A 43,847-nucleotide genomic window follows, 5' to 3' on the forward strand; every position below is an offset into this window, starting at 1 on the left:
CAGGCCGGAAAGCCTCTTCTGCAGGTCGAAGCCCGTGACCCCGGACTCGTACACGCACCTGGCCCCGGGGTCCACGGAGCGGACCCACTCCGCGACGGCGCCGGCGTCGTAGCCGAAGGTCGCGGCACGCACCTCCCCGGTCATGACGTCGAGGGAGACGGCCTTTATCGAGCGGGCGTGGACGTCGAGGCCGACGAAGGTGGTAGTATCGAGCATGGGAGCCCCTTCCATGAATGCGGCGTGGCCGCCGCGGCTGAATTAGACACTCACCATTGTCGGCCTAATCCGCGGTCTTTCATGCAGCAGGGGCTCTCAATGTTTTATGTCCTGCTCATATCGTCTGTGCAACAAAAAAAGCCGCTCAACCAGCGGCTTTTCTTATTTTGGCATGAAAAAAGGCGACCGCCCTATGTGGACGGTCGCCTTTGTTAATTGTTGTGCAGCTTGCCTTAGGCGCGAGTCTTGATCTCCTCGAGTACCTTGGCAACAAACTCGTCAACGCTCATCTGAACGGTCTCGTTGGAGCGATCGCGGACGGAGATGTTGCCGGCCTCGACCTCCTTCTCGCCCAGGATAAGCATGTAGGGCACGCGGTCGATGCTGCGGGCCTCGCGGATCTTGTAGCCAATCTTCTCGTCACGGTCGTCGCAGACCACGCGGATGCCGGCCTCCTCCAGCTTGGCGCACACCTCGTGGGCGTAGTCGCGGCTCTTCTCGGAAACCGGAAGCGCCTTGACCTGCACGGGGGCCAGCCAGGTGGGGAACTTGCCAGCAAAGTGCTCAATCAGAATACCGATGAAGCGCTCGATGGAGCCAAAGCATACGCGGTGCAGCATGATGGGGCGCTTCTTGGTGCCGTCGGCGTCCACGTACTCCAGATCAAAGTTGAGCGGCATCTGGAAGTCGAGCTGCACGGTACCGCACTGCCAGGTACGGCCGAGCGAGTCCTCCAGGTGGAAGTCAATCTTGGGGCCGTAGAAGGCGCCGTCGCCCTCGTTGACCTCGTAGTCCATGCCCAGCTTCTCAAGAGCGGTGCGCAGGCCCTCCTCGGCGCGAGCCCAATCCTCGTCCGAACCCATGGAGTCCTCGGGGCGGGTGGAAAGCTCAACGTGGTACTTAAAGCCAAACTTTTGGTACACGGAGTCGATGAGGTTGACCACGCCCACGATCTCGTCGGTCAGCTGGTCGGGACGCACAAACAGGTGGGCGTCGTCCTGGTTAAAGCAGCGCACGCGGAACAGGCCGTGCAGGGCGCCGCGCAGCTCGTGGCGGTGCACCAGGCCAATCTCGCCGGCGCGGATGGGCAGCTCGCGGTAAGAGTGCGGCTTGGAGGCGTACACCAGCACGCCGCCCGGGCAGTTCATGGGCTTAATGCAGTACTCTTCGTCGTCGATAACGGTGGAGTACATGTTGTCCTTGTAGTGGTCCCAGTGGCCCGAGGTCTTCCACAGCTGCTTGTTCATGATGAGCGGCGTGGAGATCTCCACGTAGCCGGCCTTGTGGTGGATCTCGCGCCAGTAGTCCAGCAGCGTATTCTTAAGGATCATGCCGTTGGGCAGGAAGAACGGGAAGCCGGGGGCCTCGTCGCGCATCATAAAGAGGTCCATCTCGCGGCCGATCTTGCGGTGGTCGCGCTTCTTGGCCTCCTCCAGCATGTGCATGTGCTCGTCGAGCTCTTCCTTGGTGGCAAAGGCGACGCCGTTGATGCGGGTGAGCATCTTGTTGTCCTTATCGCCCTTCCAGTAGGCGCCCGAGACGCCGGTGAGCTTAAAGGCCTTAAGGGCCTTGGTGTAGCAGATGTGGGGGCCGACGCACATGTCGATGTAGTCGCCCTGCTGGTAGAAGGTGATACGGGCGTCGTCGTCCAGGTCGCCGATGTGCTCGACCTTGTACTTCTCGCCGCGCTCCTCCATAAGGGCGATGGCCTCGGCGCGGGGCTTCTCGTACACGGAGAACTTGAGGTTCTCCTTGACGATCTTCTTCATCTCGGCCTCGATCGCGGGGAAGTCGTCCTCGCTGATCTTGACGCCCTCGGGCAGGTCGACGTCGTAGTAGAAGCCGTTGTCGGTCGCGGGACCGTAGGCAAAGTCGGCCTGGGGGTACAGGCGCTTGATGGCCTGCGCCATGATGTGCGCGGCGGAGTGGCGGATGACGTGCGTGACCTCGTCCTGCGGGAGCTCGGCCACCGAACCGTCATTGTAGAGTGCCTTCATGGGTATGTTTTCTCCTCTCGGATGCCTGATGCAAGTGCGTGCGATGCGCTCGGCGTTTTAACTTGCATCATTATAGGCAGGTTGCCTTGGTATACAAGCGCCCGCCGCACCTTAATGGCACGGCGGGCGATTTTCTACGCATGCTTCATCGTGTGGGGCGGGGCTGCGGGGCGCGCGGGGCTGCGGGGCGCGCGTGGCTTGCGGCGTGCCCGTGACGCGTGGCGGTTGCGCGGGACGCGCGGTGCCCGTGGCTTGCGGCCGGCCCGGCGATGGATGCGTTACTGGATGCGAGTTCGGCAGTAGGGGCAGACCTTCCAGTGCGCATCGAGCGGGCGATGGCAGCTGGGGCACACGTTGCGAACCTGCGTATCGCACACCGGGCAGACGACGAAATCCTTCTCGATGGGCGCGCCGCACTGCGGGCAGGTGCCGTACTGGGCAAGCTGGCGCTCGCGCAGGGCCATGTCCAGCTCCTGCTCCTCGCGGTCGGACGCATAGGAGTGCGGGCGCAGGACCAGGTAGGCAATGAGGCCTACAAACGGGATGAGGGCGATGATGCCCCATGCCACGTAGGCGCTGGCGCCGCGGCGGCGAGCGTCGATGAACACATAGACGACCGACAGCACATACAGGGCGATGATAAAGCCAACGAAGGCATAGACGACGCCCATAAGCTGCGGCGACATGAGCTCGGAGATGTACTTGGACATTACGGATACCTTTCGGATTATTTACAGTCCGGTCAAGTTTACCACGGGGTTTGTTTATATGGGACCACGGCTAGACGCGGGGCTGGCGCGGACACAAACATCTCAATCTGTAACATCTGGGACCAAAACCTTCCCTTTGTTGTTACAAATCGAGACATTCAAAATCCGCCGGAAGGTTTGTCTTGATCTGTAACATCTGGAACCCAAATCCTCGTCTAACTGTTACAGATCGAGACGAACGTTTGCCGTAGCTGTCGGCAGACGAGGCCAACATCCGTGCCGGGTCTCACCTCGTCTGCCGTTGGCGGGTGTTGCGGGGCTGTTCGCCGCATTGCCGCCGCGCTGGGGGCGTGCAGACCGTAGGATAGTCTTATTGACAGCCTGTCAACTTATCTGGGAGGCACCGTGGCAGAAACGTTTGATATCGCAATTGTGGGCGCGGGCATTACCGGGTGTGCCATCGCGCGGCAGCTCGCGCGATTTGACCTGTCCATTTGCGTGGTCGAGGCGGCCAACGATGTCGCCCTAGGCGCATCGAAGGCCAACGGCGGCCTGGTACACGCCGGCTACGATCCGTCGCCGGGCACCGTAAAGGCGCAGGTCAACGCCCGCGGCTGCGAGCTATATGGCACGTGGGCCCAGGAACTGGGCTTTTTGTTTTGCCGCACCGGATCCATGGTGCTGGGATTTAGCGACGAGGACCGTGCGCAACTGGAGAAGCTGCGCCAGAATGGCATAGCCAACGGCGTTCCCGAGCTGTCGATTATCGGCCCCGAGCGCATCCACGAGCTGGAACCGCGCGCGAGTGCCCTGGCCACGTGCGCGCTATGGTGCCCCTCGACTGGCTTTGTCGATCCCTTTGAGGTCGCCATTGCCGCGCTGGAGAACGCCGTCGCCAACGGCGTGACATTTATGCGGTCTGCGCCGGTGGAAGCGATTGAGGTTGCTGGCGGCGAGGCTACCGACGGGGCTGTGCGCTTTACGCTGGCGACGCCCGCCGGAGAGGTGCGCTGTCGCTACCTGATCAACGCCGCGGGCAACGGCGCCGCGGACATCTCGCATATGGCGGGCGCCGAAGAGTTTCAGATGGTCTGGCGCCAGGGCAACATCGTGGTGCTGGACAAGGAGCCGCGGGCGCTCATGCCGCTCTACCCCGTTCCCACGCCGGTGTCCAAGGGCGTTATCGTCACGGGAACCGTGCACGGCAACACCGTGATTACCGCGACGGCCGCCGTGCGCGAGCCGGGCGACACGCAGACCTATGCGAGCGATGTAAACGCGCTCCTGAACGGCGCGCGCAAGCTGGTGCCCGACCTGGAGACGCACCGCGTGGTGCGTGCGTTTGCCGGCGGGCGTCCGGTCATTCGGGGAACGAACGACTTCTTTATTGGACAGTCGGCCGTGGTGCCGGGGCTCTTCCAAGCGGCGGGCATTCAGTCCCCAGGCGTGGCGAGCGCGCCTGCCATTGCCGAGCGTATAGAACTTGTGATGCGTGAGTCGGGCGTGGAGCTGCGCGAGCGGGCGGACTGGAATCCAATTCGCCGCGAGCCGGACGACTTTGACCGCGCACCGCTGGCGCGCAAGGAGGAGCTGATCGAGTCCGACCCCGCGTGGGGGCAGATCGTCTGCCGCTGCGAGACGGTGCCCGAGGCCGAGATAGTGGCCGCGATCCGACGCCACCCGGGCGCGGTTTCGGTCGAGGGCGTCAAGCGCCGCTGCCGAGCCGGCATGGGTCGGTGCCAAAGCGGCTTTTGCCAGAGCCGCGTGGTGGCGATCCTGGCGCGCGAGCTGGGCTGCGACCCCAGCGAAGTGCTGTTGGAAGATGCCGGATCTTGGTTGGTCGAGGGACCGCTGAAGGGGGTGCGCCAGAATGGCGACGTTTGATATGCGCGACGAACGCGCGGAGGCGAGCGCCGTGGCAACGCAAGTCTTCGACGTGGTCGTTATCGGCGGCGGACCTGCCGGCATGGCGGCCGCGCTGGCCGCTCATAAGGCCGGAGCGCGCGTGGCCATCGTGGAGCGCGAGCAGCATCTGGGCGGCATCCTGCGCCAGTGCATCCACCCCGGCTTTGGCCTGTCGCACTTTAAACAGGAGCTCACCGGTCCCGAGTACGCGCAGCGCTTTATCGACCAGGTGCACGCAACCGACATTGCGCTGTTCCTGAACAGCATGGTGCTTGGGATTGATTCAGGCGAGCCTGCGGAAGACACCGCGGTCCATACCGTCACGCTCATGAGCCGCGCCGGCATGCTGCAGCTCACCGGGCACGCCGTCGTTCTTGCCATGGGATGTCGCGAGCGCACCCGCAGCGAGATCAAGATTCCCGGCAGCCGCCCTGCCGGCGTGTTTACGGCCGGCTTGGCGCAGCGATACATCAATATCGAAAACCTCAAACCCGGCTCGCGCGCCGTCATCTTGGGTTCGGGCGATATCGGACTCATCATGGCACGTCGCTGCACGCTCGAGGGGATTTCGGTCGAGGGCGTGTACGAGCTCATGCCGTACGCCAACGGTCTGCGCCGCAACGTTAAGAACTGTCTGGACGACTTTGGCATTCCGCTGCATCTGTCTACCACGGTCACGCGCGTGATCGGGCACGACCGCGTGGAAGCCGTCGAGGTAAGCCAGGTCGACGAGCGCCTGGCGCCCATTCCGGGGACCGAGCGCGTTGTTCCGTGTGACACACTGCTGCTTTCGGTGGGCTTAATTCCCGAGAACGAGCTTTCGGTTGCTGCAGGCGTGGAGCTTGACCCGCGCACGCGCGGCGCCGTGGTGGACCAGAGCCTGCAGACGGGCGTGCCGGGCATCTTTGCCTGTGGCAACGTTCTGCACGTGCACGACCTGGCCGACAACGTGACGACCGAGTCCGAGCGCGCCGGTGCAGCCGCGGCGGCGTACGCGCTGGGTGGCGGAGCCGAAACGAACGCGGTCGCGGACACGAGCTGCGAGCTCACGGTCTCCCCTGCCGGCATTGCGGGCTACGCGCTGCCGGGACGCATTACGGCCGTGGCGCTCACCAGGCTCAACTTCCGCGTACGCCGGCCGGTCGATACCGCTCGAGTACGCATCTTGGCCAACGGCGAAGAAGTGTTTGCGGGCAAAGTCCGCGCGTTTAAACCGAGCGTCATGGAAAGCTTCCCGCTGCCGGCTAAGGTGATTCAACGCGCACTCGACCTGGGTGCCAGCGAAATCGTCCTGTCCGTCGATCCCGTTGAGGAGGCATAGCTCATGAGTACGAATGTGACCGAGACGCTGCAGTTCAACTGCACCACCTGCCCATCCGAGTGCCTCCTGACCGTAGAGGTGGAGCACGACGCCAATGGCACCGTGGTGGAAGTGCGCTCCGTAACCGGTAACAACTGCCCGCGCGGCGATACGTTCGCACATCAGGAGCTCACCTGCCCCATGCGCGTGCTCACAACGACCGTGGCCGTCTCCGGCGGCGACGAAGCCCTACTCCCCGTCCGCACGGCCGAAGCCATCCCGCTAGAACTCCACGCCCAGGCCATGGACCTCATCCGCGGCGTGGTCGTCGAGGCCCCCATCCGCATGGGCGACATCGTTCTGAAGAACCTCCTCAACACCAACATCGACCTCATCGCCAGCATGGACATCGACCGAGCCTAAGTAGCTCATTTGGGACGGGCTCTTTTAGCTGCTTTTGCAAGGAGTGTCCCCAGGTGCCGGCATAAAAGGAACGTCCCTATGTGCCGGGCTTGGGATACCATGGTGGCACCCTAGCGAAAGGATGTTTCATGGCACATGTCGATGACCAGCGCGTGGCGCGTGTGCTCGATGCGCTCGAGGCTCAGCACCCCGGCGCACAGCTGCTCGTAAACGACCCGTGGTCGATCTATTACCTGACCGGCTTTTATGCCGATATGTTCGAGCGCTTTTGCGGCGTGCTACTCGCGCGCAATGCCGAGCCAGTGATCTTGGTCAACGCGCTGCATCAGCTGCCCGAGTATGACAATGCCCGCGTCGCCTATCACACCGATACCGATATCGTGACCGATGCCATCGCTCGCGAGATCGATCCGACCAAGCCGCTTGGCATCGACACTGTCATGCGTTCTGGCTTCTTAATGCCCCTCATGGAACGCCAGGCCGCAAGCGAGTTTTTCCTGGGTGACTTTGCCGTCACCGCCGCACGCACCTACAAAGACGCTACCGAGCAGGAGCTTATGCGCGCGTCCTCGGCCGCCAACGACGCCGTGATGGCCGACGCCATCAAGCTCGTCCACGAGGGTGTAACGGAGCGCGAGATTGCCGACCAGATGCTCAATCTGTATCGCAAGCACGGCTGCGAGGGCTTTAGCTTTCCGCCCATCGTGAGCTTTGGCGCCAACGCCGGCGACCCGCATCACGAGCCCGACGATACCGAGCTTAAACGCGGCGACGCGGTGCTGTTCGACATTGGCGGACGCCATCGCAACTACTGCTCGGACATGACGCGCACGTTCTTTTGGGGCGAGCCGGACGAGGAGACGGCGCACATCTACGATATCGTGCGCCGCGCCAACGAGGCCGCCGAGGCGCTCATCGCACCGGGCGTGCGCATGTGCGACCTGGACCGTGCCGCGCGCGACGTGATTGAGGACGCGGGCTACGGCGAATACTTTACGCATCGCCTGGGTCACTCGATCGGCCTGCAGGACCACGAGCCGGGCGACGTCTCGCTCGTCAACGAGCAGGTCGTAGAGCCGGGCATGACGTTCTCCATCGAACCGGGCATCTACCTCCCCGACCGCACCGGCGTCCGCATCGAGGACCTGGCCCTGGTGACCGAGAACGGCGTCGAGATTCTCAACGCCCACCCCCACGATCCGGTCCGCCTAGACTAGCCAATGTGCCAAAGGGACAGCCCCGTTGGCACCTTCCGATTAGCTGCGCCACGAAAACGGCCTATCTACTACGTTAAACTCGCATGGGTCGACCATGCGGGTCTTTTTTAAAAAATGGCAAGCCCTTTACCTGCGATTTTGATTTCGCAATTCTCGGTATGGTCGAGGGTTACCGGTCAAACGTAGTAAATAGGCCCATTTCGTGGCAAGCGAGTCAACTCGGGGCACAGGGCAGCCAAAAAGCCCCGTCCCAAATTGACTGCTTTTGAGTTGCGGTGATATACGGACTGTTTGAGGCTCCTGGCTTGTAAAACAGTCCGCATTTCACCGCAACCGCTGAGGGGATGGGTTAGCGCAGCAGGCCGGCTACTTCGCCGGCTAGGGTGATGGTGCCGGCGGCTACGAAGGACTCGCCCGCGGCATCGAAGGCAGCGAGGGCCTCGGGCACGCTCGGATATACGCCCGCGAGCTTGTCGGCGTCCACCAGGGAGACAAGCTCCTGTGCGGGCAAGGCGCGATCGGAATCGGTCTGGGTTACGACCACGCGGGGGAACGCCGGAACCAGAACGTCAACGATACCCGCCACGTCCTTATCGGCCAGCGCGGCACACAGCAGCGTGGGGCGATTCTCCACGCATGGATCGATCTCGTCCAGCGCGCTCACAAAGTTCTCGCAGCTCTGAGGGTTATGGCAGGCGTCGATCAACTTGAGCGGATCAGTTCCCAGTACGTCAAAACGACCCGGCGTGGGGCAGCCCATAAGCGAAGCGTCGAGCGCATCGTGGTCGAGCTCGCGGCCCAGATACCCCTCACACAGCATAATCGCACACGCAGCATTCTGCGGCTGATACGCCGGCTTGACCATACTCGACGTATAGATCGCGCGCGGCGTGGTGCAGCTAAACTCCACCGTATCACCCACGTATTCCGGAAGTTTGGTCGTCGTATGGCTCACCACGAGCGGCACAACGCCACACTCGCGACAACGCGCATCCATCACGCGTTGAACGCTCGCCTCATGCGTACCCTCGCCCAAAACGACCAAACGCCCAGGCTTAATAACCGCAGCCTTCTCCCCCGCAATAGCCTCAAGTGTGTCGCCCAAAATACGAATATGGTCGAGCCCAATGCCCGTAATGGCCACGGCGACGGGATCGGTCGCACTCGTAGCGTCCCAACGACCGCCCATGCCGACCTCGAGCACAGCAACGTCCACCGCAGCCTCGGCAAACACCACCAGTGCGGCAGCCGTCAGAAGGTCAAACGGCGTAATGGCGTACGCGCGTTCCCCCGCCGCTACACGACGAGCATTCACGCGATGTCCCGCCTCAACAGCCGCCGAAACGCCACGGGCAAACGCCTCATCGCTCACAACGCGCCCATCGACCTCCATGCGCTCGGGATAGCGCACAAGCTGCGGCGATGTATACAGCGCGATCTTGAGCCCCTCACCGCGAAGAATGGCAGCCGAAAAACGCGTAGTCGAAGTCTTGCCATTGGTACCGGCAACCTGAATGCAATCGAAATACTCATCCGGACGCCCCAGCTCATCGAGCATATCGACAACCGTCTCAAGCAGAGGCCCAGCATCCCCAGAAATCCGCCCCGTATCAGCAGCAAGCCCCACAGCCTCACCAAACGAAAGCAACTCAAACGAGAACGGCACAGAATACGACCCAGAACGCTTAGCCATAACCCAAGTCTCCAATTACAGAAAAAGAGGCCCACCAAAAAGAATGAGCCCCTCGCGTTGACAATATCAGCCTTTATCCGCTTGCAGCAAAATCAAGGGCACAACCCAGTGGCCCTGCCAGGCAGCGGACGACCACGTAACCGCTATGGGAGCGGTTTGGGGCTTTGCTCGATACAAGTTCCGCACGAGCCGAAGGCCACTTAATGTGGCCTTCGTGCGAGCAGGACTGTCCGCAGTAGCGAGCAAAGCCCCAAACCGCGTCCCCCAGTACCGCTTACGAGAAGTCAGCAACCTGAGCAGTCAGCGCCGCCAGGATCTCCTTGAGCTCAGCTGCACGGTCCCTCTTCTTCTGGACCACCGCGGGCGCGGCCTTGGCCACAAAGCCCTCGTTGGCCAGCGTCTTCTCGCAGCCAGCGAGCTCCTTCTGGGCCGCGGCGATCTCCTTCTCCAGGCGTGCCTTCTCGGCCGAAAGGTCAACCTTGCCCTCGAGCACCACAAAGACCTCGACGCCGCTGTCAACAACGGCGATGCTCGCGGCAGGCTTCTCAACGTCGGTACCCATGACCAGCGAGGCGGTGTTGGACAGCGGCTCAATCGTGGAGCGCAGGCTCTCAAGCTTCTCGATGTCCTCGGCACCGGCGCGCACGACCACATCGAGCTCGGCCTTGGGGCTCAAGCGATAACGCGAACGCGTGGCGCGGGCGGCAGACACGACGGCGCGGCACAACTCAAACGCACGCTCGGCATCCTCGTCAACATACTTGGCGTAGTCGGCGGGCTCGGGCCACTTGGCGATCATGAGCGCCTCGGCGCGGTTCACGTTACCCTCGGCGTCCAGGTCGAGCACGCTCGCCGGCATGTTGTCCCAGATCTCCTCGGTAACAAACGGCATGAGCGGGTGCATCAGGCGAATGGAGGTGTCGAGCACAAAGATCAGGTTGCGCTGGGCCTGCAGACGGCCCTCGCCCTTCAGGCGGGCCTTGGTGACCTCGACGTACCAGTCGCAGACCTCGTTCCAGAAGAACTGCTGCACGCCGCGGGCCATGTCGCCAAAGGTGTAGTTCTCGATGCCCTCGGTGACCATCTTCACGGCCTTGGCCAGGCGGCTGAACATCCAGGCGTCAGCCGGCGTCTCCACGACGGGCTCGCCGGGCGTGTAGCCCTCCATGTTCATGAGGAGGAAGCGGCTGGCGTTCCAGATCTTGGTCACAAAGCTCTTGGCCTGGTCGGTACGCGGGCTGTCGATGAGCTTCTTGGTCTTCTTGTCGATGTTCGCGTCAAACTTGACGTCCTGGTTGTTGGTGCACAGCGTGAGCAGGTTGAAGCGCATGGCGTCGGCGCCGTACATGCCAATGAGGTCCATGGGATCAACACCGTTGCCCTTGGACTTGGACATGCGGCTGCCGTCCTTGGCCAGAATCGTCGGGTAGATGACGACGTCCTTAAACGGCACCTCGTCCAGGAAGTACAGCGAACTCATGACCATGCGGGCGACCCACAGCGCGATGATGTCGCGTGCGGTGACGAGCGCCGTCGTGGGGTGATGGCCCTCGAGCAGCTCCGGCTTTTGCGGCCAGCCCTGCGTGGCGAAGGTCCACAGCTGCGAGCTGAACCAAGTGTCCAGCACGTTCTCGTCCTGATGCACGTGATGGCCGCCACACTTGGGGCACACGTCGGTGTCCTCGGTGAGGGCGTCCTCCCAGCCGCAGTCCTCGCAGTAGAACACGGGGATGCGGTGGCCCCACCACAGCTGACGGCTGATGCACCAGTCCTTAAGGTTCTCCATCCAAGTGGTGTAGGTCTGCGTCCAGCGCGCGGGGTGGAAGGTGACCTTGCCGGAATTGACGGCGTCGAGCGCCGGCCCCTTGAGCTTATCGACGGCCACAAACCACTGCTCGGACAGCCACGGCTCCAGCGCGGCGTCGCAACGGTAGCAGTGCATGACGGAGTGGTCGTGCTCCTCGACGTGGTCGAGCAGGCCGTGCTCCTCAAACCACTTGATGACGGCCTCGCGGCACTCGTCGCGGTTCATGCCGGTAAACTCGCCGTAGCCCTCGACGACCACCGCGTGCTCATCAAAGATATTGATCTGCGGCAGGTCGTGAGCCTGACCCATGGCGTAATCGTTGGGGTCGTGGGCCGGGGTGACCTTGACAAAACCGGAACCAAAGTTGGCGTCGACATGCCAATCCTCAAAGATGGGAATCTCGCGGTCGACGATGGGGAGCTTGACGGTCTTACCCACGAAGGCGGCCTTCTCGGGATCCTTCGGGGAGACGGCGACGCCCGTATCGCCGAGCATGGTCTCGGGGCGCGTGGTGGCGACGACGATGTAGTCCTGGCCGTTAACCGGCTCGGTCAGCGGGTAGCGCAGGTGCCACAGGTGGCCCTTCTCGTCCTTGTACTCGGCCTCGTCGTCCGAGATAGCGGTGGTGCAGTTGGGACACCAGTTGACGATGCGCTTGCCGCGATAGATCAGGCCGTCGTGGTACCAGTCGCAGAAGACCTTACGCACGGCCTGGGCGTAATCCTCGTCCATGGTGAAGCGCTCGTTATCGAAGTCGACGGAGCAGCCCATGCGCTTGATCTGCTCGACGATGATGCCGCCGTACTCGTGGGTCCAATCCCAGCAGGCGTCGACAAACTTGTCGCGACCGATCTCCAGGCGGCTGATGCCCTCGCTCTTGAGCTTCTTGTCGACCTTGGTCTGCGTGGCGATACCGGCGTGATCGGTACCGAGCACCCAGCGCGTAGACTTGCCGCGCATGCGAGCCATACGGATGATGGCGTCCTGGATGGAGTCGTCGGTGGCGTGACCCATGTGGAGCTTGCCGGTCACGTTGGGAGGCGGAATGGTGACGGTGCAGTCGCCCACGCCCTCACGGCGCTTGTAGTAGCCGCCGTCGAGCCACTTCTGCAGAATCGCCGGCTCGTTGGTCGACGGATCGTAGTTCTTGGGCATCTCTTCCATATATCTCTCCCTGTCCCGCCGGCGTGTCCGCCTGCTTGGTTTTCGCTCGGTCAGGTCCTGGCTCGCACGAAGAGCACATTTAGTGCTCTTCGGCTCGTGCGGAATCTACGAAAACCAAGCAGGCGGACACGCCTTAGGTATCGATTACTTCAGTCTGAAGGTACTAGCTAAACAATCTCACAGAATAGCACAGGCATACCTGCCGAATAGGGACAGGTTTATTCTGGTAGGTTTTATCAGGGGAAACGACAGTTGCCCATATAAAACCGACCAAAATAAACCTGTCCCTAAATAGCAGGTCCCGCGGTGGTTGCCGCGGGACCTGGATTCAAGCTATTTAGCCGTAGATGCGTTGGGGCTGTTCTTCGCCCTTAACCGCCGCTTCGGTCACGATGACCTTGGCGACACCCTCCTCGCTGGGGAGGTCGAACATCGTCTGCTGAAGCACGTCTTCGCAGATGGCACGCAGGCCGCGGGCGCCGGTCTTGCGGGCGAGCGCCATACGGGCGATCTCGTGCAGAGCTTCGTCCTCAAACTCCAGCTCAACGTCCTCGAGCTGGAACATCTTGCGGTATTGACGCACCACGGCGTTCTTGGGCTCGGTCAGGATCGACACCAAGTCGTCCTCGTCGAGCGCCTGCGTCTGGGTGACGACGGGCGTACGGCCCACGAACTCGGGGATCATGCCAAAGGCGTTGAGGTCCTGCGGGAGCACCTGGCGCAGCAGGTCGTTCTCGTCGACCGAGGTGGGGCCGGCGATCTCGGAGTTAAAGCCTACGCCCTTGTTGCCAACGCGGTCGGCGATAATCTTATCCAAACCCACAAAAGCACCGCCGCAGATGAACAGGATGTTAGTCGTGTCGATCTGAAGCAGCTCCTGTTGGGGATGCTTGCGGCCGCCGGTGGGCGGAACGCTGGCCACCGTGCCCTCAAGAATCTTAAGCAGCGCCTGCTGAACGCCCTCGCCCGAGACATCACGGGTAATGGAGAGGTTCTCGGCCTTGCGGGCGATCTTGTCGATCTCGTCAACGTAGATAATGCCCACCTGAGCGCGCTCAATGTCGCCATCGGCAGCATTGATGAGCTTAAGTAGGATGTTCTCCACGTCCTCGCCCACATAGCCGGCCTCGGTGAGCGCGGTGGCATCGGCGATAGCAAACGGCACCTCAAGAATGCGCGCGAGCGTCTGGGCCAGCAGGGTCTTACCGGTACCGGTGGGACCGAGCAGCAGGATGTTGGACTTGGCGAGCTCTACCTCGTCCATATCGTCATCGAACTGCGAGCCCATGTCGTCATCAAAGGCAGACACCGCAGCGCCGCCCTCAATCACGCGGCGATAGTGGTTGTACACGGCCACCGACATGGCGCGCTTGGCGTCCTCCTGGCCCATAACATAGGCCGAAAGCTCGTCATAGATCTCGTGCGGCGTCGGCACGTGCGTGATGACCTGACGGTCGTCCTCGAGCTCAAAGCCCTCGGCCTCGGGGTCAACGGCAGGCTGGGACGCAGCCTGGCCGTGATCGTTGAGGAAACCCGGCAGCTTGCCGTTGCGGGCGGCGTCCATAAAGTCCGAAGCCAGCGACTCCTCAAGGATCTCGGAGCAGGCGGCAACGCACTCGTCGCAGATAAAGATGTTGGTCGGACCCTTTACAAGGCGGCGAACCTGCCCCTGCTCTTTTCCGCAAAAGGAGCAGCGGATGGGGTTGCCATTCTCGTCAAAGTTGTCCTGCATGTTTCCTGCCATCCTAGGCGTCCTTCGCGGCGAGATCGCGCGAGGTGACGATACGGTCGATCAGGCCGTAGTCGAGGGCCTCGGCAGCGGTCAGGTAGTTGTCGCGCTCGGTGTCGGCCTGGACCTTCTCGATCGGCTGGCCCGAGGCATCGGACAGGATCTGGTTGAGCTCGCGGCGGGTCTTCTTGATCTCCTCGGCCACGATCTCGATCTCGGTCTGCTGACCCTGGGCACCGCCGCTGGGCTGGTGAATCATGACCTTGGAGTGCGGCAGGCAGAAGCGCTTGCCCTTGGCGCCGGCCGAAAGCAGCACGGCGGCCATAGACGCGGCCATACCGACGCAAATGGTGGAGACCTGCGGCTTGATAAAGTTCATGGTGTCCAGAATCGCCAGGCCGGAGTAGACCTCGCCACCGGGGGAATTGATGTAGAGCGAGATATCCTTCTCGGCATCCTGGCTCTCAAGATGCAGCAGCTGGGCAACGACCAGGTTGGCGCTGACGGAGTTGATCTCCTCGCCCAAGAAGATGATGCGGTCGTTGAGCAGGCGCGAATAGATATCGTAGCTGCGCTCGCCGCGCGGTGTCTGCTCGATAACGTATGGCACGAGGGCGGAATCGAACTTAGCGATCATACGCATCTCCATTTCTCTCTTGCGGACCAAATTGGTTCTAGATAAACGTACGGTGCCCGCATGCTATGCATTGGCTGGCACCGTACGAAGCAACCGGATAACCGGTGTATAACTTTACCCCATCACGGGCACACGCATGCGCTCGTGGGCAATGTGGCGAGAATTACTCGGCGTCCTTGGCGGTCTCGTCGACCTCGGTCACCTTGGCGTTCTCGACCAGGTGGTCGACGACCTTGGAGCGACGGATGGACTCGCGGACGGCAGGCATGCGGCCATCGGCGATGAACTCGGCCTTGGAAGCCTCGACGTCCTTGACGCCGGCCTTCTCGAACTCGGCGTTGATGTCGTCCTCGGTGACCTCGATCTTGAGCTCGCGGGCGAGGGCGTCGAGAGCCAGGGACTCACGGGCAACGTCGTTGGCCTGCTTGTGCAGGTCGCCGATGAACTGCTCCATGGTCAGGCCAGAAGCGGGCAGCCAGGTGTCCAGGGTCATGCCGCGGGCAGCGAGGTTGGACAGGAAGTTCTGGCCAAGCTCCTCAAAGACGGACTGCTCGTAGTCGGCGTCCATCTCGTCGAGCTGCAGGCGCTCGGCGAGAGCGGAGACGCAACGGTTCTCCTTCTCGGCCGGGAGGCGGGAAGCCTTGTCCTGCTCGATCTCGATCTTGATGGCGTCGCGCATGGCGTCGATGCTGTCGAAGCCAAAGTCGGACTTGACGAGCTCGTCGGTGAGCTCGGGGGTGTTGCGGACCTTGATGCCCTTGACGGTGACCTCGACGGTGTGGGTCTCGGCCTCCTCGCCCTCCTCGACCTCGTCGGTCCAGGTGACGGTCTTGACGTCGTCGACGTTAGCGCCCATCAGGGCCTCGTTGAACTCGGCGGGGTTGCTGTCGCTGCCGGCGATGAGCATGCGGCCCTCGGCAGCGAAGTTGTCGGCGTTCTCGACGGCCTTGAGGTCGACGGTCACGTAGTCGTCAGCCTCGACGGCACGACCCTCAACGTCCTCGAAGGTGGCACGGTAGTTGAGGAGCATCTCGACCTGGTTGTTGATCTCGGACTCGGTGACCTCCGCGGGAGGCATCTCGATCTCGACGGCGTCGAAGGAGGAGAGCTCGGCAGCAGGACGCAGGGAGAACTCGACGGTGTAGGTGTAGTCCTCATGATCCTTGGCGAGGTCGAGCTCCTTGTAGTCACCGTTCTTGGTGGGGACGATGTCCAGCTCGTTGAGGACAGCGGGCTCGTTGGCGGCGATCAGGTCGTTGGTAGCCTGGGCGAGGGTAGCCTCGGCACCCAGGGCGGAATCGATGACCGGACGGGGAGCCTTGCCGGCGCGGAAGCCCGGGAAACGGTACTTCTTGGCGGTGTCCTTGTAGGCCTTCTTGATCGCGGCGTCGACGTCGGCGGCCGGGATGGTGACCGTAGCGGTGAGCCTGGCGTCCTTGACGTCAGAAGCGGTGATGTTCAACACGTTCCTCCTCATACTGCCCAGCTTATCTGAGGTGCTGGTACCTTTATGCAACAAAGAGTCGCGACGGCGGGAGCCGACGCAGATGCGTTGGTGCGGGCGAAAGGACTCGAACCTTCACGGGAATCCCACCAGAACCTAAATCTGGCGCGTCTACCAATTCCGCCACGCCCGCATGAGCGCACAGACTAGGAATGATAGCAGATACGAACGGCAAGCGCACGCACACCTTTTACAGGCTCACGACCTCACCACGAGTGCAAAAGGCGGGGCGAGTTGCCCCACCCCGCCAATTACGACTTATTCGCTGACCCGCTACTCCCCCAGCAGGGCCTTCTCGGGCGTGATGGGCAGCGAGCGGACCTGGTGGCCGGTGGCGTGTGCCACGGCCGAGGCCACGGCGGCGAGCGGCGTGTTGATGACGACCTCGCCGATCGATTTGGCGCCAAACGGGCCCGTCGGCTCATAGCTCGGCTCAAAGGCCACGCGGATGCTGCCGATATCCAGGCGCGTGGGCAGCTTGTAGCTCATAAAGTTGCCGGTACGCAGACGGCCGCGGTCGTCGTGCTCGACAATCTCGTAGAGCGCGTGACCGATACCCTGGGCAATGCCGCCCTCGGCCTGGACGCGCGCGAGCGCCTCGTTGATCACGGTGCCGCAGTCGACGGCCGCGGCGTAATCCACCACGGTCACCTTGCCGGTTGCCTTGTCGACCTCGACCTCGGCAATGCCGGCCATAAACGGCGGGGGCGAAACGGGCAGGCTGGCAGAGGCATGCGAGGTCAGCGCGTCGCCGCCCTCGATGTTCTTAACGCACAGGTTGGCAAAGTCGCGCAGCGTGAGGTAGCGACCGCGCTCGCGGGCGGCGCGCTCGTCGGACAGGCGCACGTACTGGCCATCAAAGACCACATCGGCGGCATCCACGTCCCACATCTGGGCGGCCTTGGCGCAAATCTTCTTGCGCAGCTCGGTCGCGGCATTCTTGGCGGCCAGGCCCGTCACGTACGTACCCGAGCTCGCGTACGAGCCGGCGTCGAAGGGCGATACATCGGTATCCACGCCACGAACCACAATGAGAGAGCTCTCCACACCCAGCTCCTCGGCGGCAATCTGCGCCAGGATCGTGTCGACGCCCATGCCGTTATCGGTGGCGCCGGTACCGATGGTAATGAAGCCGTCCTCTTCCAGGCGCATGTCGATGCCGGCGATGTCCACGTTGGAAATACCCGAGCCCTGCATGGTGAGCGCGCAGCCCAGGGCGCGCACGCGGTCGCCCAGGTCCACGGCCAGCGGCTTGTCGCGCCAACCGATCATGTCCATCGCGCGCAGCAGGCAGCGGTCGAGCGCGCAGGCGTTGAGCTTTTCGTTGTAGTACTGCGGCATGACCTCGCCCTCGCGCACGATGTTCTTAAGGCGCAGGTCGGCGGGGTCCATGTGCAGCATGTCGGCGAGCTCGTTGACGGCACTCTCCACGGCAAACTGGCCCTGGGTGGCACCGTAGCCGCGATACGCGCCGCCGCGGTTGGTGTTGGTGTAGACGGCGTCCCACCTAAAGCGGCTCGCCTTCACATGGTTGTAGATGGGCAGGCTCTTATGGCCCGAAAGCCCGATCGTCGTGGTGGCGTGCTCGCCGTACGCGCCCGCGTTGGACAGCGTGTGCAAGTCGATGGCCGTGATGGTGCCGTCGTTCATGGCGCCCAGCTTAACGGTCATCTGCATCTGGTGGCGCGAGTTACCCGCGGTGATAGTCTCCTCGCGGGTGTAGCAGCAGTAGCTCGGACGGCCAGTCTGCTGGGTCACGAACGCAACGAAGATCTCGCAGCAGCCCGTCTGCTTGGAGCCAAAGCCGCCGCCGATGCGCGGTTTAATGACCTGCACCTGCGACTGCGGAATGTCGAGCGACTGCGCGACCATGCGGCGCACGTGGAAGGGCACCTGCGTGGAGGTGGTCACCGAGATGCGGCCGAACGCGTCGGTCGTCGCGAAGGCACGGAAGGTCTCCATGGGCGCAGTCTGCGTGGCCTGGCTAGTGTAGGTGCGGGTGAAGACGATGTCGCTCTGGGCAAACGCCTCGTCAAGGTCGCCATAATCGCTGGTACCGCTGCACACCAGGTTGCGAGCAACGTCGCCGCCCTGCGGGAACATAAAGGTCACGTCGCCCTCGGGGTGAACCACGATGTCGTTATCGAGTGCCTGGGTAAAGTCGAGCAAGGGCTCGAGCACCTCATAGTCGACCTTGATGAGCTTGAGCGCCTTGTCGGCGGCCTCCTCGGTCTCGGCAGCGACGATCGCCACCTCCTCGTTTTGGTAACGCACGAGGTTCTCGAGAATCAGGCGGTCGTAGGGACTCGGCTGCGGATAGCTCTGGCCGGCGATGGTAAAGCGGCGCTTGGGCACATCCTCGTAGGTGTAAACGCCCACCACGCCGGGCACCTTCAGGGCGCGCGACGTATCGATGGAGCGGATCTTGGCGCGCGCATACGGGCTGCGCTTGAGCTTAACGATGAGCGCACCGGCGGGCACCATATCGCCCGTGTAGACGGGACGGCCCTCAAGCAGGGCCTTCGAGTCCTTCTTGGGCTGCTTGTGGGTAATCTGCTTGTAGGAGACGCCGTCAGAGCTGGTGTCGTTGACCGGCAGCTCGGGCATCTCGAAGCCCACCTGCACGCCGGACTCGTTAAGGAAGCGGACGATGGCGCGCAGCTGGCTCTCGTAGCCGCTGCAGCGGCAGAGGTTGCCGGCGAGCTGGCGCGAGAGTTCCTCGCGCGTAGCGACGAGGCTCGGGTCCTCCTTGGCGGCGCGGGCGAGCGCCAGCACGTTCATGATGAGGCCGGGGGCGCAAAAACCGCACTGCTCAGCGCCTTCGGCAGCCATCGCGCGGGCGAGTGCCTCGGATTCGGCCTTAAGGCCCTCAAGCGTGGTGATGGTGTGGCCCTCTACACGGGCGGCGGGAACCGAGCAGCTCAGCACCGGGTCGCCGTCGAGCCACACCGTGCACAGACCGCAGTTGGTGGTCTCGCAGGCGCAGCGCACCGACGCGCAGCCCTGCTCACGCAAAAGCGAAAAGAGCATGGTGTCGGGGGCAATCTGAACCTTGACCTTGCGGCCGTTGAGCGTAAAGGAAAGATCGATGAGTTTGGCAGCCATTAGCGCACCTCGCTAGAATCGACGCCGGGCACGCGGCGGCAGGAATACTCGTCCGTGGCAAACTTAGGAATCTGCACGCCCTCGAGCTCGCGGGCAAGCGCGGCCGAAAGCTCGATGCCGGCGGCGCGGCGCACGGCCTGGACGGCAAGCGGTGCCGAGATGCGACGGCGGTACTCGGCCGAGCCCCACAGGTTGGTGCCGTAGCTCAGCGCGCGCACGGACGCGGCCAGGGCGCGCAGCTCGTCCTCGGAGGGCTGCTCGCCGACAAGGCCGCACGCCTCGCCCTGCAGCAGGGTCGCGCGCAGCGGACGGGCGCCCACGGTAACATGCCAGCTGTTGTCCCACCAGGCGGCGGTAACGTTTAAGGAGGGGAAGTCGGTCGCGGCCTTGCGCACGGCCTCATAGCTCGCGCGGTAGTCGTGCTTAACGACCACGACGTGCTCGATCACGTCGCGCACGTAGCCCATGTCCACGAACTCGGCGAGCGGCACGCGGCCGGCACCCGTCAGCTCAACATACGAATCGAGCGCCAAAAAGGCCGAGAGCACGTCCGAGAAACCGAAGCGACCGTAGATGCTGCCGCCCACCGTGGCGGTGTTGCGCAGCTGAACGCCCACGATGTCGTGGACGGCGAACTCAAAGACATGGTTGACAAGCGCGTTGAGCTCGGCATGGCGCTCGAGCTGGCGCAGGGTGCACATGGCACCGATGCGAAACTCGGTCTCGGTCTCCTCGATCTGATCGAGTCCGCAGGCCGAAAGGTCAATCGCCGTCGCCACACGACGCGAACCCAGGCGCATCCAGATGCCGCCGCCCACAATCCTGTTGTTGCGGTTCTTCTGCAAGAGCTCATAGGCTTCGGCCGCGTTTCCAACACGGACGTAGGTACCGAACTTGAGCACGTTCTCCCCCATCTCTTCACTTGTCCAGTACTTCTAAGTGTACCAAAGGAGGGCGCACAGCCCTCGCCACCATAGAAAAAGGCTCCCAACCGGAATGGCTGGGAGCCTTCTGCGATGCTATATCGAGCGAAGATTTAGCAGACGCCCTGGGCGAGCATGGCGTCGGCGACCTTCAGGAAGCCGGCGATGTTGGCGCCCATGACAAAGTTGCCCTCCTGGCCATACTCCTTGGCGGTGTCGTCCACGTTGTGGAACATGCCGCGCATGAGCTGCTCGAGCTTGCCGTCGACCTCCTCGAAGGTCCAGGACAGGTGCTCGGCGTTCTGGCTCATCTCGAGGCCGGACACGAGCACGCCGCCGGCGTTGGCAGCCTTACCGGGCATAAAGGCGACGCCGTTCTCCTGGAAGTAGGTCGTGGCCTCGATGGTCGTGGGCATGTTTGCGCCCTCGCCGACCACCTTGCAGCCGTTGGCGACGAGCGCCTGGGCGTCCTCGAACAGCAGCGTGTTCTCGCGAGCGCAGGGCAGCGCGATGTCGCAGGGCAGCTGCCACACGCCGCGGCCGTCGCCCTCGTGCCACACGGCGTTGGGCTTCTCGTCAACGTACATGGCGAGCGTGACGCCCTTGTCGTGGCCAGAGCGCTTCTGGTTGTAGACGTGCTCGAGCACGGAGTAGTCGATGCCGTCGGGATCCTCGACCCAGCCGTGGGTATCGGAGCAGGCCAGCACCTTGCCGCCGAGCTGGGAAACCTTCTGGACGGCGTAGATGGCAACGTTACCGGAGCCGTGAACGACGACGTTCTTGCCCTCGAAGGAGTCGCCGCGGCTCTTGAGGTACTCGTCCACAAAGTAGACCAGGCCGTAGCCAGTGGCCTCGGTACGGGCGAGCGAGCCGCCAAAGGAGAGGCCCTTGCCGGTGAGGACGCCGGTCCACTCGTTGGTCAGGCGCTTGTACTGACCGAACATGTAGGCAACCTCGCGGCCGCCAACGCCCAGGTCGCCGGCGGGAACGTCGGTGTTGGGGCCGATGTGACGATAGAGCTCGGTCATGAAGGACTGGCAGAAGTGCATGATCTCGTTGTTGGACTTGCCCTTGGGGTCAAAGTCGGAGCCGCCCTTGCCGCCGCCCATGGGAAGGGTGGTCAGGCTGTTCTTGAGGATCTGCTCCAGGCCCAGGAACTTAAGCATGCCCAGGGTGACCGTCGGATTAAAGCGCAGGCCGCCCTTGTAGGGTCCAATGGCAGAGTTGAACTCGACGCGGTAACCGCGGTTGACCTGAACCTTGCCCTGGTCGTCGACCCAGGGAACACGGAACATGACGATGCGCTCGGGCTCGACGAGGCGCTCAAGCAGGGCGGCCTCCTCGTACTCGGGGTGGGCGTCGAGCGCCGGCTGGATGGTGCCGAGGATCTCGGTCGCGGCCTGGATGAACTCAGGCTGCTCGGGATAGCGGGCCTTGAGCTCGTCGAGAACTTTCTGCGTGTAGCTCATGCTTCCTCCAATGATGGGAAAGAAAAGTGTCGGTCGCGGCACCCTATGCGCCGCGAGCTTTATCGAGTATGGATAATATCGCACTGTTGCCGCAAAGTTACGAATAAGACCGCGGGCGGATGTTTCATTTTGATTACGATGCAGGTAGATGCGTTTTTGAGCGCCTGACGTGCAAGTTGCGTGTTTCGAAGCTGTTTCCCGCACGTTTCAAAACCACCACAAAGGGGACAGGCACCTTTGTGGTGGTTTTGGCGAGATACGTTGGCGGGAACGTATGTGAATCGAACACATCCAAGACGTTTTGCACGCCTCGCAACGGTTTTGAGGACCGCGGGGCCCACCGGAGCCCATCCGTTCCCAAGCGTGGCGGTATTTTACCAAACCGAACAGCCCGCAACTGCAAGGAGGACCAGGGCAGCGATGCAAAGCCCCTAACGCAGCGATCTTAGGCCGCCGGCATCCTTGTCGAGTGCGGTAAAGCGCACGGCATCCAGGTGCTCCAAGATGCTGATCGCTCGCTTGCGCGACACACCCAAGGCCTCGCGCAATACACTCGTGGTGGTAGCGCCGCCGGCAGCCTCGATAGCCGCAAAAACAACCTCACGCGCATGGGCCTCGGCGGCGGCGGACAAGGCAACGTCGTGCTCGACCTTAACGATCGAGTGGTTGAGCGAAAGCTCGCGCAGCGCACGCGTCATGGTGTCGCGATCGAGTTGCAACTGCTGTCCCAGCTCGGGCAGCGTCGGCGCGTCGAGGCCGGCCTCATCCAGCAGGGCCACAATGCGATGGCTAGCCTCGCGCACCACGCGTAACGCCGCAGCGGCGGAATGCGAGTCGAAGACCTCGGCACCGTCGATGGCGCAGATGCCGCGCGCACAGCCCTCGAGGATGAGCGCGGAGGCGACATCTTCGCCCGCTTTCGGCCAGGCGACATGCACAACCTCGCCCGGCGTGAAACCCGTCTGCTTGGGCGCGGCCTCATGCATGGCGGCAAGCGTGTCGGCGAGCGCGGTGAGGGCGGCATCGAGCACGGCGGGGGCGGCATAGAGCTCCTCGGTCGAGTGCTCCGGATGAAGGGCGACCGCATCGCCCGACGCCACCGCGGCGAGCAGGAGCCTTACGGCCTCGGCACCGGAAAGATCGATCGCACGGGCGACATCGGCTGCCGGCACGGGCAGGCGCTGGATACCGAGCCACGCGGCGACGGTCGATGCGAGGTCGCCCGCATCGAGAGCCGCGAGAAGCGAGCGCTCAGCATCCGTGAGCTCGCGCGAGCGGCGGCACTGCGAAAGCAGCACGCGTCCGCCGCCGATAAGCACCACCGGCGAGAACGCGAGCACGATGAGGCCGTCGCCCGAGCGCACGGGAAGACGCTCCTCCAGGCGGACCTGTACGATGCGGGTCTCGCCGGCCTCAATGGGTCCCTCGCCCTCCATGAGCATGATGCGCCCGATGACCTCGGCCGTGCCCGCCATCACGTGGACGCGCGCGCCGGACTCGAAGGGCACGGGCTTGGCGCCCTCGCGCCCCAGATAGGTGAAGCGCGCGATAAGCCTAAGCGTCGAGCCCTCGGCGCTCGGTCCGCAGACGACCTCGCCGCGGGGCAGGACATCGACCCCGTCGCCCACGATGTTGAGGGCGACGCGCTGGCCGGGAAGCGCGCGCGGCGTGTCGCCGTGCACCTGAATCGCGCGCACGCGACAGCGCACGCCCGCCGGGCTCGAGACAAGCTCGTCGCCCACCATGATGGGGGCGTCGTGAAGCGTTCCCGTGACGACGGTGCCCGAGCCCTTGATGGAAAAGCAGCGGTCGATGGGCAGACGCGGGGCCAAGCCGGGGCGCTCGGAGCGCTCGGCGGATTCAGCCAGAAACGCGTCGATCGCGGCATCGATCGCCCCGCGCACGTCCTCGACGCCCTCGCCCGTGCGCGACGACACGGGGACCACGGGGGCATCGGAGAACACGGTGCCCGAAAGGAAATCCATCACATCGAGCTCGGCGAGCTCCGCCGTCTCGTCGTCGGCCAGGTCGCGCATGGTGAGCGCGACGACCATGCGCGTCACGCCCAACAACTCGAGAACGTGCACGTGCTCGCGCGTCTGCAGCATCACGCCCTCAACGGCAGAAACCACCAGCACTGCCACGTCGATGCCCGTGGCGCCCTGCACCATCGCGCGCAGGTAGTGCGCATGACCGGGCACATCGACCAGGCCGACAATCTTGCCGCTCGGCAGCGCCAACTCTCCAAAACCGAGCTCCGTGGTCATACCGCGGCGCTTCTCGACCTCCAGACGGTCGGGATTTTTTCCGGTCAGCGCCTCGATGAGGGCCGACTTTCCATGGTCAACGTGTCCCGCCGTTCCAACGACAACGGGACATTCGACAAGCTCACGCGCCGTCATCGACGCAAACCCGCCCGCACGGCATCCGTCAACGCAGACGCACACAGGTCAAGGTCGGTATCGTGCAAAAGCGTGCGGACGTCAAACAGCACCTGGTCGCGCTGCACGCGCGTCACAACCGGCGTATCGGGTTCTTGAACCATGGCGCGCTTTAGGCCATCGGCGGACAGGCGCCCATCGGCGGGACAGACGGCAACGCAAAATGTTGGGAGCTCGACGGTCGGCAGCGAGCCGCCGCCGGGGGCAGAGGCGCCCTCGACAACCTGCAATTCCACCGCCTCCTCGCACTGAGCCTCGCGAAGTTTACGCAGCATGCGGTCGCGCAGGCGCTTGGCCTGACGCTCGAGCGGAGCCGGCGCGCCGGATAGCATGTTGAGCACCGGAATCTCCCGATGTGCCGTATCGGAACCGGCCACATACAGGCGCAGGGTGGCCTCGAGGGCCGCGAGCGTGAGCTTGCCGGGGCGAAGCGCGCGCATCAGCGGATGCGAGGCACAAGTGGCAATCGCCTGGTCGCTGCCGAGAATAATGCCCGCCTGCGAAGCACCGAGTAGCTTGTCGCCCGAGCACGAGACAAGGTCAGCGCCGGCGCAAAGCGAGGCGGACGTGGACTTCTCCCCCGCATCGGCGAGCACCCCGTCTGCAAGCAAAGCACCCGAGCCTTGGTCCTCGTAAAGCAAAAGCCCGTGCTCATGCGCCAGCGCAGAAAGCTCCGCCACGGAAACCTCCTCGTGGAAGCCCTCGATGCGGTAGTTGGAAGGATGAACCTTCAGGATCATCGCCGTGTTGGGCGTGATGGCGCTTCGATAATCATCCAGATGCGTGCGGTTGGTCGAGCCCACCTCGACAAGCTTGGCGCCCGAGGCCGCCATGATGTCGGGAATGCGGAAGCTACCGCCCACCTCGACCAGCTCGCCGCGACTCACGATGACCTCTTTGCCGCACGCATGCGCGGCAAGCACCAGCAGCACCGCCGCGGCGTTATTGTTGACGACCAGGGCGTCCTGCGCCCCCGTGAGCGTGCGCAGCAGACGCGCGGCATGCTCTTTGCGGCCCCCGCGAGCGCAGGTTGAGACGTCATACTCAAGCGTGCTGTAGCCGCGAGCGACATCGGTCACCGCCCGCACCGCCGCGGGCGCGAGCGGAGCGCGGCCCAGGTTGGTGTGAATCACAACGCCCGTCGCGTTAACGGCAGGGCGCAGGGTCGGCAGCGACAGGCGGTGGCACCGCCGCTCGATAGCCAAGGCGAGCTCGCGCTTATTCCTAGCGGGGGCGCCAGAGCGAATCGCCGCGCGCTCGGCATCGAGCTCGGCGTCAATCGCCTCGCGCACCAACGTGTCGCCCGCATCGCCGGCAGCCTTCATGACCGGCCACTCGGCCAGCAGCTCGTGCACGGCGGGAATGGAGCGCAGGCGGTCGCGCACCTCGGCAGGCATGGATTCGCAGTCGCTCATGGAAAGCCCTTCGACATAATCAATAAAAAGCAGGCCCCTCTTGGTCGTCATCGGCCAAAATGTGACGACGCGAATACAAAAGGGACAGGTCCATTATGGCAGCTCGCGACAAGACGGCGAAGCGCCTCGTCCAAAACCTGCCAAAATAAACCTGTCCCTTTTTGGTCGGTTATGGGTTGGGTCCTTTAGGACTCTTTGTTGGCGTAGATAAACCAGTAGCCCAGCGCCACGATCAGGGCGCCACCTACGATATTGCCCAGCGTGGCGACCGAAAGGTTGAGCGCCAACCCGGCGGCGTTGAGGGCATCGGCGCCGGCGACATCGGCTCCATAGCCGCACGCGTGCATCACGGCACCCATGGGCAAAAAGTACTTGTTGGCAACGCAGTGCTCAAAACCGCATGACACAAAGGCGGCGATAGGCAGCAGAATACCCACGACTTTATCGACCACGGTCTTGCCGGCGGTACCGATCCATACAGCCAGGCACACAAAGATGTTGCACAGAATGCCGCGGAAGAAGATGGTGACGGCGTCAATCGAAACCTTACCGGCGGCGACACTCACCATGGTGTTGGCAACGGCCTCGCCGTTGAGCTTATAAATAGCTGCCATGTAAACCAAAAAGACAACGAACAGCGCGCCGGCAAAGTTGCCGATCCACACAACGACCCAAGCCTTGAGCATCTGGACGAGCGTGATCTTTTTGCTCTTGAGCGCGCAGACCATAAGCGAGTTGCCGGTAAACAGTTCCGCGCCGCAAATGAGCACGAGCACCAGTCCCAGGCAAAAGCACAGGCCGCCCACAAAGCGCTGAGCGCCCCAGCCAAGGGACGCATCGCTCAGAAAGACCGTGAAGAACAGACCGCCGAAGGCGATGAACGCGCCGGCGAACATGGCGAGCAAAAATGCCTTCGAGGCAGGCAGACTGGCCTTGGTAACGCCGGCGGCCTCGGTCTTGGTCTCGATTGCGGCAGGCGCCAGGCAGTCGGGGATGGGGTATTCTGCCTTGAAATCTGCCATGTCAGTCACTTCTTTCCTAATCAGCAGGGACGAGCATTGCCAATGCAAAGGCCCCGCGTCGGACGGTCAAAACAAAACAGGTCAGAAGTAAACGTACCTCTGACCTGCAAATTACTTGGAGCGGGCGACGGGAATCGAACCCGCGTCATCAGCTTGGAAGGCTGGGGTTCTACCATTGAACTACGCCCGCAAGATATGGTCGGGACGACAGGATTTGAACCTGCGACATCCTGCTCCCAAAGCAGGCGCGCTACCAAACTGCGCCACGTCCCGAAGGTGTTGAGCAGCTAAGGTCTAAACCTTGCGTGTCCCAAAGCGAAGGAAATTATAGGGGAGACTCCCCGCCTGTGCAAGCGACGATACCCTAGCTCCTCGAATGTGCGACAAACCGGCTGTGGAGCAGGCCAATCACAAACGCCACCACGGCAACCGGCGCCCATGCGGCTCCAATGTCGGCCAGCGGCAGCGCATCGAACGGCAGCCACACGCCTGCAAAGAACGCGTCGCGGATCGAGGTGATCACGCTCTGCACCGCGACAACGCCGCCGACCCAGACCCACACCTGCGGATGCGCGTCGCAAAAACCGTGCACTAGGCCCATAAGCACCAGAACAATTGCAACAGGGTACAGGGCGTTGAGCATGGGCACCGAGAACATGAGGATCACGTCGAGACCCACGTTTGAGAGCACGCACGAAAACGCCGCGAACACAAAGGCGAGTATCGCAAAGGGACGGCGCATGGCCTCCTCGGAAGCCTCTGCTCCCCCTTCGACCACATACGTCTCGCAGAAGTAACGCGAGCAGCAGCTGATGAGACCGATGCATACGTTCATGCAGGCGAGGAAGAAGATCGCAAAGACCACGACCGTGCCGGCAAGGCCAAAGTGCATGGAGGCCGAGCGGGCGAGGATGGCGGCTCCGTTGGTGGCATCGGGCATCACGGTGCTCAGCTGCGTGCCGGCAAGCGCCAGACCGCAGTAGATGATGGCCATGAGCACACCAGCGATCACGCCGGAGCGCGAAATCTCGAAGGCCACGCGCTTGTCGTCGGTAACGCCCAGCTCGTGGATGGTCTCGGCGATGATGATGCCAAAGGCGAGCGACGCGAGCAGGTCCATGGTCTGATAACCGGTCAAAAAGCCCTGCACGGCGGCACCGGCATCGTAAGGAGCCTGCGGCGCGGCAGCGGAACCCAGCGGCGAGACCACGGCAGCGCCCACGACCAATACGATAAGGGCGATGAGCGCGGGGCCCGTAATGCGGCCGAGCACGCGCGTAATGACACCCGGGCGCAGCGTGAGCACAAAGGCGACGGCAAAGAAGGCGACGGCAAACACCAGGCGGGCCGTGCCGAGCGAGACACCCTCGGGCAGCAGCGGCACCAGCATCTCGAAGGCCGTGGAACTGGTACGCGGAATGGCCAGACACGGACCGATAGCCAGATACACCGCCGCGACAAAAAACTCGCCAAACTTGGGGTGCACACGACCGGCAAGCTCGCGCGCCGTTCCGGCAAGTGCCACGGCGATAAAGCCCATGACGGGAAGGCCGATGGCGGCAATCAGAAAGCCGAGCATGGCGAGCGGCGTGGCAGAGCCCGCCTGCAGCGCCAGCAGCGGCGGAATAATGAGGTTGCCGGCGCCAAAGAGCATCGAGAACAGGGCGATGCCGACGGTGAGGACATGGTCGGAGCGCAGACCGCGCGGGGCGGATGATGCCATAGGACCACCTTTCGGGTCGAAACAAAACGGGACGGGCAAAAGACCCGTCCCGCAAGTATATACGCTTTAGCAGGCTAAATCGTGCAGAGCGTCAATCGCGGTGTCGACTTCCTCGTCCGTGTTGAAATACCCAAACGAGAAGCGAACGACACCCTGGCGCTCGGTCCCCAGTGCGCGGTGCATGAGCGGAGCGCAGTGGGCGCCGGGGCGCGTCGCAATCCCCCACCCTTGCATGAGCGCGTCCGAGACCTCGGCCGAATCGATATCGCCCACGTTAAGCGAAACGATCGCCGAGCGCACGGGCTGGTCAAACGCACCGTAGAGCGCAATGCCGGGAATGTCGCGAACGCCGGCGAGGAAGCGCTCGGCAAGCGCACGTTCGCGTGCCGCAATCGCCTCTACCCCGCCCTGGGCCTCGATAACGTCGAGGCCGGCGGAAAGGCCGGCGATACCGTGACCGTTGAGCGTGCCCGCCTCAAGACGCGTGGGCCACTCTTGCGGCTGCAGCGCATCGAAGCTGCGCACGCCCGTGCCACCCATGGCCCAAGGAGCCACGTCAATGCCTTCCGCCACGGCTAGGCCACCGGTCCCCTGCGGGCCCATGAGCCCCTTGTGGCCGGTAAAGCACACCACGTCGAGCCCCATGACCTGCATATCGATATGCGCCGTGCCGGCAGACTGCGAGGCATCGACGATCACAAGCGCGCCGGCCGCATGGGCCATGGCAGCCACGCGTGCAATGTCGACCGCGTTGCCGGTCACATTGGAGGCGTGTGTCACCACCACGGCACGCGTGCCCGGCGTGACCAGCTGCTCGAGCTCGTCGTAGTCGAGCACGCCGTTCGCGTCGCAGCCCGCATGCTCAACAGTCACGCCCTGCTCTGCCGCCAGGCGGTTGAGCGGACGCAGCACGGAGTTGTGTTCGAGCACCGTCGTGACCACACGATCGCCGGGGCGCACCACGCCGTTGATGGCGGTGTTGAGCGCCGCCGTGGAGTTGGGCGTAAAACAAATATGGTCCACCCGCGGGCAGCCCAGCAAGCGCGCAAGCTTGGTGCGGCAGCTGTGGATGGTGCGCGCCGCGTCGAGCGCACCCGACGTGGCGCCTCGCCCAGCATTGCCGAGCGAGCACATCGCCTGCACCACGGCATCGATGACCGCCTGAGGTCTGTGCATGGTCGTCGCCGCGTTATCCAGGTAGATCATCGCACGACCTCCCACATATCGATCACAGTAAAGCCCTCGGTGGGAACGTCCGCCGCGGCAAGCTCGCTTCGCAGCAGTGGTTCATTTTCAGGCAGGGCTTTCCATGCCAGGCCGCAGCCGGCAGCAACCTCTCCGGGTACGGGAATCGTTCGCCCGGGAAGGCCACGCTCACGGCACAGAGACTCGCAGCCCATGGCGGCCGCCGTGGTGGGAAACGTGATGACAAGCGCCGGGCGCTTTTCTCTCATGGCAATCCCACCCAGGCGCTACGGACGCACGACGCGGCCGGCCTGCTCCATCTTTTCGACGATCACGTACATGTTCGTGACATCGCCCACGGCAAGCTGGTCCTTAATGCCAAAGTGGTCGAGGCAGGTGCCGCAGGTAAGGATCTCGACACCCTGCTCGGCCAGGCCCTTGAGGTCGTCAAGCACCGGCGACCCCTCGACGGTGAGTTTGGCGCCGCCGTTGTAGAAGAGCATCGTGGCGGGCAGCTCCTCCTGCTGCGTCACGGCAAAGATAAAGGCCTTCATGAGCTTGTGGCCCAGCTCATCGTCGCCGCGACCCATGCAATCGGTGTAGACGGCCACGACCAGCTTGCCCTTGCCGGCGCTGGCGTCGCAGAAAGCGGCGCCGTCCTGCTCAGGATCGGCCACGGCAACGGCGCCGGCGGTCGCCACGATCACGTGCCACTCGGCATCGGCGACCTTCTCGACCGAGGCCGTGCAGCCCTTTTCCTGTGCCATCTTGGAGATGTTCTTGACGGCCGTCTCGTTGTCGACCGAGGTCACGACAACACCCTCGCCATCAAGCTGCTTCAGAGCTTTGAGCGTCTTGACGACGGGCAGCGGGCAGGCATCGCCCATGGCATTGACTTCAATTTTGGTAGACATAGCAAATCCTTTCAAAAGGGACCGCCCAGAACAGTAGACGGTCGCATAAACGGTTTTCCTTAATGCACAACGTGAACGGCAGGACCACCCGGCACCGCCTCGCACACGCGGCCGATTGTGGCGGCAACGCGACCTTCGGCATGCAGGCGGCGGGCGAGCTCATCCACATCGGCAGCAGGCGCTGCGATGAGCAGGCCGCCCGAGGTCTGCGGATCGTACAGCGCATCCAGCATTCCCGGCTCCAGGTCATCGTCGGCCGCCACGCGCGGGCCAAAGAAATCCTGGTTGCGGTAGGCGCCGGCAGGGATAATGCCCAGACGCGCCATATTGAGCACCTGGTCAAAGAGCGGCACCGCCCCCGACGCGAGCTCAATCTGCACGCCCGAGCCCTCGGCCATCTCGCACGCATGCCCGATCAGGCCAAAGCCCGTGACATCGGTGCAGCCGTGAAGCTCGAGTCCCTCGGCCAGGCGAATCGGGGCCTCGTTGAGGGTGCGCATCGAGTCAAACATGGCTGCGGCCTCGTCCTGCTCGATGAGCACGCCCTTAATGGCCGTGGTGATAATGCCCGAGCCGATCGCCTTGGTCAGCAGTAGGACATCGCCCACGCGCGCACCGCTGTTGGCGAGCATGCGGTCGAGCGCGACAAAGCCACTCACGGACAGGCCGTACTTGGGCTCGTCGTCGTTGATGGTGTGGCCGCCCGCGATGGTGCAGCCAGCCTCGACGCACTTGTCGGCGCCACCCGCCAGAATCTCACCTGCGACCTCGACGCCCAGGCAACTGGGAATGCACAGCAGGTTCATGGCATGGCTCGGTCGTCCACCCATGGCATAAATGTCCGACAGCGAGTTGGCCGCCGCGATCTGACCAAACAGGAACGGGTCGTCGACCATCGGCGGGAAGAAGTCGACGGACTGCACGAGGCCCAGGTTTTCGCCAACACGAAAAACACTCGCATCGTCGGAGGTATCGAACCCCACGAGCAGGTTGTCGTTATGCACATTGGGTAAGTCGCCCAGGACCTGGGCGAGGGCTCCAGGAGCCAACTTAGCGGCTCAACCGCTCGCGGCAGTCATAGACGTGAGCTTAATCTGATCGTCAGCCATCGATACCTCCTCTCATCGGTCAATCATTTCCTCCCAGTATACGCATGAATGCAGGCCCACGGCCGATGCATTAATCGAGCGCCTGTGCGCGAATCGCCGCGCCGATGGCACCGGCAAAGCGAGCCTGGGGCGAGGTGGTCACCGGCGACCCCAGCAGCTCGCCCAACCGCTCCACCACGAAGGCGTTCTCGCACAGGTCACCGGTCAGGTAGTACGGGGCGCCCGCGGCCTGCCCGGCCATGGTCGCCACGCGCGAGACCACGCTGTCGATCACGCCACGTGCGATGTTCTCGCGCGGCTCACCGCGACCGATCAGGCTAATGACCTCACTTTCGGCAAACACCGTGCACATGCTGGAAATCTTGGTAGGCTCGCCGGAACGCGCCAGGTCGGCCATCTGCTGTTGAGAAATACCTAGGCGGTCGGCCATGATCTCCAAAAAGCGCCCCGTGCCGGCAGCGCACTTGTCGTTCATGGCAAACTTGGCCACGCGGCCATTTTTAAGCTGAATGACCTTGGTGTCCTGGCCGCCCACGTCAATCACCGTGCCGCGATCGCCAAACAGACGCACGGCACCGGCGCCGTGGCAGGTAATCTCGGTCACAACCTTGTGGGCGTATGGCACAGCCACGCGCCCGTAACCCGTGGCCACCACACGCGCAGAATCGGATGCAACGTCAAAGCCCGCCGCCGCGAGCGCCTCGCGCAACCTATCGGCGGCATCGACCGAGGAGAACCCGGTTGGCTGCACGCACGTCCACGCCACCGAACCCTCACCATCGACCACAGCAGCCTTAGCCGCCGTAGACCCGATATCGACCCCGATCCCTATCATGGCTCTCTCCTAATCCAAACATCAAAGACAGCGGCGCGTTCAGGCGCCTTAGCTCTAGGTTTCTCAGGTGCCGGAGGTTGCCCCGAAAGAGGAGCGCGGCGTACTTTGGTACGCAAGCGACGGTTTGAGGGGCAAGATCCGGTGCCTGAGGAAGCTAGAGGGTTTCGATGAAGGCGGCGATGCGGGTCTCGATCTGGCCCATGTCGCCGTTGCTGTAGTCGGTCTCGATCTTCATATACGGAATACCCGCACCCTCGACGGCCTCCTGCATGCGCGCACTCTCCACGTTAAAGGTGTGGCACGCCTGCAGCACGCTCTCCACTACGCCATCGACATGATACTTCTCGCACATGGCCAGCGTGTTTTCCATACGACCGTCGTTGGGCGTCATGACCGAGCAGTTGATATCCAGGTAGCGGTCGGCGATGGCGCGCAGGATATCGGGAGCATCGGGGTCGATCATCATGGCCGCCGTGCGCTCACCCGAGCAGTCGTCCATGCACACGACCACGCCGCCATTGGACTCGATAGTACGGCCTATCTTGTTGATCACGCCGCCCACCGGGCAGCCGGTGATCAGAATGCGCTTGGCATCCGCCGCAACCGGGCGCTCGCCCGCGTCGTAGGCCTCGCGCAGCTTGGCAACCTTTTGCTCCAGCTGATCCGTATAGGCCTCGATATCAAAGCTGAACGTACCGGCAAACATGGTGCTCATCAGGTCGACGCCGCTCATGGCCGCCGGCTGGTTAGCCTGCAGCGCAAACATCTCGAGCTGGGCCGCACGCAAACGGTTGCGACGACGGACGGCGGCGCGCAGGTCATCGTCGGTAATCGTGATGCCGTAGAAGTTCTCGAGCTCCTCCTTGAGTAGGCGGCACTCCTCGTACCAGCCTTCACGCTCGTAGGCACGATCGCGACCCTGCGGAAGATGCAGAATGTGCGTGCGCTTGAGCTCGTTGAGTAGCTCGTACATCTTCTTCTTGCCGTCGCAGGTGGTCTCGCCGATGATCATGTCGCTAAAGTACGTAAACGGGCACTTTTGCGAGTAGGCAAAACCGTAGGTCGACTTGATGAGCGGGCACAGGTTTGCCGGCAGCACCTTCTCGGCCTCGGGAATCACCTCATCGGACGTACCGCACAGAGCGACACTTGCGGCCCCCGCGGCATCGATAATCTCGAGCGGCGTATAGCTGCACAAAAAGCCGACCAGGCGATTGCCGGCCTGTTTATAATCCTTGACGCGAATAAACGCGGCCTTGCGCTGCTCGTTGAACTCCTCAAACGTGCTGGGCAACGGCTGCTCAATATTTTCCGACATATAACTCCTAAACCTTTTAACCAACCAAGGAAACGGCTTTCCCAGGCGCCCGAGGTTGCCGTGAAAGAGCAGCTCCGCGCACTTTGGTACGCAAGCGACGGTTTGAACGGCAAGATCGGGTACCTGGGGAAGCCGCCGGAACGTATAGCCCTAAATGGTTTCCAAGAAAGCCTCAATCCTGGTTTGCAGTTGGCCTGCATCCTCGCCGGCGTAGTCGGTCGTGATGTGCATATATGGAATGCCTGCCTCCTCGGCGGCCTTCTCCACGGCAAACGACTCCATCTCGTAGAGCGTGCAGAACTGCAGGGCCACGTCGACGATGCCGTCGGCGTGCAGGTCCTTGGCCATCTGGACAATGTCCTTCATACGCTGGTCGTTGGGCGTAAAGACGGCACAGTTGATCTTAAAGTAGCGCTCGGCGATAGCATCGAGCATCTCGTCAACCGTCTCACCGGACTCATCGACCAAATCCTTGTAATAGCGCGAACCCGTGCAGGACTCCTCGCCCACCACAACGCCGCCGGCCTTCTCGATGAGGTTGAACAGCTTCCAGTTGGGCACGGCCATGGGCGTGCCGGTGTACAGGATGCGCTTGGTTCCCTTGGGCGCCACGCCCTCTCCGGCCTCGACACGCTGCTCACACTCGGCCGCCATATCGTTGATGGCTCCGGTCAGACGCGGCGTGTCGTCCATAAAGGCGGCCTGAACGGTCAGCAGGCTGTCGAGACCGCTAATGGGCGCTGGGTCGGCAGCGCGCGTGGCAGCAAGGCGCTGCAGGGCGCGACGCTTCTCATTGACGGCGTGGATGGCGGCCTTCAGACGTTCAGGCGTAATCGTGACGCCGCACTCTTCCTCGATCTTGGCGGCGAGCTTCTTGACCTCGGCCTTCCAGGTCACGAGCGTCGACTCGTCGTGTACGTTGGGAATATCCATGACGTACATGTTCTTTTGCGTGGCAAAAAACTCGTAGGCCTTCTTCTTGCCATCGCAGGTGTTCTCGCCTACCACCAAGTCACTCGACTCAATGTAGGGGCAGACCTCGCCCAGCTTAAAGCCGGCAAAGCTCTTGATAAGCGGGCAGGTGTTGCGCGGCAGATGCTCCTCGACCTTATCGGTTGCCCAATCGGCACCCGAGCACAGGCCCACGGGAATACCGTCGCAGGCGAGCACAATCTCCTCGGGCACGTACACGCAAAACGAACCGACGATCTTGGTGGCCTCGCCGGCCTCCTTCTTGTCGAGCATCTCCTTAATACGGCCGCTGTGGATGTTGGTGGCCACAAAGTCCAGGTAGGACGTGGACTTGGCGCGATTGTTCTGCGTCAAGAACATATCGCCGTACATCTGGCCCACGGCGCCCAGCAGCATGTCGTGGTCGGCAAGATTCATGCCGAGGCTCTCCCACATCGGATGGAAATCGAATTCTTCAGCCATGGCGGTTCCCCTCTCGAACCAAAAACGGATAACAGCGGTATCGATGCACGACGGGCGGTGATTGCCCGGCCGTGCTCAAACCCGGATTTTTAGGGAACCTACTTTGCGGTCGATTATTTAGTTGTGCGTCGTCTCTCCCGGAGCCGTGAACATACCTGCTCATATGCGGCTCCGAGCCATATACAGGGCGCGCGCCGCAATACGACGCGAATATGTCATCTGCGACATCGACGCACCCTCCTATTTCTTATCGAAGGCAATTATACCGGCGGTCGTCGTCCAGACGAACACCGCCGACACACGTACGACAGCATCGGAGCACAAGATGTCTAATGCCCGAACCTACCCTCTGATAATTATTTATCATATTGATAAGGTTTTGTCAGTCTAGATTCGGCAAACGGTCGCGCTTCTAGGCGACCGAGGTCCCGCATGTGACAAGGGGACTGTCCTTTTGTCACATTATCGACAAACCAGATGAATTCTCTTGGCATCGAAGTGCATGCGCAGGGTCTCGTCGGCCTGCGGCAGCTCGTCGGAAGCCACGCTCACCTTGTTGACCTTCCACTGCAGACGCGTGGGCGCATCGACACGTGGCACGTCCAACAGCACCAGGCGTTCAAAACGCGAATCGCTCACCCGGGCCACGTGTAAGTCGTAGCTGTTACGACCCCGCTCGGCACGGTTGTCAACATGGAAGTAACTTGCGCGAATCCCCAGGTACGCCACATCATCAGGAACCTCGCGACCCACATTAAAGGTCATGCCCCAGTCGAGAGCCTCAACTTCTTCGTCGCCGATCTTGCACGCCCGGCTTGTGTTCTTGCAGCCCGTCAAGCGCAGCGCGGCCAAGGTTTGCGGCCGGCGGACCACATCTTCGACGGAGCCGATCTCCTCCACATGCCCGTTATGCATCACGCAAATGCGCTGGCACAGGCGACACGCTTCGTCGATATCGTGGCTCACGTAGAGCACGGTGCGGTTGCACACGTTGAACAGGTCGAGCATGTTCTGCTCGAGCGCGCTCTTAAGGTAGGCATCGAGCGCGCTCATGGGCTCGTCGAACATAAAAATGCCCGGGTGTGCCGCCACCATGCGCGCAAGCGCCACGCGCTGCTGCTGACCACCCGAGAGGCGTGCGGGATAGCGGTCGGCAAAATCGGCCAGACCAAAAATGCCCAGATAGCGCTCGGCGAGCTTTTTGCGTGCAGCGACGTCACCCGCATCCTGTACGCCGGCGCACACGTTATCGGCCACCGTCATATTGGGAAACAGCTGATAGTTTTGGAACAGCAGGGCGCATTTACGCTCCTGGGGCGATAGGTTGATGCCCGCCGCCGAATCAAAAAAGGTCACGCCGTTGACGACGATCTTGCCCTCGTCGGGCGTCTCCACACCGGCAATGCAGCGTAGCGTACAGCTCTTGCCGCACCCCGAGGCGCCCAGCAGCGCCACGCGCTCCTCTCCAGCCTCAAGCTGCATATCGAGCGTAAACCCGGGATAGCGCTTTTTGATATCCAGAACGATCGACATGGCCTATCGACCTCCCTGCAGAGTGGCATCATCGCGCATGAGCTCGGCCAGCGCCTCGCGATCGATACGCAGGGCATCGCCGCCCACCGGGTCGAGCGAATCGTCCGTATCGGCGAGTTCTTTGGCCCGCTTGCGCTCCGCACGGGAAAGGCCCCGCTCGCGATACTTTTGCGAATGCGCGGTGTACATGTTGATAAACAGGATGACCAGGAAACTAAACGCAATCACGACGACAACCCAAAAGAGGGCAACTGGGATGTTGCCACCCATCCACTCAAAGTAGATAGCGATGGGGATGGTCTGCGTAATACCGGCATAGTTACCCGCAAAGAAGAGGGTGCAACCGAACTCACCCATCGCACGGGCAAAGGCGAGCACCGTACCGGCGGCGATCGAGGGCCAGCCGAGTGGCATCATAAGCTTGGCAAAGATACGGCGCTCGGACCACCCCAGGGTTCTCGCGGCGTCGAGCATCTGCGTGTCCAGGCTCTCAAAGGCGCCGAGCGCCGTGCGGTAGACCAGGGGAAACGACACCACCACGGCAGATATCACCGCCGCTGGCCAGGTAAAGACGATCGAGATGCCGTGCGCGATAAGCCACTGGCCAACCCCGGTCGAGCGGCCAAACAGCATGAGGAGCAGAAAGCCGCACACCGTGGGAGGCAGCACCATGGGGATGGTAAAGGCCGAGTCGAGCAGGCCCTTCACGCGGCTCGTCGTGCCCATAGTCTTCCATGCGGCAAACAGGCCCAGCGCAAAGGCAATCACCAGGGCAAGGCCACTCGTTTTGATAGACACCCAAAGCGGGCGATAGTCGATGCCGGTCAAAAAGGCGACAAGGGACGCCAAGGGCTCCTGTTCATCTTGCATCATAACAGATGATGCTACCACGATTTGAGCGCTATCAAGCCAACGCGCGCCGCCCTTGGCATCACCCGAGGCTGATGCGATGACCACATAGCGGCCCCCATTCGCACCGCGCTCATCAAAGGCATAGGTATACCCACCGACATTAAACGCCGCTTCCGTCGTGGCATACCAAGGAAGATCCATGTCTTCCAGCCGTGCGCCTCCCATGCAGTTTGCGCTGTCGAGCTCACAGACGAGAGCCTTGAGACCCGATGCGCACTCGTTGTCCTGCGGATCCAATCCATACTTCTCGACCGCCTTGGGCGATACCCACACCACAACGCGATCGGCAGCAGGCGCCACTACAAGGTCCACGTCCTCGTCAACGGGAAACCGGTAGCCCTCAGGCTGGCCCTCCATGGCACGAGCGGTCCCCCTGGCCAACCGCTCAAAACCCTCGATCCCATAGGAAAGCCCATGAGCGGTCGCAGCAACCTGAGCCCCGTCCTCAGCTTCCCCAGCAAACGCAAATCCTGGCACCCAGCAAAGCGCGAAGGTCAAAGCACAGGCGACAAGCATGCGGAATCTATTAAGCACGAAAAGCTCCAAGAGAATACAAGGACGGAGTTAAACACAAAACGATGGAATTATCGCGCCAGGCCGCACTACGCGGAAAGCTCAAATCCGTACTTAGCCCAAATCTTCTGCGCCTTCTTGTTGGTCAGACAGAAGTCGATGAACGCCTTGGCCTCGTCGGCGTGCTCGGAGCTCTCGGCAACGGCACCCGGATACACGATGGGCTTGTGCGAATCCTCGGGGCACACGAAGGCCTCCTCGATGCCGTCGTAGCGGAAGATGTCGGAGCTGTAGACAAAGCCGGCCACGCAGTCGCCCGTAGAGACGTAAGCTGCGGCGGTGCCGACCTTGTCGGCCAAAGCCACCTTGTCGGCGAGCTCGGGTGCATACTCACCGTCGTCGCCCTCGGTACCGGTGTAGAGCCCAACAGAAGCCAGCGCCTGGTTGGCATACTTGCCGGCGGGAACGGTCTTGGCGTCGCCGATGGCGATTTTGCCGTCCAGGCTCGCGACGTCGGCGATAGCCTCGACCTTGGTGTCGGAGCCCTCGGCACGAATAATCACGAGGTCGTTGACGAACATGTCCTCGCGCGTGTCGGCATCGACGAGCTCGGCGGCCTCGGCATCATCCATAGTGCCCTTAGAGGCCGTGATGAGCACGTCCACCGCAGCGCCGGCGCGCATCTGCTCGACAAGGTCGCCGGACGCCTTAAACTGCGTGTCGGCAAAGGTGGTACCGGTCTGATCGGTGTAGAGCTTCTGAACCTCGGGCAGAGCTTTCTCGAGCGAGTTGGCGGCAAATACCTGCAGCTCGACAGCCTTCTTGAAAGAAGTCTTGGCAGAACCCGCATCGGAGCCGGCCGGCTCAGACGTCTTGTTGCCCGAGCAGCCAGCAAGGCCAAGGCCGGCAGCGGCGACAGCAGAAAGCGAGACGAATCCGCGGCGAGAAACCATATCGAACATGTTCAACCCTTTCGAGCGCTACGCCCGGGCACCCCGCCGCGGGCTTTATCCTGTAATTGAATTATACTTTAGCGCGAATAATGCTTGTGATAAGAAATTATCGTTTGATAATTTCTTATACCGATAGCCGCAAGACGCTCGCGTTGTCGCCGCTTAAAAAAGCGGAGCGACCCATAAGGTCACTCCGCTACAGGCAAGCAGTTTAGCGAGCGTGTCCACCGCCCGCCGCCATGTGGGCCGCGTGCTCCAGCTGGTCGCTCACGGCCTCCCAGCTTTCGCGAGCCGCCTTCGTGGATCCCGGAAAGTTGATGACAAGCGCAGCCCCACGCTGCATGCACACGGCGCGCGAAAGCATGGCACGGCGCGTCTTGGTCATAGAGTATGCACGGATCGCCTCGGCAATACCCGGCACATCGCGGTCGCAGACGGCACGCGTCGCCTCGGGCGTCACGTCGCGCATCGAAAGCCCCGTGCCGCCGCAGGTGATGACCACGTTGGCCTGGCAATCGTCGGCCGCAGCCACAATGGCAGCACCGATCTCGTCAACATCGTCATGCACCACCGTATGCGAGGCAACCGTCCAGCCCTGCGCCGCGACGAGCTCCTCGAGTGCAGCGCCTGCTTCGTCCTGGGCAAGATCGCGCGTATCCGAGCACGTCACGATCGAAATCTTCAACTCCATAGCATTCCTCCTACAGCACGGCGCCCTCGGGCAGATCGACACGGACGACATCCACGACGTCGCCCGGCTCAAGATCGCACGGACCCTCGTTGATGCGCAACAGGCAGTTCGCACGCTGCATGGTTCCGAGCAGCGCCGAGTTCTGGCTGTGCGCCTCGGTGACCGTAAGCTCACCCGTCTGCGCATCGCGCGCAACCGTGGCGCGATCATAGAAGCGTCGGTCCTGGCGCTTCTTCACGCCGTGCGTCAATATCGCCTGCTGCACGGGACGCGTACCCTCGGCAAAGCCGCGCATCTTGCGGATCGCGGGGCGGGCGAGCATCTCAAAGCCCACATACGCCGCCGCGGGATTGCCCGAAAGCCCCAAATACGGCTTGCCCCCAAGCAGGCCAAACGTGATGGCTTTGCCAGGACGCATCGAGATGCGGTCGAAGAGCACCTCGCCCTCGCGCTTGACCAGCGCCGTCACGTAGTCGTAATCGCCCGCAGAGGCGCCGCCGCTCGTAATGACAAAATCGCACTCCTGCACGGCGCGATGCACCAGCTCGGCAATCGCCTGCTCATCATCGGGCGCAATGCCATAGAACACCGGCTCGGCGCCGGCATCGAGCGCTTCGGCCATCAACGCCGAGGAGTTGGAATCGCGAATCTGCCCGCGTGCCGGCAGCTCGCTCGGTGCGACCAGCTCCGTGCCCAGCGAGATAATGCCCGCGCGCGGAGCGGCATGGACCTTCACGCTCGCGTAACCGGCGCTTGCCAGCAGGCCAGCGCCGGCCGGGGCCACAACCTCGCCGGCACGCATCACGACGTCGCCGGCATGGGCCTCCTCGGCGGCAGAGCGAACGTTCTCCCCCACTTTAGCAGGCGCCGAAAAGCTCACGTGCGAGCCCTCGTTGCCGTCGCCGTCAAGCACCTCGACGATCTCGTATTTCACCACAGCATCCGCACCCTCGGGCACCGGCGCGCCTGTCATGATGCGGACAGTCTCGCCCGGGGCGATTACGCCATCGAACACATGGCCCGCGGCTTCGTGCCCCACGACGGAAAGCGTCACGGGCGCATTGGTGGACGCTTTGGCGAGGTCGACGGCATGCACGGCATATCCATCCATGGCGCTGTTGGCAAACGGAGAGATGTCGATATCGGCCGTGGCGTCCTCGGCCAGGGGAAGACCGGCCGCCTGCCACACGGGAATCTCGACAACTTCGGTGCGATTCACGTGCGACAAGACGATCGCCTGTGCGTCCTCCAACGGAATGAGTTTCTCAGCCATATACACCTCTAGCATGCTGCGGCGCGCAACAAAAGCGCCGAGTCTTTATGTTTATCTCAGTATAATCCCTCGCCGCTTGCTCAAGACCTGGCCCGCGGCCGCGAATACACCTGTCGGTAACGGACGGCGAAACAGAACCGAAAATCAACCTGCCGGTTTGTCACGTTTGGCACGTTCTATAATGCTCCTGTTGCAACCAAAAAGAGGAACGTATGGCTTTTACCGACAAACCCGAAAGCGCAAACGAGGCGCAGGATCATTCCCAGTCGCTCGACGACGGCGGCTTTTTCTCCCTTAATGACGTCATCATGGCAGGCAGGCAACAGCTCACCCGCTCCGAGCATCTCTTGGCTGCCGACACGCGCCGCAACGCCCGCAACCTACTCGCGAGCGCCAAGTTGCTCGTACTCGTCGTTATCGTCTCGCTTGCCATGGGCGTTGCCGCTTGGGCGTTTTTGGCCTCGCTGAATATCGCGACCGACTATCGCGAGCACCATGCATGGATTTACGCGCTGCTTCCCGTTGTGGGCGTTGCCACCGCATGGGTGTACAAAAACCACGGTCTTGCCGCCAAACGCGGAAACAACCTGGTCATCGACTCCGCTCTGGGCACACGCCTCATCCATATGCGCATGGCCGTCCTCACCTTCGTCTGTTCCACGCTCACGCACCTAACGGGCGGGTCGGCCGGTCGCGAGGGAGCTGCGGTGCAGATTGGTGGCACCATCGCCAGCAACATCTCGAGCCTCGCTCACCTCAAAAAGCATGACCACCACGACCTCATGCTCGCCGGCATCTCGTCGGCCTTTGGCGCCGTATTCGGTTCGCCCCTTGCCGGAGCTTTCTTTGGCATGGAGATGTGCTTCATCGGAAAGATCGACTACACCGCGGGCATCTACTGCCTCGTCGCCTCATTTACCGGCTACTTTACATCGCTCGCCTTGGGAACCGAGTACGAGGCGAATGTCATCGCCAGCGTTCCCAACATGACACCACAGACGGTTGCCATCGTTGTTATCAGCGCAATTATCTTCGGCCTGACGGCACGCCTCTTTGCCTGGTCGGTTCGAACCGTCAAGAGCCTGTACGGTCGCTTTATCACCAATTACCTCGTCCGCGCACTCATAGGCGCACTCGTGGTTTTGGCCGCCTATGCCCTCCTCGACGCCTGGGACTACGCCGGCCTTTCCACGTGGCTTTCCGGCGCCGGATTTGCCGGCAACACCACCCTGGCGGACGCAGCCATCAAGTTGGTCGTCACAGCGCTTACTCTGGGCGCGGGCTTCCAAGGCGGCGAGGTCACGCCCCTGTTTGGCATCGGTGCGGCACTCGGTGGCTGGATCGGTTGCCTTACCGGGCTTGATCCCAGTTTTCTGGCGGCTCTCGGCATGCTCGGCGTGTTCTGCGCCGGCCTCAACGTGCCCATCACCACCTGCATGATGGCCATCGACCTGTTCCACGGCACGGCCGCTGGGTTCTTTGTCATCGTGGCCTTTATCAGCTATCTCGCCGGCGGACACCGCGGCGTGTACCCCGCCCAGCGCATCATCTCACCCAAGCGCCGCTCGCTTATTGTGGATGAGGGCGGTACGGTAGCGGATGCTATCGAGCGCCACAACGACCTGATAGAGTAGATGTAATAATCGCCGTGCAGCCACAATCGGGGCAATTCAACCTGAGCGCGACCGCACTGTCATGCAACACGCCGGGAGTCGCCCCATGCACGCAACTGATTTTGGTCGCACGCTCATCATCGCCAACCCAGCCGCCCAGTCGGGTGCGGCACGCGAAGTTGCCGAGCGCCTGCAACGCTTTTTGGACATGACTGCACGCGCATCCCAGTTTGACCTGGTGCTGACCGAGCGCATGGGACACGCCAAGGAACTGGCCGCCCAGGCAAAGGGCTACCGCACCGTTATCGCACTCGGCGGCGACGGCGTGATTCACGAGGTCGTCAACGGGCTTATGACGCAAAAGGAGGGCGTCCGACCCGCTCTTGCCATCCTACCCGTGGGCTCCGGCAACGATTTTGCCCAGACGCTCGGCATCGACGATTTCTCCGGCAAGGATTTTGGCGCGCTACTCACCTGCGAGCTGCAACGTCAGGACATCGGGCGCATTCGCTCATGGAACCCCGCAAGCGGTAGCGGCGAGGCGACGGTCGAGTATTATGACCAGACGCTTTCGGTCGGCATCGATGCCGCCATCGGTCTGGGCACCACCGAGCTGCGCAAAAAGACCGGCTTGACGGGCGCGCCGCTCTACACCCTCTCGGGACTTGAGCAGTTTGGCCTACGCTATCGCAACTATCCTATGACAGTCAGCTTTGACGGCGCGCCCACCGAGCGCGTGAGGGCAATCATCATGGCGATTCAGCTGGGGCCCACGTATGGCTCGGGTTATCGTATCTGCCCCGATGCCGATCCCTGCGATGGCATACTCGACGTCTGCTACGCCTGCGGTCCCGTCCCACGCGCGGTTGCCCTGCCCATGTTCCTTTCGGCCAAAGACGGCCACCACTCCAAGCTGCCACCGATTCGCATGCGCCGCTGCCGCCATGCCGAGCTCACCTTTGAGGAGCCCGACTACCCCATCCAGGCCGACGGCGAGCCCGTTGTCGCCTCGCGCATCGAGGTAGATATCCTTCCCGCCGTCCTCGAGGTCTGGCACCCAACCCGCTAGCTTCACCTAAGTTGCGGTGAAATAGGGACTGTTTATGCAGCCAAAGCCGCAAAAGGGGGTGCGGACGATTTCTTGGACCGCGCCTAGGCGTATCC

32 protein-coding genes, 4 tRNA genes and 1 pseudogene are annotated in these 43,847 nt (G+C 62.6%); 6 read left to right on the forward strand and 31 right to left on the reverse strand.

Going from position 1 to position 43,847, the window contains the following annotated elements; genetic code table 11:
* The 3 genes and pseudogenes from DW661_RS10355 to DW661_RS07425 all read right to left on the reverse strand — a co-directional run.
* Positions 1 to 216, reverse strand: a pseudogene (locus DW661_RS10355) (IS110 family transposase); the annotation flags it as partial.
* 233 nt (positions 217 to 449) lie between these two features.
* On the reverse strand, positions 450 to 2,213 hold the full coding sequence (gene thrS, locus DW661_RS07420; protein ID WP_089571656.1) for a threonine--tRNA ligase: 1,764 nt from the start codon (positions 2,211 to 2,213) through the stop codon (positions 450 to 452).
* Between the two features lie 278 nt (positions 2,214 to 2,491).
* Positions 2,492 to 2,923: a zinc ribbon domain-containing protein gene (locus DW661_RS07425; protein ID WP_055251579.1), complete on the reverse strand. Its 432-nt coding sequence runs from the start codon at positions 2,921 to 2,923 to the stop codon at positions 2,492 to 2,494.
* Between the two features lie 405 nt (positions 2,924 to 3,328).
* Between DW661_RS07425 and DW661_RS07430 the strand changes: the two genes are divergently transcribed.
* The 4 genes from DW661_RS07430 (at position 3,329) to DW661_RS07445 (ending at position 7,768) form a co-directional block, all read left to right on the forward strand.
* Complete coding sequence (locus DW661_RS07430; RefSeq protein WP_118935237.1) at positions 3,329 to 4,807, forward strand: NAD(P)/FAD-dependent oxidoreductase; 1,479 nt, start codon at positions 3,329 to 3,331, stop codon at positions 4,805 to 4,807.
* Positions 4,794 to 6,149, forward strand: coding sequence for an NAD(P)/FAD-dependent oxidoreductase (locus DW661_RS07435; protein ID WP_118935239.1), 1,356 nt, complete (start codon positions 4,794 to 4,796; stop codon positions 6,147 to 6,149). The genes DW661_RS07430 and DW661_RS07435 overlap by 14 nt, the downstream gene beginning before the upstream one ends.
* A gap of 3 nt (positions 6,150 to 6,152) precedes the next feature.
* On the forward strand, positions 6,153 to 6,551 hold the full coding sequence (locus DW661_RS07440) for a DUF1667 domain-containing protein (RefSeq protein WP_118935241.1): 399 nt from the start codon (positions 6,153 to 6,155) through the stop codon (positions 6,549 to 6,551).
* Between the two features lie 128 nt (positions 6,552 to 6,679).
* Positions 6,680 to 7,768, forward strand: coding sequence for a Xaa-Pro peptidase family protein (locus DW661_RS07445; RefSeq protein WP_118935243.1), 1,089 nt, complete (start codon positions 6,680 to 6,682; stop codon positions 7,766 to 7,768).
* 349 nt (positions 7,769 to 8,117) lie between these two features.
* On the opposite strand, the gene DW661_RS07450 is transcribed toward DW661_RS07445, so the two are convergent.
* The 28 genes from DW661_RS07450 to glp all read right to left on the reverse strand — a co-directional run bounded on the left by DW661_RS07450 (position 8,118) and on the right by glp (position 41,070).
* The gene (locus DW661_RS07450) at positions 8,118 to 9,461 is read right to left on the reverse strand and encodes a folylpolyglutamate synthase/dihydrofolate synthase family protein (RefSeq protein ID WP_118935245.1); all 1,344 of its coding nucleotides are present in this window, start codon (positions 9,459 to 9,461) and stop codon (positions 8,118 to 8,120) included.
* Between the two features lie 274 nt (positions 9,462 to 9,735).
* The gene (locus tag DW661_RS07455; RefSeq protein WP_118935247.1) at positions 9,736 to 12,432 is read right to left on the reverse strand and encodes a valine--tRNA ligase; all 2,697 of its coding nucleotides are present in this window, start codon (positions 12,430 to 12,432) and stop codon (positions 9,736 to 9,738) included.
* Positions 12,433 to 12,769: 337 nt separating this feature from the next.
* Positions 12,770 to 14,176, reverse strand: coding sequence for an ATP-dependent Clp protease ATP-binding subunit ClpX (gene clpX, locus DW661_RS07460; RefSeq protein WP_118935250.1), 1,407 nt, complete (start codon positions 14,174 to 14,176; stop codon positions 12,770 to 12,772).
* A 1-nt stretch (position 14,177) separates the two neighbouring features.
* Positions 14,178 to 14,798 (reverse strand): ATP-dependent Clp protease proteolytic subunit, encoded by a 621-nt coding sequence (locus DW661_RS07465; RefSeq protein ID WP_022095182.1) that lies wholly within the window; start codon positions 14,796 to 14,798, stop codon positions 14,178 to 14,180.
* Between the two features lie 163 nt (positions 14,799 to 14,961).
* Positions 14,962 to 16,263: a trigger factor gene (tig, locus tag DW661_RS07470; RefSeq protein WP_233547477.1), complete on the reverse strand. Its 1,302-nt coding sequence runs from the start codon at positions 16,261 to 16,263 to the stop codon at positions 14,962 to 14,964.
* 88 nt (positions 16,264 to 16,351) lie between these two features.
* A tRNA-Leu gene (locus DW661_RS07475) sits at positions 16,352 to 16,435 on the reverse strand.
* Positions 16,436 to 16,575: 140 nt separating this feature from the next.
* Positions 16,576 to 19,407 carry a molybdopterin cofactor-binding domain-containing protein gene (locus tag DW661_RS07480; protein WP_118935254.1) on the reverse strand — a complete coding sequence of 944 codons (2,832 nt, stop codon included), beginning with the start codon at positions 19,405 to 19,407 and terminating at the stop codon, positions 16,576 to 16,578.
* Positions 19,407 to 20,309, reverse strand: coding sequence for a xanthine dehydrogenase family protein subunit M (locus DW661_RS07485; protein WP_199584869.1), 903 nt, complete (start codon positions 20,307 to 20,309; stop codon positions 19,407 to 19,409). The genes DW661_RS07480 and DW661_RS07485 overlap by 1 nt, the downstream gene beginning before the upstream one ends.
* Positions 20,310 to 20,443: 134 nt before the next feature.
* Positions 20,444 to 21,799, reverse strand: a complete 1,356-nt coding sequence (gene gdhA, locus DW661_RS07490) for an NADP-specific glutamate dehydrogenase (protein WP_118935258.1) — start codon at positions 21,797 to 21,799, stop codon at positions 20,444 to 20,446.
* Between the two features lie 262 nt (positions 21,800 to 22,061).
* Positions 22,062 to 22,158, reverse strand: a tRNA-Sec gene (locus tag DW661_RS10160).
* Positions 22,159 to 22,230: 72 nt separating this feature from the next.
* On the reverse strand, positions 22,231 to 24,201 hold the full coding sequence (gene selB, locus DW661_RS07495; protein ID WP_118267505.1) for a selenocysteine-specific translation elongation factor: 1,971 nt from the start codon (positions 24,199 to 24,201) through the stop codon (positions 22,231 to 22,233).
* Positions 24,198 to 25,655 (reverse strand): L-seryl-tRNA(Sec) selenium transferase, encoded by a 1,458-nt coding sequence (gene selA / locus DW661_RS07500; protein WP_117876828.1) that lies wholly within the window; start codon positions 25,653 to 25,655, stop codon positions 24,198 to 24,200. Before selA ends, selB begins: the two co-directional genes overlap by 4 nt.
* A gap of 185 nt (positions 25,656 to 25,840) precedes the next feature.
* A complete protein-coding gene (locus DW661_RS07505; protein WP_118935260.1) occupies positions 25,841 to 26,677 on the reverse strand; it encodes a formate/nitrite transporter family protein in 837 nt (278 codons plus the stop codon).
* Positions 26,678 to 26,793: 116 nt separating this feature from the next.
* Positions 26,794 to 26,867: transfer RNA gene (locus DW661_RS07510), tRNA-Gly, on the reverse strand.
* Between the two features lie 6 nt (positions 26,868 to 26,873).
* Positions 26,874 to 26,950 (reverse strand) — tRNA-Pro (locus DW661_RS07515).
* Positions 26,951 to 27,041: 91 nt separating this feature from the next.
* On the reverse strand, positions 27,042 to 28,400 hold the full coding sequence (gene brnQ / locus DW661_RS07520) for a branched-chain amino acid transport system II carrier protein (RefSeq protein WP_117629431.1): 1,359 nt from the start codon (positions 28,398 to 28,400) through the stop codon (positions 27,042 to 27,044).
* Positions 28,401 to 28,466: 66 nt separating this feature from the next.
* Positions 28,467 to 29,606 (reverse strand): aminotransferase class V-fold PLP-dependent enzyme, encoded by a 1,140-nt coding sequence (locus DW661_RS07525; protein WP_117798174.1) that lies wholly within the window; start codon positions 29,604 to 29,606, stop codon positions 28,467 to 28,469.
* The gene (locus DW661_RS07530) at positions 29,603 to 29,854 is read right to left on the reverse strand and encodes a DUF3343 domain-containing protein (RefSeq protein ID WP_117629429.1); all 252 of its coding nucleotides are present in this window, start codon (positions 29,852 to 29,854) and stop codon (positions 29,603 to 29,605) included. Before DW661_RS07530 ends, DW661_RS07525 begins: the two co-directional genes overlap by 4 nt.
* 18 nt (positions 29,855 to 29,872) lie before the next feature.
* On the reverse strand, positions 29,873 to 30,499 hold the full coding sequence (gene yedF / locus DW661_RS07535; RefSeq protein WP_117637560.1) for a sulfurtransferase-like selenium metabolism protein YedF: 627 nt from the start codon (positions 30,497 to 30,499) through the stop codon (positions 29,873 to 29,875).
* A gap of 59 nt (positions 30,500 to 30,558) precedes the next feature.
* Positions 30,559 to 31,608, reverse strand: coding sequence for a selenide, water dikinase SelD (gene selD / locus DW661_RS07540; protein WP_117637559.1), 1,050 nt, complete (start codon positions 31,606 to 31,608; stop codon positions 30,559 to 30,561).
* A gap of 70 nt (positions 31,609 to 31,678) precedes the next feature.
* Positions 31,679 to 32,443 carry an acyl-CoA dehydratase activase gene (locus tag DW661_RS07545; RefSeq protein ID WP_118935262.1) on the reverse strand — a complete coding sequence of 255 codons (765 nt, stop codon included), beginning with the start codon at positions 32,441 to 32,443 and terminating at the stop codon, positions 31,679 to 31,681.
* A gap of 154 nt (positions 32,444 to 32,597) precedes the next feature.
* Positions 32,598 to 33,761, reverse strand: coding sequence for a double-cubane-cluster-containing anaerobic reductase (locus DW661_RS07550; RefSeq protein WP_117639209.1), 1,164 nt, complete (start codon positions 33,759 to 33,761; stop codon positions 32,598 to 32,600).
* Between the two features lie 150 nt (positions 33,762 to 33,911).
* Positions 33,912 to 35,195 (reverse strand): double-cubane-cluster-containing anaerobic reductase, encoded by a 1,284-nt coding sequence (locus DW661_RS07555; RefSeq protein WP_117639207.1) that lies wholly within the window; start codon positions 35,193 to 35,195, stop codon positions 33,912 to 33,914.
* A 462-nt stretch (positions 35,196 to 35,657) separates the two neighbouring features.
* Positions 35,658 to 36,728, reverse strand: coding sequence for a sulfate/molybdate ABC transporter ATP-binding protein (locus tag DW661_RS07560; protein ID WP_118935264.1), 1,071 nt, complete (start codon positions 36,726 to 36,728; stop codon positions 35,658 to 35,660).
* A 3-nt stretch (positions 36,729 to 36,731) separates the two neighbouring features.
* Positions 36,732 to 37,997: a molybdate ABC transporter permease subunit gene (gene modB, locus DW661_RS07565; protein WP_233547478.1), complete on the reverse strand. Its 1,266-nt coding sequence runs from the start codon at positions 37,995 to 37,997 to the stop codon at positions 36,732 to 36,734.
* Positions 37,998 to 38,242: 245 nt separating this feature from the next.
* Positions 38,243 to 39,115, reverse strand: coding sequence for a molybdate ABC transporter substrate-binding protein (modA, locus tag DW661_RS07570; protein ID WP_117817075.1), 873 nt, complete (start codon positions 39,113 to 39,115; stop codon positions 38,243 to 38,245).
* Positions 39,116 to 39,317: 202 nt separating this feature from the next.
* Positions 39,318 to 39,797, reverse strand: coding sequence for a molybdenum cofactor biosynthesis protein B (locus DW661_RS07575; RefSeq protein ID WP_117817074.1), 480 nt, complete (start codon positions 39,795 to 39,797; stop codon positions 39,318 to 39,320).
* 10 nt (positions 39,798 to 39,807) lie between these two features.
* A complete protein-coding gene (glp, locus tag DW661_RS07580) occupies positions 39,808 to 41,070 on the reverse strand; it encodes a gephyrin-like molybdotransferase Glp (RefSeq protein WP_118935268.1) in 1,263 nt (420 codons plus the stop codon).
* Positions 41,071 to 41,282: 212 nt separating this feature from the next.
* On the opposite strand from glp, the gene DW661_RS07585 reads away from it, so the two are divergent.
* Positions 41,283 to 42,704: a chloride channel protein gene (locus tag DW661_RS07585; RefSeq protein WP_199584871.1), complete on the forward strand. Its 1,422-nt coding sequence runs from the start codon at positions 41,283 to 41,285 to the stop codon at positions 42,702 to 42,704.
* Between the two features lie 85 nt (positions 42,705 to 42,789).
* The gene (locus DW661_RS07590; RefSeq protein WP_118935270.1) at positions 42,790 to 43,752 is read left to right on the forward strand and encodes a diacylglycerol kinase family protein; all 963 of its coding nucleotides are present in this window, start codon (positions 42,790 to 42,792) and stop codon (positions 43,750 to 43,752) included.
* The last annotated feature ends 95 nt before the right edge of the window (positions 43,753 to 43,847 follow it).

Source organism: Collinsella sp. AM24-1 (genome assembly GCF_003470325.1).
In the GTDB taxonomy this organism is placed as follows: Bacteria; Actinomycetota; Coriobacteriia; order Coriobacteriales; family Coriobacteriaceae; genus Collinsella.

Coding starts and splice junctions, on each gene's coding strand:
- DW661_RS07465 (WP_022095182.1), bottom strand. CDS start 14,798: ATGATCGCTAAGTTCGATTCCGCCCTCGTGCCATACGTTATCGAGCAG.
- DW661_RS07445 (WP_118935243.1), top strand. CDS start 6,680: ATGGCACATGTCGATGACCAGCGCGTGGCGCGTGTGCTCGATGCGCTC.
- DW661_RS07505 (WP_118935260.1), bottom strand. CDS start 26,677: ATGGCAGATTTCAAGGCAGAATACCCCATCCCCGACTGCCTGGCGCCT.
- DW661_RS07480 (WP_118935254.1), bottom strand. CDS start 19,407: ATGGCTGCCAAACTCATCGATCTTTCCTTTACGCTCAACGGCCGCAAG.
- DW661_RS07525 (WP_117798174.1), bottom strand. CDS start 29,606: ATGATCTACCTGGATAACGCGGCGACGACCATGCACAGACCTCAGGCG.
- modA (WP_117817075.1), bottom strand. CDS start 39,115: ATGTTCGATATGGTTTCTCGCCGCGGATTCGTCTCGCTTTCTGCTGTC.
- DW661_RS07575 (WP_117817074.1), bottom strand. CDS start 39,797: ATGGAGTTGAAGATTTCGATCGTGACGTGCTCGGATACGCGCGATCTT.
- glp (WP_118935268.1), bottom strand. CDS start 41,070: ATGGCTGAGAAACTCATTCCGTTGGAGGACGCACAGGCGATCGTCTTG.
- DW661_RS07425 (WP_055251579.1), bottom strand. CDS start 2,923: ATGTCCAAGTACATCTCCGAGCTCATGTCGCCGCAGCTTATGGGCGTC.
- thrS (WP_089571656.1), bottom strand. CDS start 2,213: ATGAAGGCACTCTACAATGACGGTTCGGTGGCCGAGCTCCCGCAGGAC.
- selB (WP_118267505.1), bottom strand. CDS start 24,201: ATGACGGCGCGTGAGCTTGTCGAATGTCCCGTTGTCGTTGGAACGGCG.
- DW661_RS07530 (WP_117629429.1), bottom strand. CDS start 29,854: ATGAGAGAAAAGCGCCCGGCGCTTGTCATCACGTTTCCCACCACGGCG.
- modB (WP_233547478.1), bottom strand. CDS start 37,997: ATGGAGGGCCAGCCTGAGGGCTACCGGTTTCCCGTTGACGAGGACGTG.
- DW661_RS07555 (WP_117639207.1), bottom strand. CDS start 35,195: ATGGCTGAAGAATTCGATTTCCATCCGATGTGGGAGAGCCTCGGCATG.
- DW661_RS07435 (WP_118935239.1), top strand. CDS start 4,794: ATGGCGACGTTTGATATGCGCGACGAACGCGCGGAGGCGAGCGCCGTG.
- selA (WP_117876828.1), bottom strand. CDS start 25,655: ATGAGCGACTGCGAATCCATGCCTGCCGAGGTGCGCGACCGCCTGCGC.
- DW661_RS07560 (WP_118935264.1), bottom strand. CDS start 36,728: ATGTCGATCGTTCTGGATATCAAAAAGCGCTATCCCGGGTTTACGCTC.
- DW661_RS07455 (WP_118935247.1), bottom strand. CDS start 12,432: ATGGAAGAGATGCCCAAGAACTACGATCCGTCGACCAACGAGCCGGCG.
- brnQ (WP_117629431.1), bottom strand. CDS start 28,400: ATGGCATCATCCGCCCCGCGCGGTCTGCGCTCCGACCATGTCCTCACC.
- DW661_RS07585 (WP_199584871.1), top strand. CDS start 41,283: ATGGCTTTTACCGACAAACCCGAAAGCGCAAACGAGGCGCAGGATCAT.
- DW661_RS07590 (WP_118935270.1), top strand. CDS start 42,790: ATGCACGCAACTGATTTTGGTCGCACGCTCATCATCGCCAACCCAGCC.
- DW661_RS07440 (WP_118935241.1), top strand. CDS start 6,153: ATGAGTACGAATGTGACCGAGACGCTGCAGTTCAACTGCACCACCTGC.
- DW661_RS07450 (WP_118935245.1), bottom strand. CDS start 9,461: ATGGCTAAGCGTTCTGGGTCGTATTCTGTGCCGTTCTCGTTTGAGTTG.
- gdhA (WP_118935258.1), bottom strand. CDS start 21,799: ATGAGCTACACGCAGAAAGTTCTCGACGAGCTCAAGGCCCGCTATCCC.
- clpX (WP_118935250.1), bottom strand. CDS start 14,176: ATGGCAGGAAACATGCAGGACAACTTTGACGAGAATGGCAACCCCATC.
- DW661_RS07550 (WP_117639209.1), bottom strand. CDS start 33,761: ATGTCGGAAAATATTGAGCAGCCGTTGCCCAGCACGTTTGAGGAGTTC.
- DW661_RS07545 (WP_118935262.1), bottom strand. CDS start 32,443: ATGATAGGGATCGGGGTCGATATCGGGTCTACGGCGGCTAAGGCTGCT.
- yedF (WP_117637560.1), bottom strand. CDS start 30,499: ATGTCTACCAAAATTGAAGTCAATGCCATGGGCGATGCCTGCCCGCTG.